Origin of the sequence: Rahnella perminowiae (assembly GCF_019049695.1) — a bacterium.
GTDB classification, from domain to species: Bacteria; Pseudomonadota; Gammaproteobacteria; order Enterobacterales; family Enterobacteriaceae; genus Rahnella; species Rahnella perminowiae.
This window is the reverse complement of sequence record NZ_JAFMOT010000173.1, coordinates 1-57,671: the sequence shown is the minus strand read 5'-3', so window position 1 is coordinate 57,671 and position 57,671 is coordinate 1. Positions and strand designations below refer to the sequence as shown.

Annotated in this window: 57 protein-coding genes and 1 pseudogene (1 of these 58 running past the window's edge); 33 read left to right on the top strand and 25 right to left on the bottom strand. The window is 50.6% G+C overall.

What is annotated here, in order from left to right:
* The 3 genes from J1781_RS10950 to J1781_RS10940 form a co-directional block, all read left to right on the top strand.
* Positions 1-105, top strand: partial view of a hypothetical protein gene (locus J1781_RS10950; RefSeq protein WP_129953440.1) — the 3' end only. 189 nt of this gene lie to the left of the window's left edge; 105 of the gene's 294 nt are visible here — the last part of the coding sequence; its start codon lies off the left edge, out of view; it ends in the stop codon at positions 103-105.
* The gene (locus J1781_RS10945) at positions 86-421 is read left to right on the top strand and encodes a biofilm/acid-resistance regulator YmgB/AriR (protein WP_370278323.1); all 336 of its coding nucleotides are present in this window, start codon (positions 86-88) and stop codon (positions 419-421) included. The genes J1781_RS10950 and J1781_RS10945 overlap by 20 nt, the downstream gene beginning before the upstream one ends.
* 89 nt (positions 422-510) lie before the next feature.
* Positions 511-768, top strand: coding sequence for a biofilm development regulator YmgB/AriR family protein (locus tag J1781_RS10940; RefSeq protein WP_129953439.1), 258 nt, complete (start codon positions 511-513; stop codon positions 766-768).
* Between the two features lie 109 nt (positions 769-877).
* Here J1781_RS10940 and J1781_RS10935 read toward each other — a convergent pair whose 3' ends face one another.
* Complete coding sequence (locus J1781_RS10935; protein ID WP_217233534.1) at positions 878-2,119, bottom strand: diguanylate phosphodiesterase; 1,242 nt, start codon at positions 2,117-2,119, stop codon at positions 878-880.
* 205 nt (positions 2,120-2,324) lie between these two features.
* On the opposite strand from J1781_RS10935, the gene tehB reads away from it, so the two are divergent.
* Positions 2,325-2,924: a tellurite resistance methyltransferase TehB gene (gene tehB, locus J1781_RS10930; protein WP_129953437.1), complete on the top strand. Its 600-nt coding sequence runs from the start codon at positions 2,325-2,327 to the stop codon at positions 2,922-2,924.
* 82 nt (positions 2,925-3,006) lie between these two features.
* The gene (locus tag J1781_RS10925) at positions 3,007-3,279 is read left to right on the top strand and encodes an ElaB/YgaM/YqjD family protein (RefSeq protein ID WP_129953436.1); all 273 of its coding nucleotides are present in this window, start codon (positions 3,007-3,009) and stop codon (positions 3,277-3,279) included.
* Positions 3,280-3,438: 159 nt separating this feature from the next.
* Here J1781_RS10925 and J1781_RS10920 read toward each other — a convergent pair whose 3' ends face one another.
* On the bottom strand, positions 3,439-3,636 hold the full coding sequence (locus tag J1781_RS10920) for a hypothetical protein (protein ID WP_129953435.1): 198 nt from the start codon (positions 3,634-3,636) through the stop codon (positions 3,439-3,441).
* A gap of 162 nt (positions 3,637-3,798) precedes the next feature.
* On the opposite strand from J1781_RS10920, the gene J1781_RS10915 reads away from it, so the two are divergent.
* The gene (locus J1781_RS10915) at positions 3,799-6,198 is read left to right on the top strand and encodes a phosphoketolase family protein (RefSeq protein ID WP_217233533.1); all 2,400 of its coding nucleotides are present in this window, start codon (positions 3,799-3,801) and stop codon (positions 6,196-6,198) included.
* A gap of 213 nt (positions 6,199-6,411) precedes the next feature.
* Here J1781_RS10915 and J1781_RS10910 read toward each other — a convergent pair whose 3' ends face one another.
* Positions 6,412-6,843, bottom strand: a complete 432-nt coding sequence (locus J1781_RS10910; protein WP_129953433.1) for an OsmC family protein — start codon at positions 6,841-6,843, stop codon at positions 6,412-6,414.
* Between the two features lie 134 nt (positions 6,844-6,977).
* On the opposite strand from J1781_RS10910, the gene J1781_RS10905 reads away from it, so the two are divergent.
* A complete protein-coding gene (locus tag J1781_RS10905) occupies positions 6,978-7,157 on the top strand; it encodes a GDFGVC terminal motif YodC-like protein (RefSeq protein ID WP_129953432.1) in 180 nt (59 codons plus the stop codon).
* Positions 7,158-7,282: 125 nt separating this feature from the next.
* Complete coding sequence (locus tag J1781_RS10900) at positions 7,283-7,618, top strand: nuclear transport factor 2 family protein (protein WP_217233532.1); 336 nt, start codon at positions 7,283-7,285, stop codon at positions 7,616-7,618.
* 84 nt (positions 7,619-7,702) lie between these two features.
* On the opposite strand, the gene metQ is transcribed toward J1781_RS10900, so the two are convergent.
* The 4 genes from metQ to J1781_RS10885 form a co-directional block, all read right to left on the bottom strand.
* A complete protein-coding gene (metQ, locus tag J1781_RS10895; RefSeq protein WP_217138756.1) occupies positions 7,703-8,515 on the bottom strand; it encodes a methionine ABC transporter substrate-binding lipoprotein MetQ in 813 nt (270 codons plus the stop codon).
* Between the two features lie 249 nt (positions 8,516-8,764).
* A complete protein-coding gene (locus J1781_RS26165; protein ID WP_238483511.1) occupies positions 8,765-9,295 on the bottom strand; it encodes an MFS transporter in 531 nt (176 codons plus the stop codon).
* The gene (locus J1781_RS26160; protein WP_238483510.1) at positions 9,240-9,989 is read right to left on the bottom strand and encodes an MFS transporter; all 750 of its coding nucleotides are present in this window, start codon (positions 9,987-9,989) and stop codon (positions 9,240-9,242) included. Before J1781_RS26160 ends, J1781_RS26165 begins: the two co-directional genes overlap by 56 nt.
* A 317-nt stretch (positions 9,990-10,306) precedes the next feature.
* Complete coding sequence (locus tag J1781_RS10885) at positions 10,307-10,642, bottom strand: DMT family transporter (RefSeq protein WP_217138758.1); 336 nt, start codon at positions 10,640-10,642, stop codon at positions 10,307-10,309.
* Between the two features lie 216 nt (positions 10,643-10,858).
* On the opposite strand from J1781_RS10885, the gene J1781_RS10880 reads away from it, so the two are divergent.
* From J1781_RS10880 to J1781_RS10795, 18 genes are all read left to right on the top strand, one after another.
* A complete protein-coding gene (locus J1781_RS10880; protein ID WP_129953427.1) occupies positions 10,859-11,161 on the top strand; it encodes a hypothetical protein in 303 nt (100 codons plus the stop codon).
* Positions 11,142-12,449: a type III PLP-dependent enzyme domain-containing protein gene (locus J1781_RS10875; RefSeq protein WP_217233531.1), complete on the top strand. Its 1,308-nt coding sequence runs from the start codon at positions 11,142-11,144 to the stop codon at positions 12,447-12,449. The genes J1781_RS10880 and J1781_RS10875 overlap by 20 nt, the downstream gene beginning before the upstream one ends.
* 9 nt (positions 12,450-12,458) lie before the next feature.
* The gene (locus J1781_RS10870; protein ID WP_217157393.1) at positions 12,459-13,370 is read left to right on the top strand and encodes a hypothetical protein; all 912 of its coding nucleotides are present in this window, start codon (positions 12,459-12,461) and stop codon (positions 13,368-13,370) included.
* Between the two features lie 2 nt (positions 13,371-13,372).
* The gene (locus J1781_RS10865; protein ID WP_217233530.1) at positions 13,373-14,350 is read left to right on the top strand and encodes a 3-oxoacyl-[acyl-carrier-protein] synthase III C-terminal domain-containing protein; all 978 of its coding nucleotides are present in this window, start codon (positions 13,373-13,375) and stop codon (positions 14,348-14,350) included.
* Entirely contained in the window at positions 14,347-15,939 is a 1,593-nt protein-coding gene (locus J1781_RS10860; RefSeq protein ID WP_129953423.1) for a class I adenylate-forming enzyme family protein, read from the top strand. Before J1781_RS10865 ends, J1781_RS10860 begins: the two co-directional genes overlap by 4 nt.
* A 10-nt stretch (positions 15,940-15,949) precedes the next feature.
* Positions 15,950-16,204: a phosphopantetheine-binding protein gene (locus J1781_RS10855; RefSeq protein WP_129953422.1), complete on the top strand. Its 255-nt coding sequence runs from the start codon at positions 15,950-15,952 to the stop codon at positions 16,202-16,204.
* Positions 16,205-17,758: an AMP-binding protein gene (locus J1781_RS10850; protein ID WP_217233529.1), complete on the top strand. Its 1,554-nt coding sequence runs from the start codon at positions 16,205-16,207 to the stop codon at positions 17,756-17,758. It abuts the gene before it with no gap.
* Complete coding sequence (locus J1781_RS10845) at positions 17,727-19,241, top strand: AMP-binding protein (RefSeq protein WP_217233528.1); 1,515 nt, start codon at positions 17,727-17,729, stop codon at positions 19,239-19,241. The genes J1781_RS10850 and J1781_RS10845 overlap by 32 nt, the downstream gene beginning before the upstream one ends.
* Positions 19,242-19,360: 119 nt before the next feature.
* Complete coding sequence (locus tag J1781_RS10840) at positions 19,361-19,765, top strand: VOC family protein (RefSeq protein WP_129953419.1); 405 nt, start codon at positions 19,361-19,363, stop codon at positions 19,763-19,765.
* Between the two features lie 26 nt (positions 19,766-19,791).
* Positions 19,792-20,907, top strand: coding sequence for an acyl-CoA dehydrogenase family protein (locus tag J1781_RS10835; RefSeq protein WP_238483209.1), 1,116 nt, complete (start codon positions 19,792-19,794; stop codon positions 20,905-20,907).
* Positions 20,898-21,413, top strand: a complete 516-nt coding sequence (locus J1781_RS10830) for a hypothetical protein (RefSeq protein ID WP_217233527.1) — start codon at positions 20,898-20,900, stop codon at positions 21,411-21,413. Before J1781_RS10835 ends, J1781_RS10830 begins: the two co-directional genes overlap by 10 nt.
* Positions 21,299-22,231 (top strand): alpha/beta fold hydrolase, encoded by a 933-nt coding sequence (locus tag J1781_RS10825; RefSeq protein WP_238483509.1) that lies wholly within the window; start codon positions 21,299-21,301, stop codon positions 22,229-22,231. The genes J1781_RS10830 and J1781_RS10825 overlap by 115 nt, the downstream gene beginning before the upstream one ends.
* Complete coding sequence (locus tag J1781_RS10820; RefSeq protein ID WP_217233526.1) at positions 22,215-23,201, top strand: 3-oxoacyl-[acyl-carrier-protein] synthase III C-terminal domain-containing protein; 987 nt, start codon at positions 22,215-22,217, stop codon at positions 23,199-23,201. Before J1781_RS10825 ends, J1781_RS10820 begins: the two co-directional genes overlap by 17 nt.
* Before the next feature lie 42 nt (positions 23,202-23,243).
* Positions 23,244-24,374, top strand: a complete 1,131-nt coding sequence (locus J1781_RS10815; protein ID WP_217138767.1) for an acyl-CoA dehydrogenase family protein — start codon at positions 23,244-23,246, stop codon at positions 24,372-24,374.
* On the top strand, positions 24,361-25,212 hold the full coding sequence (locus tag J1781_RS10810; protein WP_217138768.1) for a hypothetical protein: 852 nt from the start codon (positions 24,361-24,363) through the stop codon (positions 25,210-25,212). The genes J1781_RS10815 and J1781_RS10810 overlap by 14 nt, the downstream gene beginning before the upstream one ends.
* Entirely contained in the window at positions 25,209-26,156 is a 948-nt protein-coding gene (locus J1781_RS10805; protein WP_129953412.1) for a beta-ketoacyl-[acyl-carrier-protein] synthase family protein, read from the top strand. Before J1781_RS10810 ends, J1781_RS10805 begins: the two co-directional genes overlap by 4 nt.
* Positions 26,146-27,462, top strand: a complete 1,317-nt coding sequence (locus J1781_RS10800) for a cytochrome P450 (RefSeq protein ID WP_217138769.1) — start codon at positions 26,146-26,148, stop codon at positions 27,460-27,462. The genes J1781_RS10805 and J1781_RS10800 overlap by 11 nt, the downstream gene beginning before the upstream one ends.
* 191 nt (positions 27,463-27,653) lie before the next feature.
* Positions 27,654-28,313: a GIN domain-containing protein gene (locus J1781_RS10795; protein WP_238483508.1), complete on the top strand. Its 660-nt coding sequence runs from the start codon at positions 27,654-27,656 to the stop codon at positions 28,311-28,313.
* Here the strand turns inward: J1781_RS10795 and J1781_RS10790 are convergent.
* From J1781_RS10790 to J1781_RS10765, 6 genes are read right to left on the bottom strand one after another with little or no spacing between them, the layout of a single operon-like run.
* The gene (locus J1781_RS10790) at positions 28,310-28,999 is read right to left on the bottom strand and encodes a 4'-phosphopantetheinyl transferase family protein (protein WP_217233525.1); all 690 of its coding nucleotides are present in this window, start codon (positions 28,997-28,999) and stop codon (positions 28,310-28,312) included. The two genes, J1781_RS10795 and J1781_RS10790, sit on opposite strands and share 4 nt — an antisense overlap.
* Positions 28,956-30,269 (bottom strand): sensor histidine kinase, encoded by a 1,314-nt coding sequence (locus J1781_RS10785; RefSeq protein WP_129953408.1) that lies wholly within the window; start codon positions 30,267-30,269, stop codon positions 28,956-28,958. Before J1781_RS10785 ends, J1781_RS10790 begins: the two co-directional genes overlap by 44 nt.
* Positions 30,262-31,674, bottom strand: a complete 1,413-nt coding sequence (locus J1781_RS10780; protein WP_129991089.1) for a sigma-54-dependent transcriptional regulator — start codon at positions 31,672-31,674, stop codon at positions 30,262-30,264. The genes J1781_RS10785 and J1781_RS10780 overlap by 8 nt, the downstream gene beginning before the upstream one ends.
* A gap of 47 nt (positions 31,675-31,721) precedes the next feature.
* On the bottom strand, positions 31,722-34,151 hold the full coding sequence (locus J1781_RS10775; RefSeq protein ID WP_217233524.1) for an ABC transporter permease: 2,430 nt from the start codon (positions 34,149-34,151) through the stop codon (positions 31,722-31,724).
* 1 nt (position 34,152) lies between these two features.
* On the bottom strand, positions 34,153-34,872 hold the full coding sequence (locus J1781_RS10770; RefSeq protein WP_129953405.1) for an ABC transporter ATP-binding protein: 720 nt from the start codon (positions 34,870-34,872) through the stop codon (positions 34,153-34,155).
* A gap of 55 nt (positions 34,873-34,927) precedes the next feature.
* Entirely contained in the window at positions 34,928-36,178 is a 1,251-nt protein-coding gene (locus J1781_RS10765; protein WP_217233523.1) for an HlyD family secretion protein, read from the bottom strand.
* A gap of 426 nt (positions 36,179-36,604) precedes the next feature.
* On the opposite strand from J1781_RS10765, the gene J1781_RS10760 reads away from it, so the two are divergent.
* On the top strand, positions 36,605-37,150 hold the full coding sequence (locus J1781_RS10760; RefSeq protein WP_217233522.1) for a helix-turn-helix transcriptional regulator: 546 nt from the start codon (positions 36,605-36,607) through the stop codon (positions 37,148-37,150).
* Between the two features lie 11 nt (positions 37,151-37,161).
* Here the strand turns inward: J1781_RS10760 and J1781_RS10755 are convergent, their stop codons facing one another.
* The 12 genes from J1781_RS10755 to J1781_RS10700 all read right to left on the bottom strand — a co-directional run bounded on the left by J1781_RS10755 (position 37,162) and on the right by J1781_RS10700 (position 49,685).
* Positions 37,162-38,208: an alpha/beta fold hydrolase gene (locus J1781_RS10755; RefSeq protein WP_217218769.1), complete on the bottom strand. Its 1,047-nt coding sequence runs from the start codon at positions 38,206-38,208 to the stop codon at positions 37,162-37,164.
* Positions 38,198-39,550 (bottom strand): MATE family efflux transporter, encoded by a 1,353-nt coding sequence (locus tag J1781_RS10750; RefSeq protein WP_217233521.1) that lies wholly within the window; start codon positions 39,548-39,550, stop codon positions 38,198-38,200. The genes J1781_RS10755 and J1781_RS10750 overlap by 11 nt, the downstream gene beginning before the upstream one ends.
* Positions 39,547-40,188: an acyl-CoA dehydrogenase family protein gene (locus J1781_RS10745; protein WP_217233520.1), complete on the bottom strand. Its 642-nt coding sequence runs from the start codon at positions 40,186-40,188 to the stop codon at positions 39,547-39,549. Before J1781_RS10745 ends, J1781_RS10750 begins: the two co-directional genes overlap by 4 nt.
* Positions 40,181-40,441: an acyl carrier protein gene (locus J1781_RS10740; protein WP_129953399.1), complete on the bottom strand. Its 261-nt coding sequence runs from the start codon at positions 40,439-40,441 to the stop codon at positions 40,181-40,183. The genes J1781_RS10745 and J1781_RS10740 overlap by 8 nt, the downstream gene beginning before the upstream one ends.
* A complete protein-coding gene (locus J1781_RS10735; RefSeq protein ID WP_217233519.1) occupies positions 40,413-41,375 on the bottom strand; it encodes a 3-oxoacyl-[acyl-carrier-protein] synthase III C-terminal domain-containing protein in 963 nt (320 codons plus the stop codon). The genes J1781_RS10740 and J1781_RS10735 overlap by 29 nt, the downstream gene beginning before the upstream one ends.
* 181 nt (positions 41,376-41,556) lie before the next feature.
* Positions 41,557-43,356 (bottom strand): ABC transporter ATP-binding protein, encoded by a 1,800-nt coding sequence (locus J1781_RS10730; protein ID WP_217219118.1) that lies wholly within the window; start codon positions 43,354-43,356, stop codon positions 41,557-41,559.
* A gap of 2 nt (positions 43,357-43,358) precedes the next feature.
* Positions 43,359-44,276: an ABC transporter permease gene (locus J1781_RS10725; protein WP_129953397.1), complete on the bottom strand. Its 918-nt coding sequence runs from the start codon at positions 44,274-44,276 to the stop codon at positions 43,359-43,361.
* Positions 44,276-45,250 (bottom strand): ABC transporter permease, encoded by a 975-nt coding sequence (locus J1781_RS10720; RefSeq protein WP_129953396.1) that lies wholly within the window; start codon positions 45,248-45,250, stop codon positions 44,276-44,278. The genes J1781_RS10725 and J1781_RS10720 overlap by 1 nt, the downstream gene beginning before the upstream one ends.
* The gene (locus J1781_RS10715) at positions 45,247-46,209 is read right to left on the bottom strand and encodes a nucleoside hydrolase (RefSeq protein ID WP_217138777.1); all 963 of its coding nucleotides are present in this window, start codon (positions 46,207-46,209) and stop codon (positions 45,247-45,249) included. Before J1781_RS10715 ends, J1781_RS10720 begins: the two co-directional genes overlap by 4 nt.
* A 4-nt stretch (positions 46,210-46,213) precedes the next feature.
* The gene (locus J1781_RS10710; protein WP_217233518.1) at positions 46,214-47,164 is read right to left on the bottom strand and encodes a nucleoside hydrolase; all 951 of its coding nucleotides are present in this window, start codon (positions 47,162-47,164) and stop codon (positions 46,214-46,216) included.
* Entirely contained in the window at positions 47,161-48,045 is an 885-nt protein-coding gene (locus J1781_RS10705) for a dihydrodipicolinate synthase family protein (RefSeq protein ID WP_129953393.1), read from the bottom strand. Before J1781_RS10705 ends, J1781_RS10710 begins: the two co-directional genes overlap by 4 nt.
* Before the next feature lie 80 nt (positions 48,046-48,125).
* A complete protein-coding gene (locus tag J1781_RS10700; RefSeq protein ID WP_129953392.1) occupies positions 48,126-49,685 on the bottom strand; it encodes an ABC transporter substrate-binding protein in 1,560 nt (519 codons plus the stop codon).
* 141 nt (positions 49,686-49,826) lie between these two features.
* On the opposite strand from J1781_RS10700, the gene J1781_RS10695 reads away from it, so the two are divergent.
* The 6 genes and pseudogenes from J1781_RS10695 to J1781_RS10670 all read left to right on the top strand — a co-directional run.
* On the top strand, positions 49,827-50,714 hold the full coding sequence (locus J1781_RS10695) for a LysR family transcriptional regulator (RefSeq protein WP_129953391.1): 888 nt from the start codon (positions 49,827-49,829) through the stop codon (positions 50,712-50,714).
* A gap of 376 nt (positions 50,715-51,090) precedes the next feature.
* Positions 51,091-53,568 carry a membrane-bound PQQ-dependent dehydrogenase, glucose/quinate/shikimate family gene (locus J1781_RS10690; protein ID WP_217233517.1) on the top strand — a complete coding sequence of 826 codons (2,478 nt, stop codon included), beginning with the start codon at positions 51,091-51,093 and terminating at the stop codon, positions 53,566-53,568.
* A gap of 193 nt (positions 53,569-53,761) precedes the next feature.
* Positions 53,762-55,855 carry a Tle2 family T6SS lipase effector gene (locus J1781_RS10685; RefSeq protein ID WP_217233516.1) on the top strand — a complete coding sequence of 698 codons (2,094 nt, stop codon included), beginning with the start codon at positions 53,762-53,764 and terminating at the stop codon, positions 55,853-55,855.
* Positions 55,839-56,609 (top strand): hypothetical protein, encoded by a 771-nt coding sequence (locus tag J1781_RS26155; protein WP_238483507.1) that lies wholly within the window; start codon positions 55,839-55,841, stop codon positions 56,607-56,609. The genes J1781_RS10685 and J1781_RS26155 overlap by 17 nt, the downstream gene beginning before the upstream one ends.
* A gap of 40 nt (positions 56,610-56,649) precedes the next feature.
* Positions 56,650-57,420, top strand: coding sequence for a hypothetical protein (locus J1781_RS10675; RefSeq protein ID WP_238483506.1), 771 nt, complete (start codon positions 56,650-56,652; stop codon positions 57,418-57,420).
* A gap of 40 nt (positions 57,421-57,460) precedes the next feature.
* Positions 57,461-57,671, top strand: a pseudogene (locus J1781_RS10670) (hypothetical protein); the annotation flags it as partial.

The following is a 57,671-nucleotide window of genomic DNA, read 5'->3' as shown; positions in this document are numbered from 1 at the left end:
CTGGCTGATAAACGTGGGCGAATCACTTACGAAGTACGGGATGTCGACAATGTGCGACACTTTTTCAATGCTGAAGGACCGTCCGATGACAAGAAAAGACATTGATTCATCAAAGAGCTATACGCTAAATCACAGCGACCCGATGAAATCAAACCAATCCCAGCCGATGACAGACTCTGGTTTTAATTCAGAAGCTTATAACTATTTTAACAAAGCGGGCGAACTTTTTTTGAGTGAAACCGAAGTTTTGGGTGCCGCTATTCGTGTCATTCTGGCTGAAAAAGGCAAAGTGACAAATAAAGCCATTATATTGCACCTGATCACCCAACTTGAATGCACTTCCGATGTTGTACAATTGGATATTTTGCGTAGTGCACTGGAAATAGTTGTGGGTATGACGCCTGATGACATCAGCGTCTGAACCCGGCTACTGATATTTAATCGTTTCACGTTCAATTTTAAAACTGAGCGTGCTTTCTCTCATAAACAGCAGGTGCGGAGGGTATCAAAATGCAAGATGTGTCTTATACTCATGTCAAATTGGCTGATTACATTCTGGCAGAGGATCCGGAACTTCTGGTCGGAAATGAAACTGTCATCCGTATTTATAAGAATTTAAAAAGTCATAAAGAACGGGTTACGCATAAAGATATTATTCTTTGCCTGATTCAAAAAATTGAGCAGGAAAGTGATTCGATTAAACAGGATGTATATTTAGAAGCACTTGAGTATGTGGTATACCGTACCCCTGATGATGACACACTATAAAATATCGTCTGTATGGCAATAAATTTTTCAAATCAGCCGGGAAAATACACGATACCTCACCGGCTGATGAGTTTACTTTTCTGAGAATCTTTTAACAGACCCGGCATAATTAAAGATTTTGATTCATTAATCTATATTCCTGCTTAATCTCCGGCCACGTAACAACCGGCGCCCCATTTAGCCTGGGCGAAGCAAACAGCGGTCCCTGAAAATTACAGACCCCTGCCGCATCAAGCCACATCCATTCTTCTGGTTTTTCAATACCCGCCGCGATGACCGATATTTCCAAAGAAGAACACAATCTGATAATGGCCTGAATGATGGCTTGTTTGGGTCCGCTGGTATGGATGTCACAAATCATATTGCGGTCAATCATAATCTTATCAGGCTGGCATCGGGTCAACAGCAATAATTCGGCAGATCCGGCGCCAAAATCATCAACGGCCAGGCGCATCCCTGAGGCTTTAAGCTGTTGTAACGCTGTCGCGAAATTATCTTCGCGCGTCGCGACACCGTTTTCTGTGATTGCCACAATAATCTGCTCCGGTACCAGATCATGAGCAACAATCTCACGAAGCAAAAATCCAATCGCGTCGGGTACCCTGACGAGCGTCATAGGCAACAATTTGATTGACAGCATTTTGTCGCCAATCCCCATCTTTCGGGCAAGCGCAAAAGCCAGCTTTTTGGATCGTAAATCGGCTTCATAAATGTTTGGGCCGCTAAGTGCAGAGAAATATTCCATCGGAGAACCGCCACCGGGACCGCACAGACGCGCTTCGTAAGAAATAATCTCTCGACTGAGGGGATCAACAATCGGCTGAAACGTGAAATTGTAATCCTTCATCTCGGGAAAGATAAATCCTGCTTCAGGTTTCAGTGGCTCATCTGCGATAAAGGACCAGGCATCCGCTGGCAAAATTTCGAGATAATTTTCCTTTTCGCGAGCCTGTACAAAAGTGCATAAAAATTGAAGCGCGCGGTCTTCGTAGGTAAGCCGATATTTAGACGTTCCCTTATCCAGCACTGCCTGAAGAACAACATCCTCATGATGATGCCTGAGGTCAAACAGCTCCATCCCTACATTGCCGAAGCGCCGCGACGGTGCGTAATCACGCATGAGAACAACGACATTGTTGTGGCGTTGATCGCTGCAAATCTTGCTATAAATGGCATCGACGGCTTCTTCCGGCCCTTCCAGCAACTGGAAAAAGTGCATTCCGTCAAAAAGCAGAATACCGGTAATGCTACAGCGTTCGTTCTCGATGTTGGCTCGCGACACCATCTCTGCCAGAGGAGCAGGCCGGACAGAGTCGCTGATGTGACTGCGATAGACGAGGGTTAAAAGCATTCAGATATTCCAGGGCAGGCTCCAGTTAAGAACGCCACGATAACAGAAATTTTATTTACGGAAAATTCTCAATTGATTATCTTTCCTTACATATTGTGGCAAGAAATGCCTTGTTGCGTAGGTCCCTGACCATTAAGGATAATGGCGCGGTTGTCGTTTTAGAGGATAATCGCTGATATTCGATTCACTTTCAGGAAGCCAGGGCATGACTCATCAACCCGCACCAGAAGATTTTTACACCGAAAAATACGGTCTGACCCGTACCCACTCAGAAATCATCAACGCAACACATTATGTACAGTCAGGTAAAGCACTGGATTTAGGCTGTGGCAGCGGGCGTAACTCCCTGTATCTTAACCTTAAAGGCTTTGATGTGACGGGTTGGGATAACAACGCCATAAGCGTCGCAAAAGTGAATAATATTATTGCGGCGGAATCCCTGACCAACATCACTATCAGCGAAGCGGATCTGAACACCCACCGTTTCAGCGGTGAATATAATTTTATCTTTTCGACCGTAGTAATGATGTTTCTGCAACGCGACAGCATCCCACACATCATTGAAGATATGCATGCAGCCACCGTAACGGGCGGCTATAACCTGATTGTCGCCGCCATGGACAGTCCGGATTATCCGTGCCCGCTGCCTTTCCCGTTCACGTTTAAGCCGGCAGAGTTGCGTGATTATTATCGCGACTGGGAGATAGTGAAATACAACGAGGATGTCGGAGAACTGCATAAACGTGACGAAAACGGACACCGTTATTCGCTGCGTTTTGCGACACTGCTGGCAAGAAAAGTCTGATATCTATGACTCCTTCGCAGGCAAACCCTGCATGTCCTGACTTTTCGACTAGACTTAAAATCCACCCAAAAAGGAGCACGATATGTCATCACAAGACTTTGATAAAGATCCTAACCGTGTGGAAGATAAAGTAGAAAACACGGTCAATGAGTTTGCCGGTGAAGCACAAAAGCAATTTGGAGATTTTGTTGATTCTCCTAAACACCAGCTGAAAGGTGCTGCACGCAAATACTCCGCACAGGCAAGTGAAGCTGTCTCTGACGTGGCGGATAAGATCAAAGAAAATCCGCTGTCGGGATTGATTGCTGCCGGCGCGATTGGCGTGGTGCTGGGGTTGCTTTTAGGCCGCAAATAACCGTTCAGGAGAAAACAGATTTCTCCTAAATAAATGATTCGCATAAAGGAGATAGCATAGTGTTTTCTGTAGCTATCTACAGATACTAAGATACTCCCCTTGTAACGAATCCAATACCCGTCTCCCCTGGCGGGTATTTTTTTGCGCCCGTTTACTCAATCACTGCCCTTTACCGACCAACTGAGCGGCTTTGACAAAGATCTCATCTTCCAGGCCATCCCCTTTTTTACGTCCGAGCCGTCGTAATTCTTCAATGATGCTTTCCCGGTTAATGACGGTTCCACTGGAAATTAACCCCATAACAGCCGCGCCGATTGCCAGCCCGATCAGACCTGTTTTTTCGCTTTTATCCTTCATTATAACCCCGGTAAATTATTCGAATTTTTAAGGTAACGCTCAGTATCTATAGCTGATGTAATGCCATTTGTCAGAGTTCGCAGATTGCGCAACTTGGCCGGGATCGCATTTTTCTATTAGGGTTAATAGGTATACCTCATCCAACCCATCCAGGAGGAAACGATGACACTCCCCCCTTCACACCTCTCTACTACAGAAGAACTGAGACTCATTGACCGCTACTGGCGGGCCGCCAATTACCTGTCTGTCGGGCAAATTTATCTGATGGATAACCCGTTGCTGCGCGAACCCCTCAAACCTGAGCACATCAAGCCTCGTCTGCTGGGGCACTGGGGCACTACGCCAGGTCTGAATTTTATTTATGCGCACCTCAACCGGGCGATATGCCAGCGTGATCTTGATATTATTTATATCTGCGGTCCGGGTCACGGCGGCCCCGGCATGGTGGCAAATACCTGGCTTGAAGGCAGCTACAGCGAGATTTATCCGCAGATCAGCGAGGATGCCAGCGGAATGCAAAAACTGTTCAGGCAGTTCTCATTCCCCGGTGGCATTCCCAGCCATGCGGCGCCGGAAACACCGGGGTCGATTAACGAGGGCGGCGAACTCGGCTATTCTCTGTCTCATGCGTTCGGCGCAGTATTTGATAATCCTGATCTCATTGCCGCCTGCGTCATTGGCGATGGTGAAGCCGAAACCGGTCCGCTGGCCTCGGGCTGGCACGGCATTAAATTCCTCAATGCCGTGCGGGACGGCGCAGTACTGCCGATACTGCATCTTAATGGTTATAAAATTGCTAACCCGACCCTCCTGGGGCGAATGAGCGACGACGATCTACGTCAGTTATTTTCCGGTTATGGTTACGAGCCATTATTTGTCAGCGGACACGAGCCGGAACAGATGCATATTCAGATGGCCCGCGCACTGAACATTTCACTGGATATGATCAAAGATCTCCAGCAACTCGCCCGCGCCGGTACGTCCAACGACGGTGTTCCCGCGTGGCCGATGATCATCCTGCGCAGTCCGAAAGGTTGGACCGGCCCGAAGACCGTTGACGGTAAAAAAGTCGAAGGTTTCTGGCGCGCACATCAGGTGCCGGTATCTTCCTGCCGTGACAACGACGAGCATCGCCAGATCCTTGAAGACTGGATGCGCAGCTACCAGCCTGACGATCTGTTCGATGAACAGGGACGCCTGAAGCCGGAATTACGGGCGCTGGCACCACAGGGGGATAAACGTATGGGTGCCTCGCCCTTCGCCAATGGCGGCAGACTGCGGCGGAAACTGGTGCCTGCAGAACTGGCCAAATTCGCCGTTAAGCTGACCTCACGCGGCGAACCGCAGGTGCAATCAACAGAAATGCTCGGCCGCTATCTGGCCGATATCTTTACCCTCAATCCTAATAACTTCCGTCTGTTCGGCCCGGATGAAACTGCGTCTAACCGGCTCAGCGATGTGTTTAATGTCACCAACCGCACCTGGCTGGAAGACATTGAACCTTACGATGAGCAACTGGCTGCCGATGGACGGGTGATGGAAATTCTCAGTGAGCATCAGTGTCAGGGCTGGCTGGAAGGTTATTTACTCACCGGACGGCATGGGCTGTTCAACTGCTATGAAGCCTTTATTCATATCGTCGGCTCCATGTTTAATCAGCATGCTAAATGGCTGAAGGTGACCCGTAAATTGCCGTGGCGTCAGCCGATCTCTTCTCTCAACTACCTGCTTTCCTCCCATGTCTGGCGTCAGGATCACAACGGCTACAGCCATCAGGATCCGGGTTTTATGGATCATGTCGCGAACAAGAAAGCCGATATCGTGCGTATTTATCTGCCGCCGGATGCCAATACGTTGTTGTGGGTCGCAGATCACTGTCTGCAAACCTGGGACCGCATCAATGTGATTGTGGCTGGTAAACAACCTGCCCCGCAATGGCTGTCTGCCGACGAAGCCGCAGAACATTGCGCCGCAGGGATGGGCATCTGGCCATGGGCGGGCCATGAGCCGGACGGAACGGAACCTGATGTAGTGATGGCTTGTGCGGGCGATGTGCCAACCATGGAAACCCTGGCGGCGGTCGATTTATTGCGGGAATATCTGCCGGATCTCAGCGTCCGTGTGGTGAACGTGGTGGATATTATGGCTTTACAGACCCAGGAACAACATCCTCACGGACTGAGCGAAGCTGCTTTTGACCACATTTTCACCCAAAGCAAACCGGTAATTTTCGCCTTCCACGGCTATCCAAGCCTGATTCACCGCTTAACCTACCAGCGCAACAACCACCGCAATTTCCACGTCAGCGGTTTTATGGAAGAAGGCACCACCACCACGCCGTTTGACATGACCGTGCTCAATAAGCTGGATCGCTTTCACCTGGCGCAGGCAGCCATTCTGCATACGGAAAAATTGCAAGGCCAGGCGGATGATGTTCTGGATACGTTGCAAGAGAAAATTGCCGCGCATCATCGCTATGTGCGTGAGTATGGTGAGGATTTGCCTGAAGTTCGTGACTGGAAATGGCCCTCACAACAGGGAAGTGGCGGCGCGCCGGAATAACCTGAGGCGGTGAAACTCTGCCTTGTGCGAAGCTTTTCTAAACAGTGCTCCCGTATCCCGGGATAAGAAGGCAAATGGGATTGCTGCCTCTGGATTGCTTTCGCCGCGGCAAAACTTTCAGTAACGTCTGTTTAAAAATGAGCATGATTCACCACACAAAAGCCACGCAAACATCGCGTGGCTTTTTTCAGAAAATCCTGATCTGTTAAATCATCAGTTTTCCAGCTGGTACGTCAGCGTGATCTCAGCGTTCAGTACCTGAGAAACCGGACAGCCTGCTTTGGCTTTTTTGATGATTTCATCAAATTTATCTTTGTCGATGCCTGGCAGTTTCACTTTACTGTCGAGTGCGATTTTGGTGATCGCAAAACCGCCATCCACTTTATCGAGTGAAACATCAGCAACAGTATCGATGCTTTCCGGCGTGTGCCCGGCTTCACCCAGCATCAGCGAGAGCGCCATGGAGAAGCAGGCTGAGTGCGCCGCACCAATCAGTTCTTCCGGATTGGTGCCTGGCTTGCCTTCAAAACGGGTATTAAATCCATATGGCTGTTCCTTCAGGGCACCACTTTCAGAAGAGATATAGCCTTTACCGTGTTTAATGTCACCTTCCCAGTGTGCCTGTCCTTTCTTATGTATGGTCATCTTTTCCTCCGGTTTGTATTACATTAACTTTAAGTATAGCTTCTGATGAGTGATCCGCGAGGATGACCGGACTGTACGGTCTGCGGACACCTTTTCCATGAATCACAACAACATAGATAACCGGGGAATAAAGCATGTTTAAACCGCAAGATCTCGTTCAGTCCAAAACCGGCGGCCCGAAAATGATTGTCCGGCGCGTTGAGGGCGACACGCTGTGGTGCTCGCGGACAGATGACTTTTCTGCCACAGAAATTTCAGTAAAAGCCGATACCGTCGATTTGTATCATGAAGACGGCGATTTTGGCGTGTGCTGATCACCACATCGATTGACCATTAAGGCCGCCGCGGTGGCCTTTTTATTTCCCATGTATTGCCTGCGCCCTCTTAATGAATTAATATTCTGTATTATAGAATAATTATTCATTATAGGTGACAATAAATGGACGTCGTTATCCCGGTAGAAAAACAGTTTCAGGCTTATAATAGTCACGATCTCGATACCTTCGTTTCCTGCTACAGCGACGATTTCATCGCATATCGTATGCCAAACATGTCGCCTTCCTTACAGGGCAAAGAAGCACTCAGAACTTTTTACAAGCACCACCGGTTTAACAACGCGGCGTTAAGCGCTGAGCTGATTTCGCGAACAGTACTGGGCAATAACGTTTTTGATCATGAAATGATTTACGGGATTTATGACACCCCGGTTAACAGCATTGCCGTATTTGAAGTGGAGAAGGGACTGATTAAAACGGCGTGGTTCTATTTTGAATAGATATTCATTTTAGCCTGTGCATTAAAATAAAAAATCCTGAGATTGTTAAATCCCAGGATTCAATGATTCTGCTTCCTGCCTGCTTTACCAGCCTTTTACCGCATCTCCGTGATAGATAGCGTCAGCCGCTTTTACTGTGGCATCCGTCTGATAAGACTCAACCAGCTCCTTCACTGCCTGACTGTCTTTGTTATCTTCCCGTGCCACGATAATATTTACATAAGGTGAATCTTTATCTTCGACAAACAGGCCATTTTTGCCCGGCGTCAGCCCGACCTGTCCTGAATAAGTGGTGTTGATGATTGCCAGTTCAATTTTGTCGTCATCAATGGCGCGCGTCAGCTGCGGTGCTTCGATTTCAACAATTTTGAGATGCCTGGGATTCTCAATGATATCCAGAGACGTTGGCAGCAAACCCACGCCCTCTTTCAGTTTGATCAAACCCTCTTTTTGCAGCAGTAGCAGCGAACGCCCCAGGTTAGTCGGGTCATTAGGTACCGCCACCTGCGCGTTATCACTGAGCTGATCGATGGATTTTATCTTGCGGGAATAGCCTGCAATGGGATAAACAAAGGTTTTCCCCACTTCCACCAGCTTGTAGCCGCGCTCTTTGATCTGCTTATCCAGATAAGGACGGTGCTGAAATGAGTTCACATCAATGTCACCGCTGCTCAGCGCAGAGTTTGGCAACACGAAATCGTTGAAGGTCACGACTTCCACATCAAGGTTGTATTTATCTTTGGCGGTTTTTTTGATGGTTTCCCACATCTGCTGATCAATACCCGCACTGATACCCACTTTAATGTGATTTTCCTGCGATTTTTGGTCACAAGCACTCAGCACCAGTGCACCTGCCAGAGACAACGCCAGAACCGAAAATTTTAGTGTTATGCGCATAAAGGTTTTTACTCTTTCCGTGAATAATTAAAATGTTGAAATAACATCGCTGAAGGCCACAGTGTTTCAAAGCAGGTCGTAATGGGCAAATACGAAAAAGAAATAACCAGATACGGGACTGTTATGGGAACGGACAGAAAACAAGCAACTATTGAGTTTCATCTGCCTTACAACGCAAAAAACCCGCTCTGCGCGGGTTTTGTCGAAGGAGATACTCTTATGTGGAAAGATTTCCTGATAGTAAACCGATTATTCGCCCGCAGCCTGTAATACCGCAGGCTGAGGGCGGGACAGAAAGATGGTGATGCCTGCCAGCAGTGTCAGCACACCGCCGAGCAGAAAGGCACTGCTGACGCCCGCGTGGTCAGCGAGGATACCGCCAGACAATGCACCCAGCGCAAGCGATGTCTGGAAGACACACACCAGCAACGCCGAACCGGTTTCAAACAACGCAGGTGACGCCTGATAGGTCCAGATATTCAGACACACTGGCAGGGCCCCAAAGGCTAATCCCCAGAGAATTACCAGTACACAGGCCAGCGCCAGCGGCACCGGAAACAGCGACAATACCAGCACCGAGACGCTGAGCAGCAGCATGTTGAGCATAAATGCCTTCTTCACACCGAACTCACGGACAGTGATTTCACTGGTCAGTGTGCCTAACAACCCCGCCACACCATAGCCCATCAGTAACAAAGAAATATTGCCGGCAGAAAGGTGCAGGTTAAACCGCAGCCATGGCTCGAGGTAGGTATAGGCTGCGAAATGACCGCCCGCCATAAATACCCCGATGATCAGCGCATAGCGGATCCCCGCAACTTTCGTGACGCCAAGCATCGCACGCAGGCCGATAGATTGCTGGGCGGGCAGCGAAGGCAGCGCCACCCATTGCAACACAAAATTGCAACACAAAAAATGCCAGCGCCAGTACGGCATTGAGCGTAAACGCCATCCGCCAGCCGAACAGATCGCCGATAAAAGCGCCCGCCGGTACACCTGCGACCGTGCCGACCGCCACGCCAGCGGTGATCAGCGAAATGGCCCGTGCACCCTGCTCTTCTGACACCAGCCGTCGTCCGGAGGGAATGGCAAACGACCAAAATCCCCCCACGCCGATACCCAGAATAATACGTCCGATCAGCAGAATATTGAACGACTGCGCCAGTACGGCGATACCGTTGGCCACGATCACCGTTGCGCTGAGCAACAACAGTAAGGTGCGGCGATCCATTTTTCGGGCAAACAACATAATCAGCGGCGCAGAAATTGCAGCCACTAAACCGGGCAACATCACCGCCAGCCCCGCATGCCCTTCGGTAATGCCCAGAGACTGGGCGATCGGCGAAAGTAAACCGATCGGCAAAAATTCAGTATTAACCAGCGCGAAGGTGCCGCAGGCCAGTGAGAAAACCGCCAGCCAGCGGCGGAACGCAGAAGTTTCTGGCCGGGTGTCCAGCGATGAGCACTCAGTCATTTTATTATCCTTAGCAAGGTGAACTATTTCATGTCTGTATAATCTGGCTAATAAACGTGATCACTATCACAGGGTCAAGGCATTTTCATAATGAGTGTTAGGGTATTTCTTATCCGCCTGCCGGATAAGCCAGTCTCCGCCTGCCATGCCGGCTGCAGAGGTACGCGGAGGTTCAACTGAAAAAGGCACATACAGATAACGCGGACAGGAAATCTCTCCACATATAAGTATGTTGTAACTAATGTGCAAAAACAGTGAAATTAACCGCCGGATACGGCGGTCAAAAAATGATGGAAGACAACACGGGAGTACCGGGGTTAATGCGACACTGATTTTGAATAAAGCTGGATGATCATAATACCGAGGGCGATGCAGCCCATGCCAATCAGCGCAGGCGTATCAAGCCGTTGTTTGTAGATGAAAAATGACATTGTCGACACAAGGAAAATCCCCATTCCTGCCCAGATAGCATAGGCGATGCCGATATTCATCACTTTAACAACCTGGGAAAGTCCGTAAAACGATATGGCATAACCTACAACCACAATGACGCTCGGAACTAACCGGGTAAATCCATTGGATGCCTTCATCATCGTGGTAGCCAGCGTTTCAGCGCAGATAGAAACAGCAAGGATCAGATATATTTTGAACATAACACCTTCTGAATATAAAATTTAAAAAAATAATACCATACCCCGCCCCCCAGTATTTAACGCAATTAACCTCCTCTTCTGACCAAAATGATTGAAAACGACGGGGACGCAGACATTCAGTGATTTCCTATTTTTACAACGGGTGCAATTTCAAGCAAATCTTTTCTGTCATGCTGGATAAGATGTGAGTTCGAAGTTTTTAAGGTGGCGAAACCAATGTCTATTTCATTGACGACGAGAGAATTTATACTTTCATCTTTAGAGAAAGTGGGTGTTGACAATAGGAAGCTGGCAGCAATCGCAGAGGGCGCTGAAATCTACGGACCTGAAGGCTTACTTGACTCAATACATTTAGTGGGTTTCATCGCAGAAATGGGTGAGTGGATGGAAACCAGAACCGATTCATCCGGGAGTTTTTTTGATATCCTTGATGGCGATCTGTTCGAAAACTTCAAAAATATCAATGAAATTGAAGCGCTGTTAAGCCGGAGGTATAGCCATGTTAGCTTTTCCTCCTGACAGCCGGTTTATCAGCGCAGAAAAAATCGAAGACATTTGTTATCAGCGTCTGGCTGACCAGGTTCCGACACCTTTCTATGCCTACAGCGCATCGCAAATACGGGCAGACTTTTCAGCGTTAAAAAATTCACTTCCTGATGATATTCACTATTTTTATTCGCTTAAAGCGAATCCGAATAAAGCGTTAGTACGCCTGTTAAACCAGGCCGGAACAGGCTGTGAAGTATGTTCTCTGGCAGAACTCGAAACGGTATTAAGTCAGGGCGTCGAGCCGCAAGATATTATTTTCGTCGGCCCCGGAAAATACATTGCTGAATTAACGCAATGTTGTCGTATTGGTATTAAAGCTGTCGTCATAGAATCCATTGAAGAAATGAAACTGCTCAATGACATTGCAGCAAGCATAGGCGTTATACAAACCATTGCGTTACGCATCAACCCGGACTTTATTGGCGAAAAAGCCAAACTGGTGATGAGCGGCAAGCCCCGGCAATTTGGCATAGACGAACAACTTTTACCACAGGCCTTTTCCTGTGTCGGGCAGCAGAGTCATTTACGGCTCGCGGGGATCCACATTTATCTCGGTACGCGGATCCTTGACTGGCAGGCACTGGCTAAAAATACTTTGAATATTCTGTCGCTGGCCGAATCTTTGCAGAATACCTACAAGATTCATTTTGATTTTGTTGATGTCGGCGGAGGTTTTGGTGTCCGGTATTTTGACAAAGAAAAAGCGCTGGATATTGATTCGCTGGGTGATGCGTTAGCGGACATTATCCGTACTTATCACGAAAATTTCCCCCGGTGTAAAATTATCGTCGAGTTGGGCAGGTATCTGATTGCCCGCGCCGGTGTTTTCGTTACCCGGGTTAACTACCTCAAGCCCTCGCGGGATGAATGGTTCGCGGTTTGTGACGGGGGTGCCAACTGTCACGGCAGTGCGGCAGGGATCAATTCTTTGATTCGCCGTAATTTTCCCATGGCCCGCCTGGGTGAAACCCGCTCCGACCAACAATATCGTTACCAGGTCACCGGGCCGCTTTGCACACCCACAGATTTATTAGGCGAGAACGTTATGCTGGCTGAACTGCGTCCAGGTGATCTTATTGGCATCGGACATTCAGGCGCTTACGGGGCCAGTGCCTCACCGGTAAACTTTTTAGGTTTTGGTCATCCTGCCGAAATTCTGGTGGAGAAAGATCAGGCTTTTCTTATCCGGACCGCAGATAACATTGAAACATTATTGGCGCCTCAGATTTGTCAGCCATTATCTGTTGCGAACGCCTAAGGTACCTCTATGTCTCTGGAGTTTTCCGCATCAAATATTCTGTGGCATGAGTTTGAAAAAAATAACGTGCCTTCTCCGGCAGCGGACAGTGAGCAACTCGATAAAGTTAAAAGTTTTGTTAACGCTTTTTTCCAGTCCCATTCCCGGATAAATGAAGCCCCGCTTCGGCCGGTCTCCCGTTGGTATAATGCAGATAACCTGACCTTCACGGCGATGCTCAAAAAGTTGGTCACTCAGCTTGAAGAACAGGCGCTGGTGAATGATCTCGATTTGGTGGTGCTGACCCACTGGACGCCTGATGCAGAAATCGGCGCGTCGGTAACCAATGCCATTATTTACGAAACCGGCTCTCATAACGCTTTTGGTATCGCCATCAGTGATCATGGTTTAAGCAGTGCCTTTGTTGCGCTGCAAATCATTGAAGATTACCTGGAGGATATTGGCGGGGACGGGCGTTCCCGCAAGGCGCTTCTGATGATGGCCGATCAGGATGCGATCCTTTATGACAGCCCTTATCTCGCCAGTTTCCGGCCTTCTGCCAGTTGCTGTTTGCTCCTTTTACAGAGCTTCGCACCCGCCGGTGTCCGCAGCGCGCCGGGCAATATTATCTTTAAAAATTATCAGAAGACCGCACTCCCGCTTTCCGGGGCGGGCATTTATCCTTTGCTGTCCACGCTGGATATGTTCAGTGATACGGAAAACAAATTGCCTCTGATTATTCTGACAACAATGCAGTTGTCGTCTGTATTGCGCCGGGATGAAAACTTCCCGTCTATCCAGATAGAAACCTGGGACGATGCCTTATTGTCTTCAGCGCCCTGGGTATTACTAAAAAAGCTGGCCCGGAATAATACGCGATTCTTATTCATCGTCCCGGAGGGGAAGAACATGATATTTGCCAGTTTCGTGATGGAGGGCTGATCGTGTATATCCATGCCACCACAAAACTGGTTGCTCCCGTACTTACGCCGCTGTCTGTACTGGAAAAAAAATACCGCTGGGGGGAGCGCAACCATAAGATTTTTAGCCGGTTTCATAAGATGCAGTCTGCCAGTCTCTTTGAACATGAGGCATTACCGGATCTGATCATCCGACTGCTGCAGCAATTACGCGCGGAGTGTGACCCCGGGTTATTTCGTCAAATTCGCTATGTTGCCTGGGCGCATTCTCTGCATGCCGTCAGTCCGTTCGACCTTATGACCGGGCAGTCCGGCGGACTTCAGGCGCTTTTTGGTGATCGGGATATTGAATTTTTTTCGGTAACCCAGGCATCCTGCGCTTCGGGTCTGGTGAGTCTGAAATATCTGCAGGCAAAAATGAGCGCCGCGCAGCAGAATAATGCCCCGGTGTGTGGCCTGTTGATCACCGGCGAAAAATGCTTTCACCGTACGGTACAATACGTCGATCAGAACGGTTATTTCGGCGAAGCTTTTTGCGCCACGCTGGTCGGTATGTTGCCTTCGGTACAGTCACTTCGCCTGCGTGCACTCCACATACAACAACTTGCTGCTTATGGCACACGTATGCGGTCAACGGATCGTGAAAGTGAAAATGCTTATGATCACGCATTTCTGCCGATGATGACCGAAACCATTCAAAAAGCGCTGGAAGCCGCCGGGCGCAAGCCTGAAGACCTCAGCGCCGTGCTCCCCTATCACATCAGCCCGGTGACTTTTGATCGCATTGCCGACCGTACCGGTTTTGGCAGAGAGATCATTTTCCATCATAACCTTTACACGCTGGGTCACTGCTTTTGCAGCGATGCGTTTCTTAATCTCCACAGTCTTCTCGCCCGTCACGATCATCCTGTGAAGTCTCAGTGCATGCTTGCGCTGGCATCCGGTGTGGCGGGCACCTTTGGCGCCATGGTTCTCGAATCAGAAAATGAGGGTAATCAATGAATACAAGCCATTTAACGCATTGGCTGGCCCGTTCTGCACAGGCATTCCCGGAGAAAACAGCCCTGGTTGCCGGTGATGATGAGATAAGCTGGGCAGCACTGTCCCGGCGGGTCATGAAGACGGCCAGCTATTTGCAGCAACATTCTATTAAACGGGGCGACCGGGTGGTGGTTTGGCTGCCCAACAGTATCGACTTTGTGGTGTGTTTCTGGGCGGTTCAATACCTGCAGGCTGTCTTTGTTCCTGTAAATCCTGATACGCCCGTCGCGCGCGTGCGCTGGATATTCAACAATGCCGAGGCTGCATTGCTGGTCAGTAGCAGTGAACAAGCTGCTGCGCTGTTTGCCCTGCCCGCCGATGAACAAGGCCAGCGCTCCCCGGGCCCGGTGCTGTTTGATAAGCCTGGTGCGGAGAACCTGATCCATCCGGTATTGCTGACCTTACAGCATATCGCAGCACAAGCAGACGTTGCGCCGCTGACGGTGGAAAATGCGCTGGATATCGATTTGGCCAGCCTGATATATACATCAGGTTCCACCGGCCATCCCAAAGGTGTCATGCTCACCCAACGCAATATGTTGAGTGCGGCGTCGTCGGTGTGCACTTATCTGGATCTCCGGGCAAGCGATCGCATCTTCTGCACTATCCCGATGAGTTTCGACTACGGGCTTTATCAGGCGATTCTGGCCGCCAGAGCAAGCGCAACACTGATCATTGAAAAGGATTTCAGTCGCCCGCTGTTTGCCCTAAAACAATTGGTGAAACACCAGGCAACGGTATTGCCAATTGTTCCTACATTGCTGGCTCTGATTGCCCCTCTGGCAAAGCGTTATGATTTTTCTTCTCTGCGTAAAATCACCAATACGGCTGCCGCACTGCATTCCAATGATATTGATACACTGATCACCTTATTCCCTCAGGCGGAAATTTTTTCTATGTATGGCCTGACGGAATGTCATCGCTGCACCTGGCTGCCGCCGGCGATGTTGTCAACGCATAAAGAAAGTGTCGGTTACGCCATTCCGAATACCGAACTTTGGGTGGTCGATGATAACGGCGTGCAACACCGTAACAATGCCACCGGTGAACTGGTAATCCGTGGTGCGACAGTCATGCGGGGATACTGGCGCAATGAAGAACAAACGCAAAATAAATTGCGTCCCGGCCCGCTTCCCGGCGAATCCGTACTTTATACGGGGGATATCTGCAGGCTGGATGAACACGGCCTGCTTTATTTTGTCGCCCGCAAAGATGACATTCTGAAAACCAACGGTGAGAAAGTTGCCCCCAGAGAAGTCGAAGGCGTACTAAAACGTATACCCGGCGTCGGACAAGTGGCGGTGATTGGCCTCTCTCATCCGGTTTACGGTGATGAAATCATCGCCTGTATTGAATGTGTGACAGCCCCTGATATTGCCCTGCTTAAAGCGTTTTGTCAGACACATCTTGAAGGTTACAAGCGCCCTCACCGCTACTATTTCAGCGAATCATTGCCCAAAAATCCTAATGGAAAAATTGACCGTAACCGGCTGCCTGAGCTCCTGTTATCCCCGCCCCATGATGTTAAACGCGAATCCGTAAAATTATAAGGAAATCATCATGTTTACCTCAACCATCATTGAAGCTATCGGTTTAGTGCTTGAAAGTTCTCATCTCTCAGAATTACATGCAGAAACGCATCTGGAGCGCGATTTAGGGTTTGAAAGCGGCCTGTATATTGAGCTGATTATGTATCTTGAAGAGAAAATCGATGGTCTGATCCTTGATCCCGCCACATTAGAATTTGAGCATTTCGAAACCGTCGGCAGTTTATCGAACTTCATTCAACTCCAGCTCGCGAACCGGGCTGCTTAAATGGATGCATGGACAGAAATTATCGCCATTTTTATGCGTTTCCGGCATCAGCCCGGTGCGGCCTGGAACCATCACGCGCAAAGCTGTGATTATGCGGCGCTGGGCCAGCGCGCGGCAGATCTTGCCGTGCTGATACGCCGGCACCAGACCGAATACAACACCCATTTAAAACCGGTGCTGGTATACGGGCATAAGTCATTTGATTTTATTGCCGCCTGGTGGGCATGTCTGATTTGCGGTTGTCCGGTGGTGCCGGTTGAATCGGACCACAGTCCTGAGCGCGTTGAGAAAATTGCACGCACGGCTGGCGCTGACCTGCTGGTGAATACCGGCACGCCAGCCGTTCAGATAAACATTGCCGGGGCTATCCACACGGCAGCTGTCAGCGCGTCAGGTTGTACTGAAGCCATGTTGCTTGAACTGCTCAGGGAAAGCCGTCAGCGGTTGCATGATGCATCCGGCATTCCCCTGGCTTATATCATGTTTTCCTCCGGCACCACCGGCGAGCCCAAAGGGATCCAAATCAGCCTGCAAAACATGGTGAATTTCATCCAGTGGATCCGCGCAGATTTCCCGTTAAACGGCGCAATCACCGGCAATGTTCGCTACTGCTTTGATGTTTCGTTATTTGAAATCTGGTTAGCCTGGATTTTCCTGCAACCTCTGTCAGTACTCGATCATCGCGAACTTATTAACACCCGTAAGATGATTGCTCAGCACGCACAGGCCGGGGTTGTCTGCTGGGTATCCACGCCCTCGATGATCCGCCTTTATCTGTTAGATCCCATGTTCAATGCAGAGCAACTTCCCCGGCTCAGGCGGTTTATTTTTTGCGGTGAAACACTGACCAAAGACATCGTCGCTCAGCTATGGGCACGCTTCCCTCTGGCTGCGGTGATAAACACCTATGGCCCGACGGAATGTTCTGTGGCAGTGACCTCCGTGCTGATCACACCGGAGATGATGAGCGATGCATTGCCATTGCCGATTGGCGCTGCCAGGCCTGGTGCGATGCTCAGCCTGTACGTACGGCACGGTGGCACCGGCCAGGGCGAGCTGCTCATTAGCGGAGCCTGTGTCGGCCCCGGTTATCTCAATGCACCGGAGAAACAACGGACCCAGTTTATCCGGCATGCGGAGCAAAACGCTTATCTGACCGGTGATATCGGCCAGATGAAGGCGGATTATTACTATTTTCTGGGACGGGAAGACGGGGAAGTCAAAATCCAGGGGCACCGTGTTGATCTTTATGAAATAGAGCACTTCCTGCGCGACCATAATCTCGTTTCAGATGCCGTGGTTACGCCTCATCTGCGTAAAGGTCATGCGGAGGCCATTCAGGCCTGCGTCATCCTCAATGGTTCAGGCACGCTCTCTGAACTGGGTCATGCCATGCAGGCACACTTTCCGCCTTGGTCCATCCCGCGTTACTGGTATGCCATTCCTCAGACTGTTTTGAATCATAACGGGAAACTGGATCGTAATGCGGCACGCGATCTGGCGCTCAATAAAGGGGAAAAATATGTTTTTATCGCAAATCAGACCGTTATTTGACCGGCTGAGAAACCGCAGTAACGCCACTGCGCTGATTAATCAGCAGGGAAGATACAGCTTTGCTGAACTGGGCGCCCGCACGGCAGCTATCGCGCATTTTCTTACCCCGCATGCAGGCTGCAATGTTCTGATTTTCGGTCATAAACAGCTCGATGCGGTGGCCTGCATTCTGGCCTGCATCAGTAAGGGATGTTGCTTCACCTTTGTTGACCAGGCGAATCCGCCGTCAAGAATTGAGAAAATTGCCAGGATGACAGGTACGGAAGTGATCATTACCACCCTGGCACAACCGCTTGCAGGGCTGGAGCCCTGGCCGCAGTGCGTCAGCGCATCACTGCACGATATGTCTGCCGCTTCTCTGCCCGAGGAACCGCTCTTAACTCAGCCACTTTTTTATATCCTGTCGACATCAGGCAGCACCGGTGAGCCTAAGGGCGTCAAGGTCAGTTATGACAATTTTGCGGCGTTCAGTGCCTGGTTCGCGCCCCAGGTCACCGCAGGAAAAGACAGGGGTTGCCATGTCAATCATGCCTGTTTTTCTTTTGATATGGCCATTCTCGATCTAATCCCCGTCCTCAGTAGCGGGCAGACAGTGCTGATGCTGGATCATTGCAATAATGTTTTACCCCGGCAAAACATAAAGCTCATGACCAGAGAGCCTGAAGCGCCTGTCACCAGCTGGTTTTCAACCCCCAGTTTTGCCGAAATCATGCTGAAGGATCCTTTATTTAACCACGTAACATTTGCCAGTCTGAGGCGTTTTTATATCGGCGGTGAGCGGGTTGCGCTGGGTTTAGTCACACAATTGCAGACGCGTTTCCCGGGGCTTGAGGTACTGCACGCCTATGGCCCGACAGAGACGACATGTGTAACGCACACGCATCTTTTGTCCCATCCGCCGCAGCATAATGCCGGCTTGTTGCCTTTGGGCAGGCCTCAGGGGCTTAACCGCATGCGCATCGTCGATGAGGCAGGTCATGCCGTTTCCGCGACGGTAACGGGCGAAGTCAGGCTTTATGGTCCTCAGGTTTCACAAGGCTATCTGCCTGAAGATCACCCGCGCAATCAGGCTTTCGGTGAGGATGAATTTGGCCGGTATTACGCAACAGGAGACCGCGGTTTTGTCGATGAAAACCAGTCACTGTTTATTTGCGGAAGGGATGACGGGCAACTTAAGCTGCATGGCAACCGTATCGAACGGGCAGAAATAGAATCTGCTGTCTGCGCAAATACCAATGTTACCCAATGCTGCGTGGTGCCGGTTGAAGAACAAGGTAAGGTGACCGACCTGCAACTGTTTGTACAGTTGCATGAGGACAATCTGCACCACCGGCAAAGCTTACGCCGTTTTTTGTCTGAGCAGTTACCGGGATACATGATCCCCAGGCAACTGGTTTTTTGCCAGTCCTTCCCGATCACGTTGCATGGAAAAATAGACCGGCAGGAACTCGTCCGACAACATCTCTTATCTGATATTTTTTAACGGCTCACCTGCAAGCACATATAAAAAACTCAATGTGAAGGGTGAGACAATCTCCGGCATGGAGTTATCTTCATCGTATTGAAGAATAGCTGATTTTATGAAATGTGAACGGGGTCATAATGCGTTTTGATCATACCGGTTATGTCGTGTCAGATACAGATGCAACTGCGGCGGCTATTAAAATTTTCTTCCCCGTGATCATCAGATATAAAGAACAGATTAATGCTCAGCAAGTGTTAATTACATTGCTGGCCACGGCAGATGGAAATAATCAGGTTGAACTGGTTGAACCATTAAAAAGTAATATTCACCTGCAAAGCATGCTGGAAAAATCAGGGAAATCCTCCCTTCCCTATCATATTTGTTTTGTTGTAAATAATTTTGACGAACAATACCAGGAGATGAAGTCCGCAGGCTGGATTGTATTAACGCGCCCGTTTAATGCTTTCAAAAGTGATCATCGCGCCAGCCATCTTTATCATCCGGATGCCGGAATAATCGAAATCATGTCGGGGGCGTTATGAAATCATTTTCCGATCAGGCGTCAGACATGGACTTTTTAACCCCAGGCTCAGATGCGCAGGATATTGCCGACCAGCTTCGTCAGATAGTCTCCCCGGCCCAAACACGTATCGTCATGCGCGAATGGTCACAGTCCGCAGCATTTAACCGCCTTGGCCTGCCCGCTAAATATGTATTACAACAAAATATACAGAATTATCAGGATATCAGCCTGGCAGCACGCTACCGGCTGTATGAAAAAGTGGGTTTTATTTCCCCGATCCTTATGTTTTCTGCGCCCGGCCCCGGTATGGCGGCATTTGCGGTTTCCGGGCTCGGCACAGAGCAACAACAGGATGCTTTTTTTAGCCGCTTTCAGGAAACTTTAGGCTGGTCATGTTTTGCGATGACTGAACCGGAGCAGGGAAGCGATGCAGGCGCCATGGAAACCAGGGCGTCGCCGGTCAGGAACGGCTATCTGATCTCGGGCAGAAAAATGTTCATCGGCAATGGCATGATTGCTGATACCGGTGTCGTATTTGCCCGCACAGCACCTGGGCCGCTGGGTATTAATGCCTTTATATTTAATCCTCAGGTTGCAGAAATCTCGCGCTACGCACTGGAATTAAACGGCTTAAAAGGCACCAATCTTGCCCATATAGAGTTTAATGACGTATTCATTCCTGAAGAAAATATGTTGGGCCGGCACCTGAAGCCTACCGAACGATTTGCAAAATCAGCCATCGCCACATTTGATGCCCTGCGTCCCTGCGTCGGCGCGCTGGCGCTGGGTGTGGCACGACGTGCGTTACATGAATGGCAATCCCATCTTCAGCTTACCGTGTCGCAGTCTGCGTGGTTATCGCAAACGGAACGTCGCTGGCTGGCGGTATATCACCATGCCCTGCGAAGTTGCCAGCAAACCGACGATAAACAACCACCTGACAGTCATCCCGGCATGGTGAAAACCAGCTGCGTAATACTTGCCGATGAGATAATCAGCTGGCTTATTCATGATACGCCAGCCGGGAATATGCCCCTGCTGAACAAACTGTGGCAAGCATTCCGTGACGTGAAAGCCTTTGAATATACCGAGGGCACACGGCAGATCCATCGTTTAAATCAGGGATTTTCACGCAGGCAAAGGATGAGCACATGCCTTTAACCATTACCCTGCTCGGCCAGGGCGCGATAAAAGTTCGCAGTTGCTGTGAAGCGGTGACGCCTGACAGCCGGCATTTTATTGCCGCTGGGTTACCGGAGACCGGGGCAACATCTGGGACAGAAGATTGCTGGTATCATCACTGGCCGGAAGAAGATTGCGGAAACCGCCTGCATGCAAAAATTCTTCTCACACTTTGCCATCACCATTCCCACCCTTCTGCGAAGAGCCTGCTGGTCTATGATTCGCTTTATCCGGCCGCACGCGGAGCAACCCCATTGCTCCAAAGTTTACTTTGTCACTGTCCGGGGTTTTCCGAAGCCTGGGGAATTTGCAGCGGTTGTTTTGATCCCGATGCCGCCAGTGCCCTTGCCCGGGTTCTGATGACGGAGGAATGTCGTTTGCTTTACATTTTCGATCCGATGCAAAGACTCAGTCAGTGCCCGACGCCTCAGGAGTCAGAATTGCATTATCTGATTTTTTCGGCGCGGACGTTGAGACCGTCATGAATAATAGGCTGGATTCGCTGATAGAAAAGCTGTCCTCGCCCGCTGTTTTTCCTATGCGTGCCTCAGAGGCTCAACAGCTTGCACTGATGAGAACACAGACCCTGGATTGCGGGTCACATCGCAGCAGGATCCTGATCAGTGGAAATCCGGGGTACGGGGCAAAAAAAGCACTTTTATTGCATGGATGGGGAGGCCATCCGCTGATGCTGGCCCAGGCTAAGGATATCCTGCAGGCGCAGGGGTATGAGGTGTATTTGCCATTTTTGCTCGGACATGATCCGCAAACTCCGGCACCGGCTGATTTACCTGTGCAAACTCAGTTACTGCTCACCCTGCAAACGACATTTGGCACTTTCGATACCGTCGTGGCACATTCCGCTGGCGGACTTATCACCGCCTTGTCGGCATCTCTTGGGTTTCGTTTCAGGAAGCTGGTGCTGATGTCGGTACCGGCCTCTTTTACCAGCCTGCTTCGGCACTTTTTACGGCAAAACCGTCTTCCTGTTCAGTATCTGGCCCCGCTGTGCGCGGAGTACCGGTCCCGTTTTCCGGCCGCCGGCATGCCCGAAACAGACGCACTTTTTGGCCTGGGTGAGATACCGGCCTTAATAGTGCATGGTCAGCAGGACAATAAAATCAATCATGCCGATGCGCGGAAGATTCATCATCAGTTACCCAACAGCCGGCTGGAATTAATAGAAGATACCGGCCATCTGGGCGTGCTGACCCATGTCAGGACACACCACGCCCTGGCCTCTTTTCTTCGTGCGGCAGGCGCTGGTGATGAAAAAAGGAGTCATCATGTTGGGTCATATTGAATCCATTACGGTATACATCCCTGAGCAGCGTAAATCGCTGGCTGAGGTGGCCCCGGCCCTGAATCTGAGCCCGCTTGATGTCAGAATGTTTTCCCGCTTTTACGGATTGGCAAACTTTCCGCGCCAGCCAGGTTCCCTTAATGATCTGTTGCGCCCGTTGTTAAAACAATTCACCGAAAATCATGCGCACTGTATTTCCCGGATAAAACATGTCGTCCATGCCCATACGCTGCCCTGTATCCGTCCTTTTGACCTGCATGGTAAAGCGTTGCTTGATGAAGCCGGATTTTCTGACGATACCCATTACATGTCTCTGACGATGGGACATTGTTCAACGTCATTATCCGCCGTCGACTATGTCTGCAGGCGGCTTAACGCGGGAGAATATGCCTTACTGCTGGTTGGCGAGAAAGCATTTCATCCCAAAGTAGAACTTATTGACGACACCACTATCATGGGCGAGGCCGCCTGCGCCGTTTTGCTCAGCCGCTCGGGTGAACGTTGCAGAGTGACCGCCAGATACAGCATGCAGGCAGGCGAATTTAGTCAGCATCGCGGAAACGCAACAGAAGAAGAATCCCGCTTTGCCAGCGTTTATATTTCTTTTATCGTCACTGCGATGCGCAATGCCCTTGGACATTTTGGTCATACCGCCAGTTCGCTCGCCTGGATTGCGCCGCATAATGTCAATTTATCGTCGTGGCAGAGGCTTGCTGATGAACTTAATATTACGCGTCAAAAAATATTCCTCGAAAATGTGCCGCGTTATGGTCATTGTTTTGGCGCTGATCCTTATCTGAATTTAGCCACATTGATCCGTCAGAAAAAGTTATCACCCGAGACGAATGTGATGATGGTGAGTGTGGGCCTGGGCGCAACGTTCTCTTCATTACTGTTAGGCTTATCTGACGGTAATGAAATTCCGGTGTTTTGCAATTTGGAGCAATTTCCCGATATTAAGCAGGATTAAGTTAACGCTCACGTGTTTCTTTATGTGATGTATTAACTCCTCATGGCTGATATTACAAAACTCTACCCGCAGCTGAATGAACTTAATGCCGTGCTCACTGCCGCTGGCAAATTGTCAGAATATAATCCGGACCACGCGGTGACTGGTTTTGATCATCCCGAACTGATGAGCATTGCCTGTATCGGTATTCCTTCCCGTTTTAATCCCTGGGAAACCGCAGCATTCTCTGACGTTGATTATTCACATCACTTACAAATCATCGAATATTTAAGCCGGACAGATGCCAGCGCCATGATGATGCTGCCCGGCGCTTCCCTCAGCACACGCGCCATTTTGACGCTCGGCACTGAACAACAACAGGCGCGTTTTTTCTCCTGTTTTGAACACAGTCCTGCCTGGACATTTTTTGCGGTGACCGAGCCCGGAGTCGGCTCTGACGCCACAGCGGTTTCCTGCGAACTCACGCAAAATAGCCAGGGATGGTGGCTTAACGGACAAAAGATGCTGGTCGGCGGCGCAATGCGTGCCAGTGCAGGTTTGGTATTTGCACGTTATGAACAGACCCACCGGTTAGTGATGGTATTTCCTCAGGGGAAAACCGGGGCCTTGCAGCGTGAACTGCTCGATACATTCGGATTAGCCGGCGCTTCGCTGACACGTCTGACGATGACGAATTTGCATATCAAAGAAGACGATATTTTAGGACTCGGTCGCCGGGGATTGCAGCAGGGACTTAACGCACTGAGTAAGGTCTTTGAGAGACACCGTCCGATGGTCGCCGCCATGGCGCTGGGCACCACTTACGGGCTGCTGAAGGCGCTGGAAACGCGGCCGTTGCCGGTCGCGGCAAAAAACTGGCTCGCCGGTCAGTGGCGTAAATATCATGCCCTCTTTCAGCAGATGCTCACACTGGCACAGGGATATCATTCGGGTCAGCAGCAGTATGCCCAAACCAGTCGCCTCAAATTAAGTGCCACCCGTCTGGTCGAGGAGACTGCACGTCATCTGCCCGACTGGCTGGCAACGCAAGACTGGCTGGAAGACACCTTCCTGCGCAAACGCTACCGGGACAGTTTCGCTTTTGAATACATGGAAGGAACCAGCAATATTCACTTGCTTAACAGCTTCCGTCCGCCTGAAACCCGGGGGGATCAATACCATGCTGTACCTTGATCCCGCCGATATTGTCAGCCGGTCGTTCCACCATACTGAGGTTCCTCAGCCCGAATGGGAGGAAGATATTCCTCACTGGCGTTCGTATGTTCAGCACTTTTTCGCCGCCAGCGGTGAGACGCTCAGCGCAGAGGATGAACAGGTTAATGCCTGGATCAGCAGCAACGAACGGGCAGCCTTCAGTGATATGGTCGCTGCACTGCTGCCAGACCTTGCACCGGTGGTACAGCCGCAGCGGGTGAAAACGGTGCTGATGGCGCACTGGACACCTGACCTGCACATGGGCAGTTCCGTGGTGAATTTAGCCATTCATCAGCTTGGCCTTGCTCACTGTCTGGCGCTGGCTATCAGCGATCGCGGGCCGGATGCCGGTTTGTTTGCACTTGATGGCCTCAGCGACTGCCTGCGCGGGAAAGATGAAGACGGACTGTTGCTCATCGCCGAACAAAAAAACCTGATGTATTTTTCACCGCTGATGGCGCGCCTGAAACCGGAAAATAATGCCTGCATCTGCCTGGTCAACACACAACAACGGGGTTTACGTTATCTGGGATATCAGCGCCTGACACCGTCAGCGGATCTTAATACAGACATCCTGAAATCTGTTGCTCACTTCGGGCTGAGCCTTGAACAGTTAACGCTTATCGGCCCGGCCCGGTGTCTGGCGGCTTTGCCTGCTGGCTGCACGTCCTTCGCCGTCAACCCGCATTTACTTTGCGCAGCACCCTTCGTCGCGCTGGGTGAAATCTTTCAGCCCGGGCGTGACTACCTGTTAATGAGTGAACACGACGGACAGATTAGCCTGTGCGGCCTGGCCGCCGCAGAGAAAATGACATGAATATTTTTGCGCTGAAAACCTTTATTCCGCCTGCGCGTTTATCGCTTGAAGACATTCTCAGCCGACGCGGCGCACATCCCGGTGAAGCCCGGACATTCCGGCATCTTTTCGGCTTTCAGGCAGCATCAGTCCTGACAGCGGAGGAAAGTGCAGCCACGAGTTTTGCCTCACTTTTACAGCAAGGTGCCGGACAGCTGAATCAGGCGGAAAAAATCGATGCCATTATTTTAGTTCAGGGATTGCCTGCCCGTTCACAGCGGCAACATGTGGATTTAACACTGATACGGCAACGTTTCGACTTTATTGCTCCTGACGCTCATCTTATCACCCTTAATCAGCAAAATTGCGCCACGTTATTCTGGGGGCTGCTGATGGCACAACGTATGCTCGAACAGGGTAAATACCGGTGTGTGGCACTGCTGGCCGGCGATACTTTGGCAGATTTCGATCTGGCTGAACGCTATGTGCCCGGCTGCACATTGATCGGAGATGCCTTCATTTGCGCACTGCTCAGGCCGGGGGGCGGTGAGCGGAGAGTCACGGGCATTCATTGTTTTCATCATCCTCAATTCTGGCAGGGCCTTGACGGCAGCCGGGATGATATCAGGGGTTTCTACCAGGCTCATGATGCGCTGGCCGGTCAGGCGCTCGGGAAATATTCGCCCGCAGTGCGCCGGGAAGCCTGGTTGCTGCCTCACAACATTAACCGCCTCAGCTGGCAAACCTGGCGGCGACATTCAGAACACGCACAACAGCGCATTGCGACCGATCTCATCGGGGAATGTGGTCATTGTTACACCACAGATCCTCTTTTATTGCTCAATGACTACTCCCCGGCAGAGACCGGCCGGCCGGCATTATTGCTTTCTGTCGGGCTCGGCGGCTGGGTGGGCAGCGCCATGATCACCTCAGATACTCTTGCGGAGCATCAGTATGTCCAATAACGCGCAAGCCATCCCCTTTTTTACCCCGCCGTCCATTCAGTATGCGCAACTGGGTTTTCTTAAAATCGCTGAACTGGCGTGCCGTCAGAAGGGAGATAAGGTTTGGATAGGTGAAAAAGAAGATGCCGTGTTGTTGCTTGCCGGTGCCCGGCATATACGTTTACTGATTGAGCAGGAAAGTCAGTTCGTGAAGGAGTTTGATCATCTCTCTTCTGCCTCAACCATCGGACGCATCTTACTGGGTCAGTCCCTGACGACATCAAAAGAAGGTGAGGAATGGCGCCTGGCGAGAAAACTCACGACACCCCTGGTAAATCCGAAGACGGCCTTACTCAAACAAGGCACCGAACTCTCTGCCCGCTGGCTGCTCAACGTTTTACAGAACCCTGCGCAGATCTCATTGCGTGAAATCTGCCTGCACTGGGCGCTGATGTGTGTAGCTGAAGGATTTTTTGGTCAGGGGATCAGTCTGTCACAACTGAATACGCTGATTGACCATTTCCGTCGCATCTATCTGCAACTGATTATCGCTGCGCCGACCTCAGATTATGAGGAACTGTGCCGCCATCCGGCACTGGTCGCCTTCCGACAGGAAGCGGAATCACTGCTCGGCCCGTTGCTCAATGATGCAAAGCCCGGCAATACCACTATGCTGGAACGTCTTTGTCAGGCACTCAGTCCCGAAGCCAATCCAGAAGCACGGGAAAGGGTCATCAATCTCCTGCTTGGAAATCTTGCCGCCAGCGTAGATAACACAGGTATTGCTTTGTTATGGAGCCTGACACATCTTTCGCAACACCCGCACTATCAGCAAGCCGTGCGTGAGGAAACGGCGCACGGCAAACGAAATATGGCGTCAGCCATTGTCCGGGAATCGCTCAGGCTCACGCCGGTCACCGCATTTTTTGAACGCCGTGTGGCCGAAAACCTTGTTGTAGATGGCCATGTTATTACGGCGGGCACGCGCGTGCTATTTTCTCCGTGGCTGGTACACCGCAATCCAGCCTGTTGGGCAGAACCGCTTTGCTTCAGGCCGGAGCGCTTTCTGAGCGAAGATAAAATTGCACCGGAGATTTTCTTACCGTTTAGCGTCGGGAAGCGAAACTGTGTGGGCATGACTCTTGCACTTGATCAACTGACGACGGCTGTTGTGACGCTGTGTGAAAATTTCCAAATTTCGCTCTCACCCTCAACATCTCCTGCGGCCCTCACCCCGCTTTTTGAGCTTAACGTCGTCCCCCGTGGAGATATTTCCTTTATTCTCGGGTCAATACACAACGCTGAACTGAATGACTGCATCCGGTGATCTGCCCGCACTCAGCCGGTTCTGTTTCTGACAATCTCAGTCAATCACCGGCAAGCAAAAGTAAGCACAATGATGAGAAGCAGGCAGAAAGGTATCGGTGAAATTGTGTACCGGAAGGATTTTGTATGCCTCAATCAAGTGTGGAAGAAACGTTTCTGACGCTTGCTACATTATGACGAAATCAAGGAATTATGATGAAAAAGATCACGTTAGCGCTCGCCCTGCTTGGCGGTATCACCAGCACCTCAGCCTTCGCCGCAGAAAAAACGTTTCCTCTCGAAGCCTTTAACAGCGTCGAGGTCCGACAGGGCATCAATCTCACCATCAAATGTGCCGCAACGCCTTCGATGGTTGTCACCGGTTCTGAGGATACGCTGAACAAATTAAAAGTGACGAATGCCAGTCACGCATTACTGCTGATCAACGATGCTGCTGAAAATGATCGCTTTGTCTCGCACACGCTGGATATCACGCTGTATACCAGTGCTCCGCTGAACAGCCTGGCGGGCAAGGCCGGCGTTAAAATTACAGCACCGGCGTGCTCGGTTGACCCGTCTAAACTGGCCGTTTCAGGCAGTATGGGCGCAGATATTCAGGCTGAAGGTAAAACGGCTGAATTAAATCTGGATCTGGCGATGGGCGGGACGTTTAACAAGAAGCCCCACGAGTTTACGGCAGAATCAGCGAACGTGCGCATGAGCATGGGTGCCGAATCCTCCCTGTGCCATATCCCCAAAATCCAGGGCACTCTGGCAGCGGGTGCGCGTATTTCCGTCAGCACCTCTGCGCAGGTGGATACCGGTGCCGCCAGTGCTTTCGCCAGCGAGATTTCAACTTCCGGCTGCGCTTAATTCCCGGTCCGGTGAAGACAGACCTGCCATCTGACGGGCAGGTCTTTTCGCGTCTGACAGGCACCATACGCCAGACAATAAAAACCGTCATTCTCAATGACTGCGTGGTGTAACACCCCCCTCTCCCCCGTATGTTCATCCAATACGTCAGCTGTTGCATTATTCTGAGGGAGGGCACAAAAACTGGCGAGCGACTGTGTCAGCCCGGTTCCACGCGCCTTCAGCCAGGCTTCCTTAATACTCCAGAGCCGGGTAAAACGGACCAGGTAATGTTCTTCATCTTCTGCCAGCCAGCGCTGCTCATCCGGATGGAAAAACCGGCGGGCAATCGCTTTTTTTACCTCAACTTTACCGCTTATCCTTTCCAGATCCACGCCAACCTCTGTTCCGGAACAAAGCACTATCGCAGCCGATGCCCCGCTGTGCGATAGGTTGAAATGCAACCATGGTGCCCCGGGCAGCCAGGGTTTACCCTGAGGCGTCCTTGCGATAATGAGTTGCTCATCTGTCACCGATAAACAGTTCGCCAGCACCTGACGCAGCCAGCATTGTGCCCGCTCACGCAGGGATTGCTCAGGCCGCGAATACTCAAAATGATGGAGCAAACACAGCCCTTCACCTGCCCGGAGTTCAGGAAGAGGATCACAGCGGTAAATTGAGGGTAACCCGGCAACCGGTTCGATCATGTCGATTCTCCAGAGACAGATAGCCGCCATGGCTTTCAGCGATTTGCCGGCACAAAATCAGTCCGATGCCGCTGCCATTAGGTTTAGTGGTATAGAAGGGGACAAACAGATTTTTGGGGTTGGTCAGTCCGACGCCCTGATCAAGGATCGTCACACACAAACGCCCTTTTTCCTGCGACCATTCAATGCAGACCGGCGTGGTGGAATCACTCATCGCTTCATCCGCATTCTTGATAAGGTTGATGAGTAGCTGATGGATCTGCACCCTGTCCATAGCCACCATCAGCGGCGCGGGGCCTTTCAGGCAAATATTGCGATGCGCGAACAACAGAGGCAATTCTGAAATCAGGGCCGCGAAATCCAGCGGTGCCTTAACGGGCGGCGCGAGTTTGCTCAGTTGTCGGTAACTGCTGATAAAAGCAATAAGCTCTTTCGCCCGGCGGTTTATCAGATCAATACCTTCCGCAAAGCCTTCGGGCAGATTTTCTGAATGGCGGCGGTAATGTTGTTGCAGCATCTGACTGATAGAAGCAATCGGGCTGAGGGAGTTATTAATTTCGTGACTGATAACGCGCAGCAGGTTTTGCCAGGCTTTTTGTTCTTCCTTGCGCAGCATGTCGTCTACGTCACTGACAAACAGCAAGATATTCCGGATCCCGTCAATCATATAGGTATCACTGGAGACGTTATAACGTCCCGGACGCCCTTCGTGGTGGGATTCAACCGGATGCTCCCGGTTAGCATTTTGCAACAGGGCATCCAGTTGCCAGTGGCTGGATTTTTCCCCGATCAGCTGTTCAAGCGAGGTCCCGAGCATGCGTGATGCTGCCTCATTACACCAGATCAGCCGGTGGTTATCATCCAGCGCAAAAATGGCCACGTTGATATTAGAGATGACTTTTTGCAGCAGAAAATCCATCTCTTTCTGCTGCTGACGGTGGCGGGATAACTGACCTGAAATGTCATTGATCTGTTCAATGACGCCTTCAAATACGCCCTGCCCGCTGGTCACGCCGCGAAGGCTAAAATCTTCCTGCTCAACGGCTTCCAGCAAGTTGGAAATAACGTTGATTTTATAGAGAAGTTGCTGGAAGAAGTGATAAGAAAAATAAACCAGCGTGGCACACAGGATAACCAGGGTAAGCGATTTGAGATAAACCGACTGATGCGGGAAGAGCCACAACAGAAGATAGGCAATAACCCCCCCCAGCGGGGACAAACTGCACAGTAATAAATGACGCGACTCAAATGACCGAAAAAGTTTACTCATGACAGATTTTTAGTTTATCCAGTCTGCGGTAAAAAGCACTGCGACTCAGCCCCAGCGATTCCGCTGCTTTGACAGCATTCCCGTCATATTGACGCAGACGCTGTAAGAGTAACGTTTCTTCCATTTCCGCCAATGTGCCCGTTTCAGGCGGGTTAACAGGGTTATGACTTTGCTCATGTCCGGCGGCCCCGGCCCTGACAGGCAGCGGCAGACACAAATCAGCCAGGTCAATAGTATTATTGCGGCACAGCAAAACACCCCGCTCAAGCAAATGGCTCAGTTCGCGGATATTTCCCGGCCACGAATAGTCATGCAATCCCTGTCTCGCCAGCGCTGATAATACCGGTTTAGGCTTATTATATTTGCGGGCAAAGCGTTGCAGGAAACGTTCAGCCAACGGCTCAATATCCTCCTGCCTTTCGCGCAGCGGCGGTAACTGTATCTGGATGACATTCAGGCGATAGAGTAAATCCTGGCGGAAACGCCCGTCTGCCACGGCGTTTTTAAGATCCGTGTTGGTTGCAGCAATTATCCGGCACCCGGTGGTTTGTGTCCGCGAGGAGCCCACACGTTCAAACTGCCGCTCTTCCAGGACACGCAATAATTTCACCTGTTGTGACAGCGGCAAATTACCAATTTCATCCAGGAATAGTGTGCCTTTATCCGCCAGTTCAAAACGGCCAATCCGGTTTTCCCGCGCGTCGGTAAAGGCGCCTTTTACATGACCGAACATCTCGCTTTCAAACAGCTGCTCATTGATACACCCCATGTTAACTTCAACAATACTGTGCTCAGAACGGGAGGACAATTGATGGATGAAGCGGGCCAGCAGACTTTTGCCGGTGCCATTTTCACCCAGTATAAGAATGCTGGTATCGGTGGCAGCCACAGTTTCAACAACATTGATTAAGTGTTGCATGGCCGGTGAACGAACCACCCATTCGCTGTCCATGTCATCTTCAAGTGCCCGTTTCAGCAGCTTATTTTCTTCCCGCAGGCAATTCCCGGAGCGTCTCGCCTGGCTCAGTGCAATCTGTTGCTGAACAATGCTTAACAGGCGTTCGTTATCCCACGGTTTTTGAATAAAATCCGCCGCACCGGCACGCATTGCGCTTACGATAATGTCCACACTTCCCCACCCCGTCATCGCCACAGCGGGAAGACAGTCATCAAATTTCTTTAACTCATCCAGCAGTTGCAAACCCTCAAGACCTGAGGTGGTGTCTTTCTGAAAGTTCATGTCCATCAACACAAGATCAAAGGCTTTGTCAGACAAATGTGGCAATAACCGGTTAGCCTGTGTTTCCAGAGTCACGTCATACCCTTCCATACGCAGCAACATGTCGAGGCTGGTCAGAATGCCCGCATCATCATCAATCACAAGAATACGTTTTTTTTCGTTCATTAAAGCATCCGGCTTGTGCCGCCGCACCCCGCAGGCGCGGCGACAGGTTATTCATAGCGAATGGCGTCCGCAGGCGACATCCGGATGGCACGTCTGGAAGGCAGCCAGACGGCTAACGCCACAATTAAAGAAATCATTACCGCCACCGCCCAAAAGAGTAGCGCAAAGGACGTATGACCGTTACCCAATATGCGCGTCAGCTTTGGCGCGACAAAGAAAGCCAAAGGCAGCCCGATAATCAGGCCAATAAGTAATTGTTTGCTGCCCTGGAGCATCAGCATGCGCAACAGAACCCCTTCCGTTGCCCCCATCGCCATACGCACCCCGATTTCCTGAATACGTTGATTTATCACATTGCGCATCACGGCATAAATGCCGGTGGCAGCCAGTATTACCGCGACCAGCCCAAACAACATGAACAGATTGGCAATGAAATGCAGCCCGGCGGTATTCCTGGCAAGCCGTTGATTTAACGTCTGTACCTGATTAACCGACAGTGTACTGTCAATTTGTCGTACCGCATTAACCAGCGCAGGCCCTAACGTATCAGGATTCTGCGCCCTGAGCACCAGCGTTAATGAGGCCGCAGGTATTTGTTCAAGGGAACGGTAAACCGTGACCCGCTGGCGAAATGCACTGAAAGGCCTGCCATGAATGACGTTAGGCACCACACCGATAACGGTGAACCAGCGCTGGTCGTTTGTGTCACGAAAGCGCAGACGTTTACCGATAACATCCCGCTCACCCGGCCAGAACTGCTCTGCAAAGGACTGACTGACGACCACAACGGGCTGCGAGTCCTGTGTATCACTGCTGGCAAACTCTCTGCCTGCCACCGGCGTGATCCCCATTGCCACGAGGCTACCCGGCATGACTTGCACGTCATTAACCAGAGGATAAGACCAGCGATCTTTACTGTTATTGGTGGAGGAATCGATATCCACCTGATGTGGTACTGTAAATTGCCCGACCGCACTGGTGGTGATAGCGGTTTTTTCTACGCCAGGAATGGTGCTGAGAGAAGATTGCAGACGCTGATAGAACTGGATCCGGCTCGCATCATCAGGATATTGACTGGCATTCAGGTTTATCTGCCCGGTGAGATAGCCCTGCGTATCCACGCCGTAATCCGCCCGGGTAGCCTGATAGACCAACAGGGCCAGCAGCGCACTGATACACAAAATGGAGCAGGATAACCCGACTTCAAAGGTCACCAGAATCCGGGAAATCCTGCCCGCCCCGCGACTTTGCGCCCCCCGTGTACCGTCACGCAGAACATCGTTAAAATTACCATGCGTGATTTTCCAGGCCGGCAGAGCGCTGGTCACGACAGCGGTAATAATAACCAGAGCCAATGCATTGAAGATCATGATGTTATCGAGTGACAAATGCCACCAGAAGGGAATTTTGTTGGGCACAAAAGTGGGGAGTAATGCATTGGTGATCTCCAGCCCCCAGGCGGCAAGCAGAACGGCGATCACACCCGAGAAGGCGCAAATAAATAAGCTTTCCCACATCATTTGCATCACTAAACGGCCGGAAGGTGAACCCAGCGCGACGCGGATGGCAATTTCTTTTGAACGTTCTGTTGTCCTCGCCAGCAATAAGTTTCCGACATTACAACATGCCAGCACCAGCACAAAACCCACCGCGAAAAGCATGACGATAAATATCGGCATGGTCTCCTCACCCATGAAGTTTTCCTGGAATGTCAGCACCTGAGCAGAAAGCCCTTTATTGCTTTCAGGGTACTCAGAGGCCAGCGATTGCATCACCCGACTGAGGTCACGGTCTGCCTCATCCAGGGCGATACCGGGTTTGAGACGCGCATAAACAGAAACCTCAGGCGCACCGGTCCGCATCAGATACTGTGATGGATCCAGTCTGGAGGGGAGCCAGAGATCATGAAAGAAGGGAAAGGCAAAACTGGCGGGCATGATGCCTACAATTCGCGTGTGTATGCCATTAATCAGCACATCCCTGCCAATAAGCTGTTCATCGCCAGCAAAGTAATTTTGCCACATGCTGTAGCTGATGACGGCAACCGGCGTCGCGCCAGGCTGGACATCTTCACTGTTAAGCACCCTGCCGCGATAGGGCTGGACACCTGCATAAGAAAACATCTCCGGTGTATTGCGGATTGCCATGTAGGAAACCGCTTTCGTGCCGTCACTGATATCTGCGCGCTCAGCATAGAAATAGCCCACTTCATCGAGGGTGGTATTACGCGCTTTAATTTCCTTATAATCCAGAAAGTTAACCCCTGAATCACTCAGACTGACACCATTAACTGTCGGATTAAGCAAAACCATATTTTTCCCGTCCGGGTAAGGAAGCGGCGTAAACATGATGGTATTAATCACTGAAAACATATAAAGCGTCAGCGCCAGGCCACAGGACATTATCAGCACCGTGATGAAGGTAAATGACGGGCTTTTCAGTAACAGGCGTAAGGCATATCGGATGTCAAAAAGCATGTTACGCTTCCTTTATCAGGGTCAGTTCCCGTGACACATGTCCGTCTCCGACTACCTGTCCGTCAGAGAGCACAATGCTGCGCTGCGCCCGCTCAGCTGAACGGGGATCATGGGTAACAATGCAGATGGTGGCGCCTTCCTGATGCAGCTTATCGAGAATATTCAGCACCGCCTCGGCATTGTGGGAGTCCAGGTTACCGGTCGGTTCATCCGCCAGAATAATGGAGGGATTACCCACAATTGCCCGCGCGACGGCCACGCGTTGTTGCTGTCCGCCTGAGAGCTGGGAAGGATAATGGCGTCCCCGGTGAGACATATTGACCTTGTCTAATGCTTCAGCCACCCTCTGCTGCCGTTCGGTTTTAGAAATATCTTTGCGGTAAGTCAGGGGCAGTGAGACGTTTTCCTCAATGGTCAGATCACTGATGAGATTGAAAGACTGAAAGATGAAACCGATATCGCGATTTCTCACCAACGCACGTTGCTTTTTAGAAATATTTTCTACGTTGTGCCCGGCCAGCTGATAGGTACCGGTTGAGGCCACATCTAACAGCCCCAAAATCGATAACAGCGTCGATTTCCCGCACCCTGAAGGTCCGGAAATCGCCACATATTCACCTTTAGAAATACTGAGCGTAATCTTGCTCAGGGCGTGAGTTTCGATTTCATCTGTTAAAAATATCTTGTTCACATCAGTGAGTTCTACCAGTGATTCCGTCATTTTCATCTCCATAGCTTTATACGATTAGCTGGCGTCTTTTGCAGGTGAGCCGGCATCATTTAGTCATCTCAATTTGATCAGCCCCTTGCCAGGCCGTGCTGTCACTGAGAATAATTTTGTCTCCCGCACGCAGGCCACTGGTCACCTGAATATAATCTGCAGATCCTTGCCCGAAGTTGACCTTCATTTTGGTGGCTGAATGTTCGTTTTCATCGAGCTTATAGAGCATCGACGGTAAATTATTTTGCGCGAACGGTGGCCGCTCGACGTACAGAGAATCATTAATTTTCGTCACTGCAATCAGGCCATCAACGCTCAGATCAGGACGGGCTTCCTGCGGCAGTGGCTGGTTGAATGTCACATCCACCTTAACCGTGCCATTCGTCACTGCCGGGTCAACCCGTGACAGCACGCCTGTGAACTGGCTGCGTCCGGTATTGATCGTCACCTGTTGTCCCACAGCCAGATCGCGGGATTGTAATTCCGGCACTTTGAGTTCAGCGTAAAGCTCCTTTTCTTTCGCCAGACGGGCAATACTGGTCCCTGTGGTGATCCTCTGCCCCACCTGTACTTTCACATCCTGCAAAATTCCCTCTATCGGCGAGGTGACATTAAGTGAATCAACATCCTGCTGGCTCAGTTGCACCAACGATTCCAGCTTGTTAAGACGCATCGCGCTGGCTTTGATATCCGCATCCACACTGAGCCTGAGGGTGCTCAGCCGTTTTTCCTCAAGAACCAGTTGCTGACGATATTGTTCCGTATTAATACGGGTTGTTTCATATTCCAGCACCGGCACTGCCGCAATATATTTCTTTTGCGCGGCAAGTCGCATCGTAGAGCTGAGTAACCGGCTTCTGGCATCAAGAACCAGTGCTTCCTGACTCAGTATCTTATTTTGTAATTCTGCATTAGTCGCGTCGGTCTCAGCCCGGCGGGCATCCAGTTCGAGCCGGTTTTCTTGTAGTTTCTGCTCCAGCGTCGGGTTACTCATTCTGACCAGCAATTGCCCTTTATTTACCTTCATACCGGGTTTGTAGATGACTTCTTCCACGCGCGCATCCACATTCGCAGCAACCCAGTTAATATCACGCGGCAACAATACCCCGTTACCCCGCACTTCAACCGAGAAATTTCCATACTGAACCTGCCCGACAGCAATACTTCCACGGGAGATCTGATAGGGAGAAAAACGGTAACTGTAGATTGCCACCAGCGCGGCCAAAAATAACGCACCCATAACAATAGATTTGCGGTATCGCTTCAGTACAAATTTATTCCCGGTCTGCGGGATTGAAATATCCATGATAATACCTTTTCTGATAACTCCTTAGCTTTAAGCACAAAGCATGCCAATAGCAGAAATAAAATTAACTTAATGATTTTGAAAGAATTTTTAATATGAAATAAATCCCCTCTTTCCCTTTGTTCCATTTCTATCTCATTAATGGAACAGCAACCGGGACGGCAAGACCTGTCCCCTCTTTTTACCCTGCACAATCCCGCTTATAGCAAGGATTCCCATTAATGGGATATTGGCTCATTCACATTAATGACCACGTTTCGAAAATGGGAATTTCGCGTTCCATTAACAGAAATTGATAATAATTTTATTAAAAAACAGACAGTTAAAACCAATAAAAATATGGCATAGAAATTGCTTAAGCCTTTCATGTACGGAGTTACGCTTTTAAAAAGTTCATCATTAATGGCTTGCACAGAAGGGGTGGGTATGTGGCAACGCAAACTGTCGAACGCTGAAAAAACACTTTTCACTCAGAAAATAATCGAGGATCTGAATCATCGTCATTTAATTGTGTATGGAAAACATGCACATACCGAAAAAGCATTATGTGTTGTCAGGATCATTAATTTTATGCTTGAGAATATTTCTGACGAAATAACGCTTGAGGATTTGGAAAAGATATGTGGTAAAACACGATTTGATATTTGCCGGGTATTCAAACATTTCTATGATGTCACACCGATAAAATGGATGTGGAAAGTCCGGCTCGCCTTAGCAAGGGAGTTTATTCATTTAGCACCCGAATGGTCCCTGACGGATATCAGTTATGCTTGCGGATTTTCATCATTACCGCATTTTTCCAGAAGTTTCAGCAAAACCTATAATGAGTCTCCCCTTAAATTTAAACAAAATGTCCTCAGGACAACACGGCCTGAAAGTAAAAAAGAAACCTCAGATTATGATTTTATTTTTGGCATTCAAAGAAATAACTTTTCGAGAAGCATGTTAATTAATAATCTGCACAGTTTATAATTATCACAAGATCACTTATGCCTTTTTATATTATTCGCTACGCGCAATATCAACTTTGGTTCAGAAAACGATGAATAATCTTCATGCACAGTCTGACTCACAAAATCTGAAATGTGATTAAAGACAGCAGGGTCACGTAATGCGCCATTGTGACCCTGGCCTTCTGTCACAATTAATTTACTTTTCTCCAGAGAGCGGCTCAGAATTACGGCTTCATCCAGTCCGATACTGAGATCATTTTTATCATGTAATATCATCACAGGCTGCGTTATTGCTCCGATGAGTTCCGGACCAATAGCATCAGGATGAACGCCATAGCGGAGTTGATAAAGCTTTTTCATGGAACCGGCAATACGCTTTGGAAGCTTATTATTGCAGACATATCTGTCCATCATCTTTCCATAACTGCACGGACTGCTGATTAAAATCATGCGCTTAAAAAACAGCCCCTGTAATGCCGCCATGCAGCCAATTAATCCCCCCGTCGAATGGCCAATGACGACAGAAAAATGGCCATAGTGTTTTTCCATATCCATCACTGCCCGTGAAAGATCATAGAAGGACACTTTTTTGCCGGGAGAAATTCCATGTGCCGGAAGATCCGGTGCATAAACACTGTAACCTTTTTCCTGTAACCGCTGTGCCATTTGCCGCAACATAATACTTCTGCCATCCCATCCATGAAGCAGTAAAACTTTCTCTGCCTGCGGGTCCGCTTGCGGGTAAATAAAAACCTTAACAAATGATTTGCGCCAGAAAAGCTCCTCCTGCAGGCAGCGGCTGAGCAGCATGATTTCACCCTGTTTATAGGGTAAGGGCCGGGTCTTTTCGAACAGACGCAACGCGTATAAAGCAGAAAGGTAAGAAGACATAACATGCAATGAATATAAATCGAATAAACTTATTAGTTTGCATGCCCTGCTATAATGTGTCGCAGGTCTGATTTTCGCTTTCATCAATAAAGAGGGGCGTAATCTCATCAGAACCAGCACCCGAAGATAATTTTGGTGCACCAGTGAAAAGAACAAAAGAACGGGGTAAAAGAAGCTATAAAACATTGCCGCTCCCTATTTTATTTGCCAGACGCCAGTACTCCCTGCCGAATGCGATAAAGTAGATGACATTGAATATAATAATAATATTCATGATGCTTTTTAGCTGGGAAAAATTGCCCCACCCCACCAACAGGGTGATGACTGTCAGTAATTCAATGATAACGGTTAATACCAGTACCCGTCTGGCCTGATCAAGTTGTTCGAGTAACGCCTGAAGAGAGGCAACAAAAGATGTCAGGAAGAAAGTCGGTAATAATATTAATAACATCTGACTGCTGACATCTTGTATTGTTTTGTCGCCCGATAATATTTTAATCAGACTGGCCTCGGTAAAATAGACCCCCGAAGTCAGCAGAAGATAAAAGATGCCAATAAAAGTGAGTCCCCGATGCAGTAAACGTTTTAATTCTTCCCCTGTACTGATCGCCAGACGCTGGTTAATTAATATCGCCAGGGCAGATCCGCAGGCCACAGCGGGAATGACGATAAACATTCTGATTTTGGTGACGATCAGAAAGCCGGCAACATATTGCTCACCCAACGTACCTATTAACGGGAATATCAGTAGCGAACTGAAAAATAGTACCACCAGCGAGGCAAATATTGGCATTCCCACCTGAAACAGAAGCCCGCTGAGGCGCGCAATGAAAGCCCCCGGCCGGTCATCTTTCACGTTACGGCCTATGCGCCATACCAGCCAAAGCGCGACGGGGATAAGCAGGGCTGAAGCCAGAGAATTTGCCACAATAATGGAGTAAAAACCTAACCCGTAGAACTGATAGCAGGCGTAACAGAGAAGCGCATTCAGAACGATATAGGCGATAACTAATACCATGCTCAATGCGCTTTTCCCTTGTCCCCGAAGTGCACTGTTACACATCTCGAGTTGTATAAAAGGCAGCATGGAGAGGAAATAGAGCGGTAATGCAGAGGCATAGAATTCATTGCCGGCGACCGGCAGCATTGCCTGCAATAGTGAGGAACACAGGGCCGTCGCGCCACTGAGCAGCGCCACAATCAGGATACCCAGCGTCGCCAGCAGTGACGTTGCCTTCAGCACCTTTTGCCGGGACCACAGATTCAACGAACGGGCACTGAAAACCTGATTAGTGATAGCCAGACATTCCAGAATAGCCAGGAATAAAAAACTGAAAGGCTGAAGCATGGAGAGCAAATAAATTGATCCGGTTTCGCTTCCGTGACCCAAAATGGCGGTCTGAATATTTTGGGAAAAGGATACGGCAATCGCCACAATAATCATCGGCCAGGCTAACTTCATCAGGTCGGTGATATCTTTGCCCAGGCTTTGGCGTCGCGGCATCGTCATTTCAGATGGGGAGTTCATATTGCATGCTCCTGATAGTCAGGCAACAGAGTTACAGCCCCGGATGCTGTTTTTCCATACAGGCTATAAATCATTACCGACAGATAAGAAAAGCTGTGAGTTGAGCCTGATAAGTAGCCGTGCCCGCCCATCAGTTTTTCTGCTCTGTTGGTTAACACCGTGATCTGCCAGTGATCTGCCTGCGCCCCGGCAAAATCCTGTGCTGCAACGCGCCTTTGCCATTGGATCAGCAACAATTCTGTCTGGTTGCTGAGATCGGCGAAATCGGCCTTCACCAACTGATGTCGGGTGGTTTTAACACCAAAACTCTTGCGCGCGGATAAGTGCTCCCAGCTGATTGTCAGGATCTGGCTCAGAAGCCCTAACCGGGCCGCAAAAGAGGCAACCAGCGGGATCGGGTCTGTACCTGTCGCTTCTCCAGCGCTGTATTGCAAAGAGATACCCAGTGAAGCCAAAATACGGTCAGACTCCGTGTGCTCATCCCTATCCGCTTCGCTGTGTTGACCCACCAACTGATACCCGCGACAAAATACGCCACTCGCAGGATCTGCCCACTTCTGACGCATCTGCCGGAGGGCATCTGCTGGCTTAAGGTCTCTGAACAAAAAATAAAGCCGGGTAAACTCCTCTTCAGACATCAGAGCTCTCCAGCTGCAGGTGTTGCTCAATCCACTGGATAAGTTTTCCGACCGTGGTAAATGCATCCTGATTGATTTGATCAGGTTCAAACATCAGGCCGGGGATTTTTTCCTCCAGCGTGAGTAAGAACTGAACAAATAATACCGAATCCAGATCCAGATCTTCATTGAAATCAGTGTCTGACGTAATGGAGATTTTTGCAGACATAACATCGTTTAATGCATCATTCACTGCCGAAAGTAGTGCTGACATGCTTTACCTCATTAATTTCGTTTTTTTCAATCAGGATACAAGACATCGTTATCCCCATTCCCATTGCAACGCAGAGAATTCTTTTGCCGTCGAAGCGCTCTAATAATGAAGACACGTTAAATAAAATATCAGAACAATATGCATGGCCATAACCTGATATATGTTCTGTAAAAAGCTCGCCTCTGAACTTCAATTTATCAGCTATACGTTTAAGCATGGGCATATCTATATTGCCAGGAACGATAGCATCTATATCGCCGATGGAGAGATGAAACTTATCCAATACATAGGTATAAAAATCATAATAATCCTGCTCAAGCGATGAAAATAGTTCCCGCCTCCGGGCAGCCGTAGACTCACGATGATTGTTATAAAATGAAGATAAATGCCGCACGGCGGTGTGATTGATTTGCCACCGTGAGTGCCCCGCGTTCAGTAGCATTGCCGCAGGGACTTCCGCCATGACACTATTATCAAGCTTATTAATATCACTATGAAACGCTTTTTCCCCCGTCAGGAGGATCATCGGTTGCTGGCTTTTTATGACCCGGCTTTTTAATAAATGGATCGCAGACAGTGCCGACGCGCAATGATTAAGACTCACCGTTAATGTTTCCCAATGGCCTATTCCGCAACCGATGGCGATCTCATCGAGCCAGGGGGTTTCAAAAAAAGTATTGTGCGTCTGGGTTTTGGCATATATCAAATATCCCTGCATGTGCGTTATATTTTTATTTGCACCCACCAGCGCGGAAAGGGTTTCCTGCAACATTTGTGTATGGTTACCCGTAAACATCCCCACGCTGTTCAATGAGTAATAACGTTCAAGAACCTTACGCGCACCTGCTTTTAAATTATGAGATGATTCAAGTGTACTTAATGGTCTTAAAGAGATGCGATCAGGTAACCAGCATAAATCATTAAGTGGCAACATATATTCTCACAGGAATTTATTTTTAGATTTTTTATAAGCGCAGTCCATAATCCCAGAAAAAAAACGCATTTTTTGCCTGCAATTGCTTAAAGTGGCATCGATTCCCATTTTTAAATCCCACTAATGGAATGTCGGGAGGGTCAGGAGGGAAGAGAAAGGAAAATCCAGGTGAAAGGCACCGTTAAAGCTGCACGAAATGTCCGTTGCTGACTTCGCGGTAATGGCGCACCGGCGGCTGATAAGTAGCAGCGCGCAGAGGGCTGGCAATTTCTTCCGGTACCACGGTGCGTGTGTGGTGAACATCCGGGTCGGGCACCGGTACGGCGGCCAGTAGTTTGCGGGTATAAAGATGCTGCGGATTTTCGAAAATATCCGCCCGCGAACCGATTTCAACGATTTCACCCAGATACATTACCGCCACGCGATGGCTGATCCGCTCGACCACCGCCATGTCATGCGAGATAAACAGATACGCCAGCCCGAGCGCCTGTTGCAGATCGAGCATCAGGTTAATGACCTGCGCTTTAACTGACACATCCAGCGCGGACACCGCTTCATCGGCGATAATCATTTTCGGCTCGAGCGCCAGCGCGCGTGCAATGCAGATACGCTGGCGCTGTCCGCCCGAAAACTGATGAGGAAAACGCATCGCCATATTGCTTTGTAATCCGACCTGCTCCAGCAGTTGCGCCACGCGGTGTTTAGCGCTGGCGGCATCGTGCAAACCGAGGCTTATCATCGGTTCGGCAATCGCCTGGCCAATGCGCATTCTCGGGTTAAGGCTTTCGTACGGATCCTGAAAAATCATCTGCGCCTGGGTACGGATTTCAGCCAGCCGCGCGTTGTCTGCCCGGCGGATATCCTGTCCGCAGATCAGCACATCACCGGAAGTCGCTTCGGTGAGACGTAAAATTGTGCGTCCGGTGGTGGATTTGCCGCAGCCGGATTCACCGACCAGTGAGAGAGTTTCGCCCGGTTGCAGACTGAATGAGATATCTTCCACCGCATGTATGCGGGCAGATACGCGGCGCAACAGACCGGATTTCACATCAAAACGTGTCACGAGGTTTTTAACCTCCAGCACTGGCTGACCGCGGCGCAGCGTATCGACAGACACCGCCACCGGCAGCGGTTCGCCGGTCTGCATGTCAGTCAGCGGGAAGCGTTTCGGCAACGCTATGCCATGCATCGCCCCCAGCCGTGGCACCGCCGACAGCAGCGCACGCGTGTAAGGATGTTTGGAGTGATGGAAGATTTCCCGCGTGGTTGCCTGTTCTGCGGCTTCGCCACGGTGCATCACCAGCGTGCGATCCGCCACTTCCGCCACCACGCCCATATCGTGGGTGATGAACAGCACGGACATGCCCTCTTCCTCCTGCAAGGATTTGATCAGCGCCAGAATTTGCGCCTGAATGGTCACATCCAGTGCGGTCGTGGGTTCATCCGCAATCAGCAAACGCGGATTGCAGGCCAGCGCGATGGCGATGACCACGCGCTGACGCATGCCACCGGAAAAACTCAGCGGATATTCATTCATCCGCGAGGCGGCTGCCGGGATGCGCACTTTCTCAAGCAAACGGACAGCTTCGGCACGCGCGGCAGCATCGTCCATACCGCGATGTCGCTTCAGCACTTCGGTAATTTGCACACCGATTTTCAGTACCGGATTCAGGCTGGTCATCGGCTCCTGAAAAATCATACCAATGTGGTTGCCGCGGATGCTTTGCATCTGCGCACGGTTAAGGCTGAGCAATTCCCGACCATCAAACTGAATACTGCCGGAATAACGGGTCTGTTTTTCGTCCAGTAAGCGCATAACTGACATCGCCGTCACGCTTTTACCAGAACCGGATTCTCCCACCAGCGCCAGTGTTTCTTTCGGGCCAATGGAGAACGAAAGGTCACGCACCACATTCAGCCATTCGCCACCCACGGAAAATGCGGTATTAAGATTATCGACCTGTAAAACCGGGGTCTGCATCATCAATCCTTATTCCGTGGGTTGAGGATGTCGCGTAAGGCGTCACCGATTAAGTTGATGGCGACAATCAGCACCAGCAACGTGATGCCGGGGAAAAAACTTATCCAGTAATCGCCGGACATCAGGTAATCAAAACCGTTGGCAATCAGCAGACCGAGCGAAGGCTCGGTAACGGGCAAACCAATGCCAAGAAACGACAATGTGGCCTCAAGCATGATGGCGTAAGCAATCCGCATGGTTGCCACGACAATCAGCGGCGGCAGGCAGTTAGGTAAAATATGGCGAAACAGAATGCGCGGACGGGAAAGCGCCATACTGCGCGCGGCATCCACGTAACTGCGGCGACGTTCCAGCAGTGCCGAACCGCGAAGGGTACGTGCGTAATAGGCCCATTGCGTGACCACCAGCGCAAGAATAATTTTATCGACGCCCTGCCCAAGCACTGCCAGCAAAATCAACGCAATCAGGATCGGCGGAAAGCTCAGCTGGATATCAACAATACGCATGATCAGCGCATCCGTTTTGCCGCCAGCGTAAGCGCTGATAAGTCCCAATGTTGCGCCAATGGTCAGCGCAATTACCGCACTGGAGACCCCCACCAGCAGGCTGGTTCGCGTGCCGTACAAAATGGCGCTCAGCAAATCGCGCCCCTGATCGTCGGTACCGAGCCAGTAGATCATGCCATTCAGGCTGGATGAACCCGGGCTCAGGCGGCCATCCATGATATCAAGCTGCGACAGATCATACGGATTTTGTGGCGAGAACCAGGGTGCCAGCACCGCCAGCAGAATGGCGATACCTAAAATGATCAGGCCACATAAGGAGAATTTATTGCGCAGCAACGCACGCACGGTGTTGTAAAATGCCGGGGACGTTTTGCCCTGAACGGCTGAGCGAGAATGTACGGAATCAGACACCATCAGTTGCCGCCCCCCAGCCGCACACGCGGATCCACCAGCACATACAGCACATCCACCAGCAGGTTGATCAGGCTGAACATCACCACGGTGATCATCAGATACGCCAGGATCACAGGCCTGTCGAGCACGGCAATAGAATCAATAATCAGTTTACCCATGCCCGGCCAGGCATAAATGGTTTCGGTGACCACGGCAAAAGCAATCAGCGACCCCAGCTCCAGTCCGATGACGGTAATCAGCGGGATCAGCGTATTTTTCAACACATGAACCAACACAATGCGGCTTTCCGATAAGCCTTTGGCGCGGGCAAAACGGATGAAGTCCTGTTGCAGGCACTCAAGCACCCCCGCGCGGGTCAGACGAATAACCAGCGAAATTTTAAACAGTGCCAGATTGAAGGCGGGCAGAATCAGATGTGCCAGACCGTCGGCGGTAAAGAGGCTGACAGGAACGCCGAAAACATCCACCGTCGCACCGCGCCCGGAGGCGGGAAGTACGCCAAGTTTGACGCTGAACAACATGATCATCATCAGACCAATCCAGAACGTCGGCAGGCTGAAACCTAAAATCGAGACAGCCATGACTGATTTCGATAACCCTCCGTCAGGATGCAAACCGGCGTAGACGCCGAGCGGAATGCCAATCACCAGCGCCAGAACAAAGGCCACCAGCGCCAGTTCGAGTGTTGCGGGCATACGCTGAAAAATCAGGTGCAGCGCCGGCTGGTTGTAAATGAATGAGTTACCCATGTCGCCATGCAGGGCATTGACCACAAACAGGCCATATTGCTCCCACACCGGTTTATCGAGGCCAAAAGACTGGATCACACTGAGGCGTTCAGCGGGCGTGGCCGTGGTACTGATCAACAAATCGACCGGGTTACCCACCAGATACACACCCCAGAAAACCAGCAATGACATCACGAACAGCGTCAGCAACGTTTGTCCGAAACGCCCGAGCAGGTAACGGTTCATGCGCACATTTCGCCGGATGAATCGCCGTAACGGGAAAATACTCGGCGTATCAGGCTAAAGAAACCGGACTCATCGACCGTCTGCATGACCACCGCATTCGCAGGCGTCGCCAGTTTGTTCCAGAAATCCGCGTAAGTATAGCCGGCAGTATGACCGGAAACCGCCACACCCACGCGGGCGGGCTGGCCTTCAAACAAGCCGGGTTGCAATAACCACGCGACAGTGGTGGCGTCATGCACCGGCCCGCCTTCGCGACCAAAACGACTGAGATCACTACGGTCAAACGCATTCAGTAACGCAGCAACGGATTCTCCCGGCAGGCCGCCATCCTGTTTTAATGCCCCGATATCCTCTGCACCGATCAGCGCCTGAAAGGTCATATCGAGTGGCATGATGATCAGCGGTACGCCGCTGTTAAATACTTTTTCAGCCGCATGCGGATCGGCATAGACGTTAAATTCGGCCCATGGCACGCGATGGCCGAGGGCGGTAAAGGCACAACTCATGGTGACGATCTGTTTGATGCCGCGTGCGACATCCGGATGCATGCCGAGCGCCAGCGCGATATTAGTCATCGGGCCAATCACGCACAACGAAATCGGGTCATTATCTTCGGCAGCCTGTCTTAAGGTACGCACCAGAAAATCCACGGCGTGTTCAGCCCGCGGTTGCAGGCCGGTGTCCGGCACCAGTTCATCGTTAAACGCGCCGATATGCGCGTACTTGCCGTAAACCTGTTCGCGTACCAGCGGACCGGGCGCACCGGCGAAAACGGGCGTAGCGGTTTTGCCGGACAAGGCGACAATTTTGCAGGCGTTACGCACGGTGTCTTTCAGCGCCACATTACCCGCGACAACGGTCACGCCGAGCACGTCCAGCTCCGGCGAGGCCAATGCCAGCCACAACGCGATGGCGTCATCCACGCCAGGATCGGTATCTATAATGATGCGCTGGCTCATAATTTTATTTCCCGGCATAACGTGAAAGCAGTTCGTAAAACAGCGCGAAGATTTTGGTCGCGTCCACGCGCGTGACGATATCGACATTGGGGGTCAGCCCCGACTTGCCGTACCAGTCGGCGACGGTTTGCCCCATACGCAACTCGCTCTCGTGTTCGACAAACACCCGTGCTTTTTCGGTACCGAACAGTTCCGGCGCCAGAACGTAAGCAATCACCAGCGGGTCATGCAGCGGCCCGCCCCGTGACCCGTAACGGCGCACGTCGTTGCGATCCCAGAACGCCATCAGTTCGCCCAACGGAGCGGAGAGACGTCCGGAGACTTTGATAAACTTCGCCACATGTTCCGGTGTGAGAATCACCTGGTGCGTGGCGTCGAGCGGTAAAACGGTGATGCTGAGCCCGGCGGAAAACACAATATGCGCAGCATGGGGATCGGCGAACATATTGAATTCGGAGGTCATGGTACGGTTACCGGCTTCGCGATAGGCCCCACCCATCAGCACCACGCGGCTAATACCGGCAGTGATCTCAGGTTTCATACGCAGCGCTGTTGCCAGGTTGGTCAGCGGCCCGAGCACGCACAGTGTCAGTGGCTGATTATTTTCAATGGCCTGTTCGCAACGGTTGATCAGAAAGTTAACAGCATGAAGGGATTCGGCCTGTTTTTGCGGCGCGGGAAAGGCGGTGTTACCCAGACCATTTTCACCGTGAAACTGGCCATGGATCGGCGCACGCAGCAGCGGCTGATGACAACCGGCAAACACCGGGATATCCACCCGGTAACCCAGTTCGGTAATTTGCAGCGCATTGCGGGTAGTATTCACCAGTGGCTGATTGCCACACACGGTGCAAATGCCGAGGATATCCAGCTGGGGTGCGACGAATGCACTGAGCAGCGCGATAGCATCGTCAATACCCGGATCGCAGTCAATGATCACCGGTAAGGTTTTCACAGTGCCCCCACAGAGCGCAAAACATCCGCGATTTCCTGACGCGCAGCCTCGTTTAACGGCACCTGTGGCGGCAACGGATCGCCTACCTCAAATCCCTGTAATTGCAGCGCCGCTTTGATACACCCCGCGAGGGAATATTTGGCGAAGATTTCATTGATGCGCCACAGCGGACGCTGCAATGCCATCGCTTTTGTCCAGTCGCCCTGCTTCGCAGCTTCATACAGTGCCAGACTTTGTTTCGGTACAATACAGGCCGGGCCTGCCATCCAGCCCACGCCGCCAATCAGCATCACGCAGGCCGGGATATGTGCCGAGGCGGCAAAAACCTGCATCCGCCCCTGTGTGCGTTCAATAATCGACAGCAAACGGCCAGTGTTGGCCGAGGCATCTTTAATATAGTTGATATTTTCCACATGACTCAGCCGCTCAATCAACGGCAGGCTGAGATCAGAACGCTGGAACTGCGGATTGGTGTACAGCACGACCGGCAGCTTTCCGGCTGCGGTCGCGATGGCACGAAAGTAATTTTCGACGCCCTGTTCGGGCACCGGGAAATACGCCTCAAGGATCGCCAGAATACCGTCCACACCCAGAGCGACGTAGCGAGCGGTTTGCGCTACGGCGTCCTGAATGGTGGTAGCGGCGACACCGGCAATGACCGGAACGCGCCCCCGGGCGGCTTCCACAACGGTTTTCACTATCTCAGTGCGCTGTTCTGCGTTGAGATAGGCAAACTCACCTGTACTGCCAAGTGGCGTCAGACCCTGCACGCCACTGGTAATCAGATGTTCAACCAGCGCAGTCAGCACCGGTTTATCTATCTGGCCGCCGTCAGTGACCGGCGAAACCAGATAGGGATACACACCGCTAAAAGAAGTCATAGCTTCTCTCTCTTTTCTTAGAACAACCCTGGTGTTGGTGCTCTATTCCCGCCTTGGTCTGGTATGTACTTTGCGCTTATTTAGTGTTTCTCATGCACAAAGTACGGCAACGTATAGCCGTCGGAGCGGCCGACGTAGGTATAAGGTGTTTTCATCGCCCAGGTGTAGGAGAGGAACAGCAGCGGAATGACGCCTTCGTCCTTCATCGCAATCTCTGTGGCATGTTGCAGTAACTTTTCACGCTGGCCGTCGTCGAGGGTTTCCCGCGCCTGCACCAGTGTTTTATCAAACTCAGGGTTCGAGTAACGTCCGCGGTTACCCTGTCCGCCGTTCGGCCCGAAGGTTTCGAGCAACGGTCCCAGCACACCGGAGGCTTCACCGGTTTCAATCGCTGCACCGCCCATGATCAGGCTGAAATCGCGTTTGGATGCGCGGGAGAAATATACGCTGCCCGGCATAGTGACAACGTCAGTTTTAATACCGATACGGCTGAACATCTGGCCGAGCGCCTGCGCGATTTTAGAATCGTTCGGATAACGGTCGTTCGACGCATGGAAGGTCAGGGTGAAGCCATCCGGATAACCGGCCTGCGTCAGCAATTGCTTCGCTTTCGCCGGGTCATAGACCGGTGCGGCAATCGCCGGGGTGTAACCTAAGTAGCCTTTGGGCACCAGCTGCGATGCGGGTACGCCCTGCCCGTCCATGATACGGTCAACTATCGCCTGACGGTTTATCGCCAGCGACATCGCCTCGCGCACTTCCCGCTTTTTCAGCGGATTGCTGCCGTCCGGCCCTTTAGCAAACGGCGACACATCACGATCCTGATCCGGGTGTAAATACAAAATACGGTTACCGGCCACGGATTCCAGCTGCAGGCTGGCTTGTTTGCCCAGATTTCGTCCGTCTGCCGTCGGTACACTTTCGATCATGTCAACATCACCGGAACGCAACGCAGCCACGCGGGCGCTCGGGTTTTTGAATACACGTAACGTCACTTTATCCCACTGAGCTTTTCCGCCCCAGTACTGGTCATTGCGCACCAGCACCACGTTATCGTCCGGCGTCCAGCTGACAAATTTGAACGGACCGGTACCGGTGACGTCTTTCCCTTCGTTGAGAGTTTGTGACCCGACCGTTTCCAGACGCGCCGGTAAGATGGCGACACGGCTTAAGTTGTTCAGTAATAACGGTGTCGGCGCTTTAGTGGTAATTCTCACCGTTAAAGGATTGATCTCGGTGACCTCAGCGATATCGTTAACGTACGGCGTATAGGCGCTCGGGCTGTTCTTTGACGCCAGCGCCACGCGTTTCACGCTGGCAATCACATCTTTAGCCGTGAACTCACTGCCATCGTGGAATTTCACGCCGGGACGCAGGGCAAATTCCCAGGTGGTGTCATTAATCACTTTCCATGACACCGCAAGCGCAGGGGTAATCTGTTGTTTTTCGTCCTGATTCACCAAACCATCAAAAATATTACGCGCCATCGCGCTGTTGGCACCGCCGACGTAAAATTGTGGATCCATGGAAGTGGTAGAAGCAGCCAGACCGAGAGTAAGATCAGCCGCGTGTACGGTCTGTGAAACAAAAAGCGTGGCCAGTGCCGGGAAAAGCACTCCTGCCAAAACGGACGTTCTCATGCATTTAACCCTTAATTATTTTAGATTTTCAGGCAATGTGTGTCAGATCCTAAATCCGAGTCTAGGGGGTGGACTTCTGAATTGAAAATTGTATTTTGTGTTACATCCATAAACAAATGTTATGGATCTTGAGGATGTATTATGAAAATTAATCCCAGACAGGTTGAAGCTTTTCACAAGGTGATCCTTACCGGCGGCATTACCGCTGCCGCAAATATGATGAACATCACCCAGCCAGCGGTGAGCCGCCTGATCCGCGACTTCGAATATGCGGTTGATCTGAAGCTGTTTGACCGGGACGGACGCGGCTTGATCCCACGGGACGATGCCATCAAGTTGTATCGTGAAGTCGAGCGTTTGTACCTCGGGCTTGAACATATTTCACGTATTGCTGATGAAATCCGTCATTCAAAAGGCAGTGTTTTACGCATCGGTACGGTTGCGGCGCTTTCTGCGCTTTGCGCCGAACACATTCTGCCGCCACTGATTGAGAGTATTGACGACATCTCGCTGTTTCTGGATATCGAAAGTACTACGCACATCACTGATGTGGTGACCAGTAATCAGTACGACGTCGGGTTTATTTTTGGTAAGCCTGACGTGAAAGGACTGGAAGCAGAGATGCTGGCACGGGCGAATGCGGTCGCCGTGATGTCGCCGCGTCATCCGCTGGCCCAACAGGACGTGGTCACCGCGATGGACCTGACGCGTTACCGCCCTATTATTCCCGGGCGAAAAACGCCGCTGCGTGAACAGCTGGATCAGGTGATGAGCCGCCTCGATTTATATATGAATAACCCGATTGAAACGTCGCTGAACAATTGTTGTGTGATGGCGGGGAATAACCTGGGCATAGGTGTGGTCGATTTCATCACCGCACGCAGCCACAAAAGCGATATCGTTCTCAAACCGTTTACGCCCGATATCAGTATTGCCTATCTCGCCGTTTTCCCGCCGCAGATCCCAAAAAGTCGCCTGGTGGAACACATCACTCAGGAAATGAAGACCTTAATCGAGGGCTATTTGTAAAACGACCCGACAGGTTCGCTAAAATCATACCCGTCAGTCCAAAGTGGTATCCCCCCATAGCGATAAGCAATTCGCTGATAATGTGTGCGGCCAACTAGATGAATAATGCATATAAAATCACTTATCAATCAAAATAATGAATAAGTGTTTTTATTTTATTCTTTAAAATCAATTACAAAACCCATTCGCATAAATAATCATCCTTTCAATAAAATTTTACCTAATTTCAAACTCTTCGTTACACATTCACAACCTCGATGAGAAGTATTATTATTTGCGCGAAATTGTTCTATTTGGTTCATTTAATAACAAGTGGTCATTAAGTGTTACCTGTTTTCTATCAACAGTTATCTACAACTATGCAGTGAGATAAATCATGCCAACAACAAATAGCAAGTGGACCTGGCTCCTCTGGCTGCTGAGTGCGCTGATGCTCGTCATCGGTCTGATACTCGGTATCGGTGGCGCGTATCTGGCCACATTGGGAGGAAGTATTTACTTTCTGCTGATGGGTCTGGCGCTCATCGTTTCCGCCGTTTTGATTTTCAAAGGTAAGCCATCGGGCGCATGGCTTTACGCCCTGGCCTTTGTGCTTTCTGTTATCTGGGCTGTCCGGGACGCAGGTTTCACATTCTGGCCATTGTTCTCCCGTCTGTTCACGTTTGGCGTTCTGGCATTTCTGGTCGCGCTGATCTATCCGCTGCTTAAAGCACGCACGGGTCTGGTGACGCGTAAAGCGCCAGCCTTTTCAGTGGCGGCGGTTTTGGCTGTCGCGCTGATTGCCGCTTTCGCTAATACCTTTGTGCCAACACCTATCATCAGTACCGCCGACGATCAGGTGCCGGTGAAACCGGTAGAAAAAGGTGCAGAGCAAAAGAACTGGGAAAGCTGGGGTAACACGACTGCGGGTGACCGTTTCGCAGCCCTGGATCAGATTAACAAAACCAACGTGGATAAACTTCAGGTTGCATGGATTGCTCATACCGGTGATATCCCGCAGAGCAATGGCTCCGGCGCTGAAGACCAGAACACCCCGTTGCAAATCGGCGACAAACTGTTTGTCTGTACGGCCTACAGCAAAGTGATCGCCTTGTCTGTTGATGACGGTAAAAAGCTCTGGTCCTACGATTCCAACTCCACCGCGCCTAACTGGCAGCGTTGTCGTGGCCTGGGTTATTTTGAAAACAGCGCGGCGCCACAAGCCCCGGCAGCCCAACCCGCTGCGGTTCCGGCGGCTGAACCGGCAAGTCCGGTTGCGGCTTCTGAAGCGGCTACGCCTGCTACGAATGCGCCGCAAGCGCCAGCGGCGACCGGTGGCACTGTCAGCGGAACCTGCGAGCGTCGTCTGTTCCTGCCAACCATTGATGCGCGTCTGATTGCCATTAACGCCGATAACGGCAAACCCTGTGCTGATTTCGGTGACAACGGTGTGGTTGACCTGAAAGTCGGCATGGGTGAAGTCAAACCGGGCTACTACCAGCAAACTTCTACCCCGCTGGTCGCGGGCAATGTGGTGGTTGTCGGCGGTCGCGTCGCGGATAATTTCTCCACCGGCGAACCTCCGGGCGTGGTCCGTGCTTTCGACGTACATACCGGCGCACTGGTATGGGCCTGGGATCCGGGTAATCCGAACATTACCAAACTGCCACCGGCGGGTCAGACTTATACCCGTGGTACCCCGAATGTCTGGTCGGCGATGTCATACGATCCCAAACTGGGTCTGATTTACATGCCAACCGGCAACGCGACGCCAGACTTCTTCGGCGGCACGCGTACTGAGCAGGATGACAAATACAGTTCCTCCGTCGTCGCGGTAGACGTGGCCACCGGTAAAGTCCACTGGACCTTCCAGACCACTCATCATGATCTGTGGGACTTCGATCTGCCGTCGCAGCCGCTGCTGTATGACCTGCCGGACGGTAGAGGTGGCAGCACGCCGGTGCTGGTGCAGACCTCCAAACAAGGCATGATCTTCATGCTGAATCGCGAAACCGGTCAGCCGGTTGCGAAAGTGGAAAACCGTGAAGTGCCGCAGGGTAACGTCCCGGGCGAACGCTACGCCAAAACGCAGCCTTTCTCTGTTGGTATGCCAAATATTGGCAATCAGACACTGAAAGAATCTGATATGTGGGGCGCAACGCCGATGGATCAGCTGCTGTGCCGCATCGAGTTTAAAGGTATGCGTCACGAAGGCGTTTACACGCCTCCGGGCCTGGATCGATCACTGCAATTCCCGGGTTCACTGGGCGGCATGAACTGGGGCAGCGTCTCGGTTGACCCGAACAACGCCATCATGTTCGTGAATGATATGCGTCTGGGTCTGGCGAACTACATGGTTCCGCGTGCACAGGTTCCGACCGGCGCGAGCGGCATCGAGATGGGGATGGTGCCGATGGACGGTACGCCTTACGGCGCAGTCCGCGAGCGTTTCCTGTCACCGCTGGGCATTCCTTGCCAGAAACCCCCGTTCGGTACGATGTCTGCGGTGAACCTGAAAACCGGCAAAATCGTCTGGCAGGTGCCGGTCGGTACCGTAAAAGACACCGGCCCGCTGGGCATCAAAATGCGTATGCCAATGGAAGTCGGTATGCCAACACTGGGCGCGAGCCTGTCAACGCAATCCGGCCTGCTGTTCTTCGCCGGTACGCAGGATTTCTATCTGCGCGCGTTTGATACCGCAAACGGTAAAGAGATCTGGAAATCCCGTCTGCCGGTCGGCAGCCAGTCCGGCCCGATGACCTACGTTTCACCGAAAACCGGTAAACAGTACATCATCATCAGCGCCGGTGGCGCACGTCAGTCCGCAGAACGCGGCGACTACGTGATCGCCTACGCACTGCCTGACGAGAAGTAAGATTTCGCAGTCCATGACAAAGCCCGCTGGTGCAGACCGGCGGGCTTTTTTATTCAACGTAACCCACTGATATTCTTATTAATGACTCTGTCGCCACGATAGCAATGTTAAAACATACTAAACAAAAAATTTGGGTTAAGGAGAGTGACGGGTATGATGCAACCATTACCCTTATTAACCAAAAGGAATTGGCATGGAAATCATCGGAGACAACAGCGTTATCACCAGTGTTGCACCCAAAGGTAAGGTTGTTTACTGCCGTGGTGAAACCCCCAGATACTGGCTGGAATTGCAATTTGTCGATGAGAATAATCTCCCCGTTGCCGGGCTGAAGGTCACACTGGAATACCATCCGCTGGCATCCGCGCAAGACGTCGCGATGTGGAAAAAATATAGCAATTACCACTACGATCCCACGCCACCACCCAATCCCCCTGCCGGCGTCACCGACAGTCAGGGACTGGTCAGATTCGACGATCTGTACTGGATAACGGTCGACGTAAAAGCAGACGCGCAACAACTGGCCGACGAAATGGAGCAGCGCCCGCTGGGGCTTCGGCGTAATCCGAACAGCCAGCCGGTGAGCAAAAATGCCTTTCGTCGGGAAACGCGAGACAAAAGCTGGCGATCTGACGTACAGGAAAAAGCCGAGGCCGCAGGACATATCCATCATTACGTGACCATCGGTGAACTTTGCGATCAGTTGCCTCACATTGAAGGCTGGGAGGAGAAGGAGCCACCGGAGTTTCATTTTCAGCAAGGGCGTTCGCTGAAAGGCACAGAGATTGCGTGTCAGGCGCTGAAGCAGCGGCACGTCATTGAAATCTGCCCGTTCCGGGCGTGGGTGCTGGCACTGCATGACACCCCCGCATATGATCTTGCCAACAGCCTTAATCTCGGCATTATGGCTGACCTCGCCTATTCGGCTGAAGCGAAAAACAATACCATCGATTATTTCTTCCGGAATAAATGTCAGGATCTGTCTGCAATCCCGCAATTTGCCGAGTTCCCATCTTATTACCACACACTGGCCGTGGATGTACCCTTCCGGGAACGTTATCTTGCACCTGTGTATCTGAATACGGGTGAGGGGGTAAATCCCGAGGGTGACACCAGGCTATTTACAGTTGAGTGTGATACTCACATTATCGTTGCATGGTGCGGTACGGACAGTCTGCTTAACGCTTTGACAGATATCTCCTTTGCGCCCAAAAAATGCCTTCCCGAGCTTGGTGGCGTGGGTAATATTCACGGCGGTTTTCTGAAGGCTTACATGTTGGCAAAACAGAAGTTTAAAGACAAATTGGATATTGTGAGTGAATCCCTGACGAACGGAAAGAAAATGCTATTTGTCTGTGGTCACAGTCTGGGCGGTGCGCTGGCCTTAACCTATGCTGCCGAGATGAAGAACAGCCATCCGATGCTTTACACTTACGGTATGCCGCGCACCTTCACCCGTTCGGCGGTTCTAAGCCTGAATTCAGTGACGCATTACCGCCACATCAATGATAATGACTCAGTCACCCAAATTCCTCCCGATGCCGATGTAGACAATATCTTCTATGAGAAATGGGGACCACTGGGCGACAAACTCGGCTTTGACTGGTCGTTAACAACGGTAGCCGGGTTGGGAGTGGCTGTTCGCGACCTGGCTTTTCAGTCGGCAGGAATTTCCGATAAAAAAGATCCTTACTGGCATCACGGCAATACGGTGATATTTTTCCAGGCTCAGCAGTGCGTGATGCAATCCCGTCATCAGAATGTGCCGTGGATAGGCGGCGGAGGCAGCGATAATCCGGTACCCGGCGTGGTGAACACCTGTATTAAGCAGTCGGTTAAACTCTTTCTGGTGCCATCACTGAATGAAGAATGCCTTAATGCAACGGGCGAGCACCAGGCGAAGTTTATCGGGTGTCTGGATACTGTTAACCTGAGAAAAACCTTCCCCCGGAATACTAATCCCGAACTGGACGGGCTTTTCAGCAACCCTTCCAGCCATTCTATGGCACACCGTTACCTGCCTTATATCCATAATCAGGTGCTTGAGCTGGCAAATCCCGATCTTGAGATGAACCGGAAGGAGAAGCGGGCTGAGTTCAGGCAGGAGATTGAAGCAACGGCCAAAGGCAGTGCCAACCAGGATGAAATCCAGCGAAACCGGGAATTTATAGCGCTTCAGGATATGTTGCCGGTGGCGCTAACCCGCACCCGGTCAGAAGATGTGGGCAAAAATTCCCTGATCCGTTTTGCTGCAGTTACGGAGGAAGAAGTTGAATTTTCTAAATAAAAAAGCCCTGTTGCTGCCGACTGTGTTCTTGCTTTCCGCCTGTTATGGCAAAACAGACCAGACGCTGTCACCGCCGGAAAATGCACGGCGCGTAACCATAGCCGTCAGGGTTCCTGAGGGCATTACACTGTTGCCATTGCAAATGCTTTATCGTTCTGAACGGTGCAAGACTAAAAGCTATAACTCGAGTAATGAAGCCTATGAAATTCGCGGATATAACGGTTTCATGCAGGCATTTAGCCCGATTGCAAACAGCGATATCAGGCAGCAACGGATTGCCATTGATGGTGGCGGGAAATGCCAGTGGCAGCTTAATTCCATTAAAGTCAGTTTTAAGATCGCTGATGAAAATCCTCTCGTTAAAGGAAAAGAGGTTTTCGCTACTAATTATATCTTTGATTTTGATGATTATGGATTCAGTGATGGTTATGGAACAGGAAGAGCGAAAAAAGTCAGTGGCGATCTAGATATCAGAACAGATTTTTTCCCAGAAATATTTATTAGCCACAAATTCAAAAAAACGACACTGGAGTTATTTGGTGGGGATACCCGACATGAAAAATGGAGTCAACGTTACAGGGTTCATGATATTAAAACTATCGTTATAAACCCTGTCGTACATTTTAATCGAGTAGTTATACTTGAGGGACCAAATAAATCTCCAGGAAATATAATTGTGACTTATCCTGATAGTAGTAAGCAAAAAGCTTTGTATACAAAACCTGATTATGAAAAGCTGCTATCGATGAAATAGAAAGGGATTCTTTCGTTTCACATACTCAAGGAGGAAGAAGTTGAATTTTCTAAATAAGAATTATGCGGTTATATCCTTTATCGTGCTGCTTTATGGCTGTGATAACACTCCCGACCGCACTTTGTCTCCACCTCAGAACGCAAAGTGGGTCGACGTGGTCTTCACGCTTCCGGCAGATACCGTGCTTTTACCAATGGAAGTTCTTTACCGTTCAGATAAGTGTAAAACAGTGCGTTATAACTCGAGTAATGAGCCTCATGATATTCCCGGTTATAACGATTTCGAGAAGCCATTCGGTCAGCAAGGAAGCAGCAATATCTGGCGGACACATATCGCCATTGATGGCGGCGGGCCATGCTTGTGGCAGCTTAATTCCATTAAAGTCAGTTTTAAGATCGCTGATGGCAATCCCCTGGTAAAGGGAAAAGAGGTTTTCGCTACTAATTATATCTTCGATTTTGATGATTATGGATTTAGCGATGGTTATGGTACCGGTAAAGCGAAGGAATCCAGGGGTGATCTTCATATAAAAACGGATTTCTTTCCGAGGATTTTTATAAATCACATGTTCGAGAAAACCTCATTGAGATTCTTTGGTGGAGATACCGATTACGAAAAATGGAGCCGGCGTTACAAACTCCAGGATACTGAGAAAATACTTATCGAACCTATTATGCATATGAATAAAATTATAATTCTTGAGAGTCCAAATCCACCACCTGGAATGATTACGTTAACCTATCCCGATGGAAGCGTTGAAAAAACACAACCTATGGAACCCGATTACGAAAAACTGCTATCGATGAAATAGAAAGTAAATGTTTCATTTTACATATTCAGGGAGGAAGTAATTGAATTCTCTAAATAAAAAAGGCCTGTTGCTGCCGACAGTATTTTTGCTTTCCGCATGCTATGGCAAAACAGATCAGACGCTTTCACCGCCGGAAAATGCACGGCGCGTGACCATAGCCGTCCGGGTTCCTGAGGGCATTACACTGTTGCCATTGCAAATGCTTTATCGTTCAGAACGGTGCAAGACTAAAAGCTATAACTCGAGTAATG

What these genes read in the sequence shown, in the direction of transcription:
- J1781_RS10945 (WP_370278323.1), top strand. Translation starts at nt 86, where the DNA reads ATGACAAGAAAAGACATTGATTCATCAAAGAGCTATACGCTAAATCAC.
- J1781_RS10940 (WP_129953439.1), top strand. Translation starts at nt 511, where the DNA reads ATGCAAGATGTGTCTTATACTCATGTCAAATTGGCTGATTACATTCTG.
- J1781_RS10935 (WP_217233534.1), bottom strand. Translation starts at nt 2,119, where the DNA reads ATGCTTTTAACCCTCGTCTATCGCAGTCACATCAGCGACTCTGTCCGG.
- tehB (WP_129953437.1), top strand. Translation starts at nt 2,325, where the DNA reads ATGACTCATCAACCCGCACCAGAAGATTTTTACACCGAAAAATACGGT.
- J1781_RS10925 (WP_129953436.1), top strand. Translation starts at nt 3,007, where the DNA reads ATGTCATCACAAGACTTTGATAAAGATCCTAACCGTGTGGAAGATAAA.
- J1781_RS10920 (WP_129953435.1), bottom strand. Translation starts at nt 3,636, where the DNA reads ATGAAGGATAAAAGCGAAAAAACAGGTCTGATCGGGCTGGCAATCGGC.
- J1781_RS10915 (WP_217233533.1), top strand. Translation starts at nt 3,799, where the DNA reads ATGACACTCCCCCCTTCACACCTCTCTACTACAGAAGAACTGAGACTC.
- J1781_RS10910 (WP_129953433.1), bottom strand. Translation starts at nt 6,843, where the DNA reads ATGACCATACATAAGAAAGGACAGGCACACTGGGAAGGTGACATTAAA.
- J1781_RS10905 (WP_129953432.1), top strand. Translation starts at nt 6,978, where the DNA reads ATGTTTAAACCGCAAGATCTCGTTCAGTCCAAAACCGGCGGCCCGAAA.
- J1781_RS10900 (WP_217233532.1), top strand. Translation starts at nt 7,283, where the DNA reads ATGGACGTCGTTATCCCGGTAGAAAAACAGTTTCAGGCTTATAATAGT.
- metQ (WP_217138756.1), bottom strand. Translation starts at nt 8,515, where the DNA reads ATGCGCATAACACTAAAATTTTCGGTTCTGGCGTTGTCTCTGGCAGGT.
- J1781_RS26165 (WP_238483511.1), bottom strand. Translation starts at nt 9,295, where the DNA reads ATGGCGGGCGGTCATTTCGCAGCCTATACCTACCTCGAGCCATGGCTG.
- J1781_RS26160 (WP_238483510.1), bottom strand. Translation starts at nt 9,989, where the DNA reads ATGACTGAGTGCTCATCGCTGGACACCCGGCCAGAAACTTCTGCGTTC.
- J1781_RS10885 (WP_217138758.1), bottom strand. Translation starts at nt 10,642, where the DNA reads ATGTTCAAAATATATCTGATCCTTGCTGTTTCTATCTGCGCTGAAACG.
- J1781_RS10880 (WP_129953427.1), top strand. Translation starts at nt 10,859, where the DNA reads ATGTCTATTTCATTGACGACGAGAGAATTTATACTTTCATCTTTAGAG.
- J1781_RS10875 (WP_217233531.1), top strand. Translation starts at nt 11,142, where the DNA reads ATGTTAGCTTTTCCTCCTGACAGCCGGTTTATCAGCGCAGAAAAAATC.
- J1781_RS10870 (WP_217157393.1), top strand. Translation starts at nt 12,459, where the DNA reads ATGTCTCTGGAGTTTTCCGCATCAAATATTCTGTGGCATGAGTTTGAA.
- J1781_RS10860 (WP_129953423.1), top strand. Translation starts at nt 14,347, where the DNA reads ATGAATACAAGCCATTTAACGCATTGGCTGGCCCGTTCTGCACAGGCA.
- J1781_RS10855 (WP_129953422.1), top strand. Translation starts at nt 15,950, where the DNA reads ATGTTTACCTCAACCATCATTGAAGCTATCGGTTTAGTGCTTGAAAGT.
- J1781_RS10850 (WP_217233529.1), top strand. Translation starts at nt 16,205, where the DNA reads ATGGATGCATGGACAGAAATTATCGCCATTTTTATGCGTTTCCGGCAT.
- J1781_RS10845 (WP_217233528.1), top strand. Translation starts at nt 17,727, where the DNA reads ATGTTTTTATCGCAAATCAGACCGTTATTTGACCGGCTGAGAAACCGC.
- J1781_RS10840 (WP_129953419.1), top strand. Translation starts at nt 19,361, where the DNA reads ATGCGTTTTGATCATACCGGTTATGTCGTGTCAGATACAGATGCAACT.
- J1781_RS10835 (WP_238483209.1), top strand. Translation starts at nt 19,792, where the DNA reads ATGGACTTTTTAACCCCAGGCTCAGATGCGCAGGATATTGCCGACCAG.
- J1781_RS10830 (WP_217233527.1), top strand. Translation starts at nt 20,898, where the DNA reads ATGCCTTTAACCATTACCCTGCTCGGCCAGGGCGCGATAAAAGTTCGC.
- J1781_RS10825 (WP_238483509.1), top strand. Translation starts at nt 21,299, where the DNA reads ATGTCGTTTGCTTTACATTTTCGATCCGATGCAAAGACTCAGTCAGTG.
- J1781_RS10820 (WP_217233526.1), top strand. Translation starts at nt 22,215, where the DNA reads ATGTTGGGTCATATTGAATCCATTACGGTATACATCCCTGAGCAGCGT.
- J1781_RS10815 (WP_217138767.1), top strand. Translation starts at nt 23,244, where the DNA reads ATGGCTGATATTACAAAACTCTACCCGCAGCTGAATGAACTTAATGCC.
- J1781_RS10810 (WP_217138768.1), top strand. Translation starts at nt 24,361, where the DNA reads ATGCTGTACCTTGATCCCGCCGATATTGTCAGCCGGTCGTTCCACCAT.
- J1781_RS10805 (WP_129953412.1), top strand. Translation starts at nt 25,209, where the DNA reads ATGAATATTTTTGCGCTGAAAACCTTTATTCCGCCTGCGCGTTTATCG.
- J1781_RS10800 (WP_217138769.1), top strand. Translation starts at nt 26,146, where the DNA reads ATGTCCAATAACGCGCAAGCCATCCCCTTTTTTACCCCGCCGTCCATT.
- J1781_RS10795 (WP_238483508.1), top strand. Translation starts at nt 27,654, where the DNA reads ATGATGAAAAAGATCACGTTAGCGCTCGCCCTGCTTGGCGGTATCACC.
- J1781_RS10790 (WP_217233525.1), bottom strand. Translation starts at nt 28,999, where the DNA reads ATGATCGAACCGGTTGCCGGGTTACCCTCAATTTACCGCTGTGATCCT.
- J1781_RS10785 (WP_129953408.1), bottom strand. Translation starts at nt 30,269, where the DNA reads ATGAGTAAACTTTTTCGGTCATTTGAGTCGCGTCATTTATTACTGTGC.
- J1781_RS10780 (WP_129991089.1), bottom strand. Translation starts at nt 31,674, where the DNA reads ATGAACGAAAAAAAACGTATTCTTGTGATTGATGATGATGCGGGCATT.
- J1781_RS10775 (WP_217233524.1), bottom strand. Translation starts at nt 34,151, where the DNA reads ATGCTTTTTGACATCCGATATGCCTTACGCCTGTTACTGAAAAGCCCG.
- J1781_RS10770 (WP_129953405.1), bottom strand. Translation starts at nt 34,872, where the DNA reads ATGACGGAATCACTGGTAGAACTCACTGATGTGAACAAGATATTTTTA.
- J1781_RS10765 (WP_217233523.1), bottom strand. Translation starts at nt 36,178, where the DNA reads ATGGATATTTCAATCCCGCAGACCGGGAATAAATTTGTACTGAAGCGA.
- J1781_RS10760 (WP_217233522.1), top strand. Translation starts at nt 36,605, where the DNA reads ATGTGGCAACGCAAACTGTCGAACGCTGAAAAAACACTTTTCACTCAG.
- J1781_RS10755 (WP_217218769.1), bottom strand. Translation starts at nt 38,208, where the DNA reads ATGTTTTATAGCTTCTTTTACCCCGTTCTTTTGTTCTTTTCACTGGTG.
- J1781_RS10750 (WP_217233521.1), bottom strand. Translation starts at nt 39,550, where the DNA reads ATGAACTCCCCATCTGAAATGACGATGCCGCGACGCCAAAGCCTGGGC.
- J1781_RS10745 (WP_217233520.1), bottom strand. Translation starts at nt 40,188, where the DNA reads ATGTCTGAAGAGGAGTTTACCCGGCTTTATTTTTTGTTCAGAGACCTT.
- J1781_RS10740 (WP_129953399.1), bottom strand. Translation starts at nt 40,441, where the DNA reads ATGTCAGCACTACTTTCGGCAGTGAATGATGCATTAAACGATGTTATG.
- J1781_RS10735 (WP_217233519.1), bottom strand. Translation starts at nt 41,375, where the DNA reads ATGTTGCCACTTAATGATTTATGCTGGTTACCTGATCGCATCTCTTTA.
- J1781_RS10730 (WP_217219118.1), bottom strand. Translation starts at nt 43,356, where the DNA reads ATGCAGACCCCGGTTTTACAGGTCGATAATCTTAATACCGCATTTTCC.
- J1781_RS10725 (WP_129953397.1), bottom strand. Translation starts at nt 44,276, where the DNA reads ATGGTGTCTGATTCCGTACATTCTCGCTCAGCCGTTCAGGGCAAAACG.
- J1781_RS10720 (WP_129953396.1), bottom strand. Translation starts at nt 45,250, where the DNA reads ATGAACCGTTACCTGCTCGGGCGTTTCGGACAAACGTTGCTGACGCTG.
- J1781_RS10715 (WP_217138777.1), bottom strand. Translation starts at nt 46,209, where the DNA reads ATGAGCCAGCGCATCATTATAGATACCGATCCTGGCGTGGATGACGCC.
- J1781_RS10705 (WP_129953393.1), bottom strand. Translation starts at nt 48,045, where the DNA reads ATGACTTCTTTTAGCGGTGTGTATCCCTATCTGGTTTCGCCGGTCACT.
- J1781_RS10700 (WP_129953392.1), bottom strand. Translation starts at nt 49,685, where the DNA reads ATGAGAACGTCCGTTTTGGCAGGAGTGCTTTTCCCGGCACTGGCCACG.
- J1781_RS10695 (WP_129953391.1), top strand. Translation starts at nt 49,827, where the DNA reads ATGAAAATTAATCCCAGACAGGTTGAAGCTTTTCACAAGGTGATCCTT.
- J1781_RS10690 (WP_217233517.1), top strand. Translation starts at nt 51,091, where the DNA reads ATGCCAACAACAAATAGCAAGTGGACCTGGCTCCTCTGGCTGCTGAGT.
- J1781_RS10685 (WP_217233516.1), top strand. Translation starts at nt 53,762, where the DNA reads ATGGAAATCATCGGAGACAACAGCGTTATCACCAGTGTTGCACCCAAA.